The 57,671-nt window shown below is 47.1% G+C and carries 60 protein-coding genes (2 of these 60 only partly in view); 22 read left to right on the plus strand and 38 right to left on the minus strand.

Going from position 1 to position 57,671, the window contains the following annotated elements; genetic code table 11:
• The 3 genes from J2S00_RS12695 to J2S00_RS12705 form a co-directional block, all read right to left on the minus strand.
• Window positions 1–464: the 5' portion of a hypothetical protein gene (locus J2S00_RS12695; RefSeq protein ID WP_307340302.1), read on the minus strand. The gene continues 1,123 nt to the left of window position 1, outside the view; only the first 464 of its 1,587 coding nucleotides appear in the window; its start codon is at window positions 462–464; the stop codon falls past the left edge of the window.
• 97 nt (window positions 465–561) lie between these two features.
• Complete coding sequence (locus J2S00_RS12700; protein WP_307340305.1) at window positions 562–993, minus strand: Fur family transcriptional regulator; 432 nt, start codon at window positions 991–993, stop codon at window positions 562–564.
• Window positions 994–1,014: 21 nt separating this feature from the next.
• Window positions 1,015–1,212 carry a hypothetical protein gene (locus tag J2S00_RS12705; RefSeq protein ID WP_307340307.1) on the minus strand — a complete coding sequence of 66 codons (198 nt, stop codon included), beginning with the start codon at window positions 1,210–1,212 and terminating at the stop codon, window positions 1,015–1,017.
• Between the two features lie 329 nt (window positions 1,213–1,541).
• Between J2S00_RS12705 and J2S00_RS12710 the strand changes: the two genes are divergently transcribed.
• On the plus strand, window positions 1,542–1,976 hold the full coding sequence (locus tag J2S00_RS12710; protein ID WP_307340310.1) for a glycine/sarcosine/betaine reductase selenoprotein B family protein: 435 nt from the start codon (window positions 1,542–1,544) through the stop codon (window positions 1,974–1,976).
• Between the two features lie 18 nt (window positions 1,977–1,994).
• Complete coding sequence (locus J2S00_RS12715) at window positions 1,995–2,249, plus strand: hypothetical protein (protein ID WP_307340313.1); 255 nt, start codon at window positions 1,995–1,997, stop codon at window positions 2,247–2,249.
• A 122-nt stretch (window positions 2,250–2,371) separates the two neighbouring features.
• Here J2S00_RS12715 and J2S00_RS12720 read toward each other — a convergent pair whose 3' ends face one another.
• Entirely contained in the window at window positions 2,372–2,845 is a 474-nt protein-coding gene (locus J2S00_RS12720) for a hypothetical protein (protein WP_307340316.1), read from the minus strand.
• 210 nt (window positions 2,846–3,055) lie between these two features.
• Complete coding sequence (locus J2S00_RS12725) at window positions 3,056–4,516, minus strand: aminotransferase-like domain-containing protein (protein ID WP_307340319.1); 1,461 nt, start codon at window positions 4,514–4,516, stop codon at window positions 3,056–3,058.
• Window positions 4,517–4,674: 158 nt separating this feature from the next.
• Between J2S00_RS12725 and J2S00_RS12730 the strand changes: the two genes are divergently transcribed.
• Window positions 4,675–5,289, plus strand: a complete 615-nt coding sequence (locus J2S00_RS12730) for a LysE/ArgO family amino acid transporter (RefSeq protein WP_307340525.1) — start codon at window positions 4,675–4,677, stop codon at window positions 5,287–5,289.
• A 12-nt stretch (window positions 5,290–5,301) separates the two neighbouring features.
• On the opposite strand, the gene J2S00_RS12735 is transcribed toward J2S00_RS12730, so the two are convergent.
• On the minus strand, window positions 5,302–5,703 hold the full coding sequence (locus tag J2S00_RS12735) for an acyl-CoA thioesterase (protein WP_307340322.1): 402 nt from the start codon (window positions 5,701–5,703) through the stop codon (window positions 5,302–5,304).
• A 196-nt stretch (window positions 5,704–5,899) separates the two neighbouring features.
• Complete coding sequence (locus J2S00_RS12740) at window positions 5,900–6,667, minus strand: MBL fold metallo-hydrolase (RefSeq protein ID WP_307340324.1); 768 nt, start codon at window positions 6,665–6,667, stop codon at window positions 5,900–5,902.
• Between the two features lie 150 nt (window positions 6,668–6,817).
• Between J2S00_RS12740 and J2S00_RS12745 the strand changes: the two genes are divergently transcribed.
• Window positions 6,818–7,282 carry a winged helix-turn-helix transcriptional regulator gene (locus J2S00_RS12745; RefSeq protein WP_307340327.1) on the plus strand — a complete coding sequence of 155 codons (465 nt, stop codon included), beginning with the start codon at window positions 6,818–6,820 and terminating at the stop codon, window positions 7,280–7,282.
• A 68-nt stretch (window positions 7,283–7,350) separates the two neighbouring features.
• On the opposite strand, the gene J2S00_RS12750 is transcribed toward J2S00_RS12745, so the two are convergent.
• The 4 genes from J2S00_RS12750 to J2S00_RS12765 all read right to left on the minus strand — a co-directional run bounded on the left by J2S00_RS12750 (window position 7,351) and on the right by J2S00_RS12765 (window position 11,741).
• On the minus strand, window positions 7,351–9,114 hold the full coding sequence (locus J2S00_RS12750) for a septation ring formation regulator EzrA (protein ID WP_307340330.1): 1,764 nt from the start codon (window positions 9,112–9,114) through the stop codon (window positions 7,351–7,353).
• 83 nt (window positions 9,115–9,197) lie between these two features.
• On the minus strand, window positions 9,198–9,860 hold the full coding sequence (gene refZ, locus J2S00_RS12755) for a forespore capture DNA-binding protein RefZ (RefSeq protein WP_307340333.1): 663 nt from the start codon (window positions 9,858–9,860) through the stop codon (window positions 9,198–9,200).
• Between the two features lie 141 nt (window positions 9,861–10,001).
• Complete coding sequence (locus tag J2S00_RS12760) at window positions 10,002–10,370, minus strand: AtuA-related protein (protein WP_307340335.1); 369 nt, start codon at window positions 10,368–10,370, stop codon at window positions 10,002–10,004.
• 3 nt (window positions 10,371–10,373) lie between these two features.
• Window positions 10,374–11,741, minus strand: a complete 1,368-nt coding sequence (locus J2S00_RS12765; RefSeq protein ID WP_307340338.1) for an acyclic terpene utilization AtuA family protein — start codon at window positions 11,739–11,741, stop codon at window positions 10,374–10,376.
• A gap of 487 nt (window positions 11,742–12,228) precedes the next feature.
• Here J2S00_RS12765 and rpsD point away from each other — a divergent pair, with 487 nt between their 5' ends.
• The gene (gene rpsD, locus J2S00_RS12770; protein WP_307340341.1) at window positions 12,229–12,831 is read left to right on the plus strand and encodes a 30S ribosomal protein S4; all 603 of its coding nucleotides are present in this window, start codon (window positions 12,229–12,231) and stop codon (window positions 12,829–12,831) included.
• Between the two features lie 71 nt (window positions 12,832–12,902).
• On the opposite strand, the gene tyrS is transcribed toward rpsD, so the two are convergent.
• A complete protein-coding gene (gene tyrS / locus J2S00_RS12775; protein WP_307340343.1) occupies window positions 12,903–14,141 on the minus strand; it encodes a tyrosine--tRNA ligase in 1,239 nt (412 codons plus the stop codon).
• A 147-nt stretch (window positions 14,142–14,288) separates the two neighbouring features.
• Here tyrS and J2S00_RS12780 point away from each other — a divergent pair, with 147 nt between their 5' ends.
• A complete protein-coding gene (locus J2S00_RS12780) occupies window positions 14,289–17,543 on the plus strand; it encodes a penicillin-binding protein 1A (protein WP_307340346.1) in 3,255 nt (1,084 codons plus the stop codon).
• Between the two features lie 75 nt (window positions 17,544–17,618).
• On the opposite strand, the gene J2S00_RS12785 is transcribed toward J2S00_RS12780, so the two are convergent.
• From J2S00_RS12785 to J2S00_RS12815, 7 genes are all read right to left on the minus strand, one after another.
• Window positions 17,619–18,338, minus strand: a complete 720-nt coding sequence (locus tag J2S00_RS12785; RefSeq protein ID WP_307340349.1) for a 5'-methylthioadenosine/adenosylhomocysteine nucleosidase — start codon at window positions 18,336–18,338, stop codon at window positions 17,619–17,621.
• A 22-nt stretch (window positions 18,339–18,360) separates the two neighbouring features.
• Window positions 18,361–19,383, minus strand: coding sequence for a catabolite control protein A (gene ccpA / locus J2S00_RS12790; protein ID WP_307340351.1), 1,023 nt, complete (start codon window positions 19,381–19,383; stop codon window positions 18,361–18,363).
• Between the two features lie 245 nt (window positions 19,384–19,628).
• Window positions 19,629–19,910 (minus strand): hypothetical protein, encoded by a 282-nt coding sequence (locus J2S00_RS12795; RefSeq protein WP_307340354.1) that lies wholly within the window; start codon window positions 19,908–19,910, stop codon window positions 19,629–19,631.
• Window positions 19,911–19,979: 69 nt separating this feature from the next.
• Complete coding sequence (locus J2S00_RS12800) at window positions 19,980–21,077, minus strand: bifunctional 3-deoxy-7-phosphoheptulonate synthase/chorismate mutase (RefSeq protein WP_307340357.1); 1,098 nt, start codon at window positions 21,075–21,077, stop codon at window positions 19,980–19,982.
• Between the two features lie 233 nt (window positions 21,078–21,310).
• Complete coding sequence (locus tag J2S00_RS12805) at window positions 21,311–21,784, minus strand: YtxH domain-containing protein (protein WP_307340360.1); 474 nt, start codon at window positions 21,782–21,784, stop codon at window positions 21,311–21,313.
• On the minus strand, window positions 21,768–22,256 hold the full coding sequence (locus tag J2S00_RS12810) for a DUF948 domain-containing protein (RefSeq protein WP_307340363.1): 489 nt from the start codon (window positions 22,254–22,256) through the stop codon (window positions 21,768–21,770). Before J2S00_RS12810 ends, J2S00_RS12805 begins: the two co-directional genes overlap by 17 nt.
• Window positions 22,257–22,367: 111 nt before the next feature.
• On the minus strand, window positions 22,368–22,766 hold the full coding sequence (locus J2S00_RS12815; protein ID WP_307340366.1) for a VanZ family protein: 399 nt from the start codon (window positions 22,764–22,766) through the stop codon (window positions 22,368–22,370).
• A 135-nt stretch (window positions 22,767–22,901) separates the two neighbouring features.
• Here J2S00_RS12815 and J2S00_RS12820 point away from each other — a divergent pair, with 135 nt between their 5' ends.
• Both J2S00_RS12820 and J2S00_RS12825 read left to right on the plus strand, forming a co-directional pair.
• On the plus strand, window positions 22,902–24,017 hold the full coding sequence (locus tag J2S00_RS12820; RefSeq protein ID WP_307340368.1) for an aminopeptidase: 1,116 nt from the start codon (window positions 22,902–22,904) through the stop codon (window positions 24,015–24,017).
• A 100-nt stretch (window positions 24,018–24,117) separates the two neighbouring features.
• A complete protein-coding gene (locus J2S00_RS12825) occupies window positions 24,118–25,068 on the plus strand; it encodes an MBL fold metallo-hydrolase (protein WP_307340371.1) in 951 nt (316 codons plus the stop codon).
• A gap of 70 nt (window positions 25,069–25,138) precedes the next feature.
• On the opposite strand, the gene J2S00_RS12830 is transcribed toward J2S00_RS12825, so the two are convergent.
• The 5 genes from J2S00_RS12830 to J2S00_RS12850 all read right to left on the minus strand — a co-directional run bounded on the left by J2S00_RS12830 (window position 25,139) and on the right by J2S00_RS12850 (window position 29,225).
• Window positions 25,139–25,837: a DUF421 domain-containing protein gene (locus tag J2S00_RS12830; protein WP_307340374.1), complete on the minus strand. Its 699-nt coding sequence runs from the start codon at window positions 25,835–25,837 to the stop codon at window positions 25,139–25,141.
• Between the two features lie 146 nt (window positions 25,838–25,983).
• The gene (locus J2S00_RS12835) at window positions 25,984–26,760 is read right to left on the minus strand and encodes a TVP38/TMEM64 family protein (RefSeq protein ID WP_307340377.1); all 777 of its coding nucleotides are present in this window, start codon (window positions 26,758–26,760) and stop codon (window positions 25,984–25,986) included.
• Between the two features lie 145 nt (window positions 26,761–26,905).
• Window positions 26,906–27,013: a YjcZ family sporulation protein gene (locus J2S00_RS12840; RefSeq protein ID WP_307340380.1), complete on the minus strand. Its 108-nt coding sequence runs from the start codon at window positions 27,011–27,013 to the stop codon at window positions 26,906–26,908.
• A 114-nt stretch (window positions 27,014–27,127) separates the two neighbouring features.
• Window positions 27,128–28,429: a UDP-N-acetylmuramate--L-alanine ligase gene (gene murC, locus J2S00_RS12845; RefSeq protein ID WP_307340384.1), complete on the minus strand. Its 1,302-nt coding sequence runs from the start codon at window positions 28,427–28,429 to the stop codon at window positions 27,128–27,130.
• Between the two features lie 28 nt (window positions 28,430–28,457).
• Window positions 28,458–29,225, minus strand: coding sequence for a hypothetical protein (locus J2S00_RS12850; RefSeq protein ID WP_307340387.1), 768 nt, complete (start codon window positions 29,223–29,225; stop codon window positions 28,458–28,460).
• Between the two features lie 223 nt (window positions 29,226–29,448).
• Between J2S00_RS12850 and J2S00_RS12855 the strand changes: the two genes are divergently transcribed.
• Both J2S00_RS12855 and cshA read left to right on the plus strand, forming a co-directional pair.
• Window positions 29,449–29,646, plus strand: coding sequence for a cold shock domain-containing protein (locus tag J2S00_RS12855; RefSeq protein WP_307340390.1), 198 nt, complete (start codon window positions 29,449–29,451; stop codon window positions 29,644–29,646).
• A gap of 115 nt (window positions 29,647–29,761) precedes the next feature.
• Window positions 29,762–31,177: a degradosome RNA helicase CshA gene (cshA, locus tag J2S00_RS12860; RefSeq protein WP_307340393.1), complete on the plus strand. Its 1,416-nt coding sequence runs from the start codon at window positions 29,762–29,764 to the stop codon at window positions 31,175–31,177.
• Window positions 31,178–31,197: 20 nt separating this feature from the next.
• Here cshA and J2S00_RS12865 read toward each other — a convergent pair whose 3' ends face one another.
• From J2S00_RS12865 to J2S00_RS12895, 7 genes are all read right to left on the minus strand, one after another.
• Window positions 31,198–32,313 carry an AbrB family transcriptional regulator gene (locus J2S00_RS12865; RefSeq protein ID WP_307340396.1) on the minus strand — a complete coding sequence of 372 codons (1,116 nt, stop codon included), beginning with the start codon at window positions 32,311–32,313 and terminating at the stop codon, window positions 31,198–31,200.
• Window positions 32,314–32,373: 60 nt separating this feature from the next.
• Window positions 32,374–34,500, minus strand: coding sequence for a TaqI-like C-terminal specificity domain-containing protein (locus J2S00_RS12870; RefSeq protein WP_307340399.1), 2,127 nt, complete (start codon window positions 34,498–34,500; stop codon window positions 32,374–32,376).
• Window positions 34,501–34,513: 13 nt separating this feature from the next.
• Window positions 34,514–35,416 (minus strand): CBASS cGAMP-activated phospholipase, encoded by a 903-nt coding sequence (locus J2S00_RS12875; RefSeq protein ID WP_307340402.1) that lies wholly within the window; start codon window positions 35,414–35,416, stop codon window positions 34,514–34,516.
• Window positions 35,417–35,429: 13 nt separating this feature from the next.
• The gene (locus J2S00_RS12880) at window positions 35,430–37,346 is read right to left on the minus strand and encodes a vWA domain-containing protein (RefSeq protein ID WP_307340405.1); all 1,917 of its coding nucleotides are present in this window, start codon (window positions 37,344–37,346) and stop codon (window positions 35,430–35,432) included.
• Between the two features lie 11 nt (window positions 37,347–37,357).
• Window positions 37,358–38,215 (minus strand): ATP-binding protein, encoded by an 858-nt coding sequence (locus J2S00_RS12885; protein ID WP_307340527.1) that lies wholly within the window; start codon window positions 38,213–38,215, stop codon window positions 37,358–37,360.
• A gap of 94 nt (window positions 38,216–38,309) precedes the next feature.
• Window positions 38,310–39,506 (minus strand): LL-diaminopimelate aminotransferase, encoded by a 1,197-nt coding sequence (locus J2S00_RS12890; RefSeq protein WP_307340408.1) that lies wholly within the window; start codon window positions 39,504–39,506, stop codon window positions 38,310–38,312.
• Between the two features lie 165 nt (window positions 39,507–39,671).
• Window positions 39,672–41,150, minus strand: coding sequence for an alanine/glycine:cation symporter family protein (locus tag J2S00_RS12895; RefSeq protein WP_307340530.1), 1,479 nt, complete (start codon window positions 41,148–41,150; stop codon window positions 39,672–39,674).
• Window positions 41,151–41,365: 215 nt separating this feature from the next.
• On the opposite strand from J2S00_RS12895, the gene J2S00_RS12900 reads away from it, so the two are divergent.
• The 9 genes from J2S00_RS12900 to J2S00_RS12940 are packed head-to-tail and all read left to right on the plus strand — an operon-like array spanning window position 41,366 to window position 47,449.
• Complete coding sequence (locus J2S00_RS12900) at window positions 41,366–41,887, plus strand: ATP-binding cassette domain-containing protein (protein ID WP_307340411.1); 522 nt, start codon at window positions 41,366–41,368, stop codon at window positions 41,885–41,887.
• 47 nt (window positions 41,888–41,934) lie between these two features.
• The gene (locus J2S00_RS12905) at window positions 41,935–42,234 is read left to right on the plus strand and encodes a hypothetical protein (RefSeq protein WP_307340414.1); all 300 of its coding nucleotides are present in this window, start codon (window positions 41,935–41,937) and stop codon (window positions 42,232–42,234) included.
• Window positions 42,227–42,787 carry a hypothetical protein gene (locus tag J2S00_RS12910; RefSeq protein ID WP_307340417.1) on the plus strand — a complete coding sequence of 187 codons (561 nt, stop codon included), beginning with the start codon at window positions 42,227–42,229 and terminating at the stop codon, window positions 42,785–42,787. The genes J2S00_RS12905 and J2S00_RS12910 overlap by 8 nt, the downstream gene beginning before the upstream one ends.
• Window positions 42,787–44,208: a M1 aminopeptidase family protein gene (locus tag J2S00_RS12915; RefSeq protein WP_307340419.1), complete on the plus strand. Its 1,422-nt coding sequence runs from the start codon at window positions 42,787–42,789 to the stop codon at window positions 44,206–44,208. The genes J2S00_RS12910 and J2S00_RS12915 overlap by 1 nt, the downstream gene beginning before the upstream one ends.
• Entirely contained in the window at window positions 44,201–44,455 is a 255-nt protein-coding gene (locus J2S00_RS12920; RefSeq protein ID WP_307340423.1) for a hypothetical protein, read from the plus strand. Before J2S00_RS12915 ends, J2S00_RS12920 begins: the two co-directional genes overlap by 8 nt.
• On the plus strand, window positions 44,452–45,156 hold the full coding sequence (locus tag J2S00_RS12925) for a hypothetical protein (protein ID WP_307340426.1): 705 nt from the start codon (window positions 44,452–44,454) through the stop codon (window positions 45,154–45,156). Before J2S00_RS12920 ends, J2S00_RS12925 begins: the two co-directional genes overlap by 4 nt.
• A 14-nt stretch (window positions 45,157–45,170) precedes the next feature.
• Complete coding sequence (locus J2S00_RS12930; RefSeq protein ID WP_307340429.1) at window positions 45,171–45,743, plus strand: RNA polymerase sigma factor; 573 nt, start codon at window positions 45,171–45,173, stop codon at window positions 45,741–45,743.
• Window positions 45,724–46,545, plus strand: coding sequence for a hypothetical protein (locus tag J2S00_RS12935; protein ID WP_307340432.1), 822 nt, complete (start codon window positions 45,724–45,726; stop codon window positions 46,543–46,545). Before J2S00_RS12930 ends, J2S00_RS12935 begins: the two co-directional genes overlap by 20 nt.
• 22 nt (window positions 46,546–46,567) lie before the next feature.
• Window positions 46,568–47,449, plus strand: coding sequence for an ATP-binding cassette domain-containing protein (locus J2S00_RS12940; RefSeq protein WP_307340435.1), 882 nt, complete (start codon window positions 46,568–46,570; stop codon window positions 47,447–47,449).
• Between the two features lie 70 nt (window positions 47,450–47,519).
• Here J2S00_RS12940 and J2S00_RS12945 read toward each other — a convergent pair whose 3' ends face one another.
• The 6 genes from J2S00_RS12945 to J2S00_RS12970 form a co-directional block, all read right to left on the minus strand.
• On the minus strand, window positions 47,520–48,881 hold the full coding sequence (locus J2S00_RS12945; RefSeq protein WP_307340438.1) for a YjiH family protein: 1,362 nt from the start codon (window positions 48,879–48,881) through the stop codon (window positions 47,520–47,522).
• A 174-nt stretch (window positions 48,882–49,055) separates the two neighbouring features.
• Window positions 49,056–50,216, minus strand: a complete 1,161-nt coding sequence (locus J2S00_RS12950; RefSeq protein WP_307340441.1) for a cobalamin-independent methionine synthase II family protein — start codon at window positions 50,214–50,216, stop codon at window positions 49,056–49,058.
• 25 nt (window positions 50,217–50,241) lie between these two features.
• A complete protein-coding gene (locus tag J2S00_RS12955; protein WP_307340444.1) occupies window positions 50,242–50,958 on the minus strand; it encodes a sulfurtransferase TusA family protein in 717 nt (238 codons plus the stop codon).
• 11 nt (window positions 50,959–50,969) lie between these two features.
• Window positions 50,970–51,332: a DsrE family protein gene (locus J2S00_RS12960; RefSeq protein WP_307340447.1), complete on the minus strand. Its 363-nt coding sequence runs from the start codon at window positions 51,330–51,332 to the stop codon at window positions 50,970–50,972.
• 13 nt (window positions 51,333–51,345) lie between these two features.
• Window positions 51,346–51,588 carry a sulfurtransferase TusA family protein gene (locus J2S00_RS12965; protein ID WP_307340449.1) on the minus strand — a complete coding sequence of 81 codons (243 nt, stop codon included), beginning with the start codon at window positions 51,586–51,588 and terminating at the stop codon, window positions 51,346–51,348.
• Window positions 51,589–51,735: 147 nt separating this feature from the next.
• Window positions 51,736–52,821 carry a tetraprenyl-beta-curcumene synthase family protein gene (locus J2S00_RS12970; protein WP_307340451.1) on the minus strand — a complete coding sequence of 362 codons (1,086 nt, stop codon included), beginning with the start codon at window positions 52,819–52,821 and terminating at the stop codon, window positions 51,736–51,738.
• Window positions 52,822–52,929: 108 nt separating this feature from the next.
• On the opposite strand from J2S00_RS12970, the gene J2S00_RS12975 reads away from it, so the two are divergent.
• Window positions 52,930–53,466 carry a gamma carbonic anhydrase gene (locus J2S00_RS12975; RefSeq protein ID WP_307340453.1) on the plus strand — a complete coding sequence of 179 codons (537 nt, stop codon included), beginning with the start codon at window positions 52,930–52,932 and terminating at the stop codon, window positions 53,464–53,466.
• Between the two features lie 74 nt (window positions 53,467–53,540).
• On the opposite strand, the gene J2S00_RS12980 is transcribed toward J2S00_RS12975, so the two are convergent.
• A complete protein-coding gene (locus tag J2S00_RS12980) occupies window positions 53,541–54,950 on the minus strand; it encodes a Glu/Leu/Phe/Val family dehydrogenase (RefSeq protein ID WP_307340455.1) in 1,410 nt (469 codons plus the stop codon).
• Between the two features lie 265 nt (window positions 54,951–55,215).
• Between J2S00_RS12980 and pckA the strand changes: the two genes are divergently transcribed.
• Complete coding sequence (gene pckA, locus J2S00_RS12985) at window positions 55,216–56,805, plus strand: phosphoenolpyruvate carboxykinase (ATP) (RefSeq protein ID WP_307340457.1); 1,590 nt, start codon at window positions 55,216–55,218, stop codon at window positions 56,803–56,805.
• 187 nt (window positions 56,806–56,992) lie between these two features.
• Window positions 56,993–57,671 carry the 5' portion of an ABC transporter substrate-binding protein gene (locus J2S00_RS12990; protein ID WP_307340460.1) on the plus strand. 317 nt of this gene lie beyond the right edge of the window, so only the first 679 of its 996 coding nucleotides appear in the window; the start codon lies at window positions 56,993–56,995; its stop codon lies off the right edge, out of view.

Consider the following 57,671-nt stretch of genomic DNA (forward strand, 5'->3'; position numbering starts at 1 on the left):
ATGACGGCCACACTCATCACTTCCGAGCCAGAGTCCGCTCCTAAGCGCAGGAGCGTGTCTTGCATGGCAAACAAGGCCATGGTCAGCCCCAAAAACGTCCCCAACAATCCGGAGATAATGGCCCAAGACGGCAATTGGTGAAGGAGGCGCTCCACTACACCCAGCGGCAGGCGGAACACCCCAAACAGATTGAGTTGCTGCTCATAAACTTTCTTTTCAATAATCGCCTGTGTATTGACAAACTCAATGCCCTGTGAACGATGCTGGCGGTATTCACTGATCATCCCTTCAATCAGTTCATCTTCTCTGGGCTTATCCGGCCAGCCTCCCCTCATTTCATAGTCTCTTAAACGTTCCAACCACTTTAGATAGCAGTTGGCCAGTTGAATGTTTCCAACAATTCCCATTAAACCAATCAAGGAAATAAGGCTCAAGACAATATAAAAAAACTGAGGTGATTCCATGTCTTTTCCCTCCCTTATTGCCCATGTATATTCACAGCTTGACAAAACATGAGGACATTAAAAAGGGAAGCCGATGAGCTCCCCTCTTGTTTATCATTTATTCTTCTCTCTTTTCCCGGCATGACCGGCATTGGCCATATAGTTCGATATTGACTGCATCCAACTTAAAGCCAAAACGCTCGGCAATGGCACCAAAGTTAATAAACAAGTCCAGGTCCATATCTTCAATGCAACCACATGTTTCACAGATGAGATGATTGTGACTCTCTTTAGATACTTCAAACCGTGTGCAATCTTCACCACAGTGAATGTCCCGTACAAGTCCGGTCTGTTTAAAATAGCGCAGTGTATTATATACTGTGGCCATGCTCATATTAGGGTAATCTGGCCGCAGCTGATTCATGATTTGCTCAGCTGTGGGATGCTTCATTTTTTTCAGGGCTTCAAAAATGGCCACACGTTGGGGAGTCACGCGTATATTGTGAGCGCTTAACAGTTCTACTGTGGAGCCATCCAACTGCTGGGACATGCGTTCACCCCCCCTCTCCTCTTAGCACCAGCCTAGATCACAATCCTCCACATATTGCTTGACTCTTTCTTGCTTTGGTGTTTGCCCGCCAGACTCTCTATTTAGTACAACATCCCAATTCACTTCAATGGAACCCAGAGTTTTTCCTCTATAGGCTATCACCACTTTGTCTTCACTCAGATCAATGCGCATCTCTTTAAGCAGTTCTTTTTTATTCATTATATTCTCCTCCTGTTGTAAAGCTTTTTATTAGTATTGTCAAATGGTTTGTAAATCAATCTTGTCCTTTGTATGAGCAAAAATAATATCAATTACTTATTTATAATAAGTATAAAATAGAACTTGATCTTGTCAATACCAGGCAAAACTATATTCCAGGAATTAATATGATGATATCTCTTGTTGTTAAACCTGCAAACTCCTACAAGCAATATTGTCATAAGAAGGAAATAAACGTTTTATATTAATTATAAATTTGTATTGATTTTAAGTTTGTATCTGCTATAATTCTTTATGGAACTCAATTCTTCAAGAAGAGGAGTGAGATGATGCAAATCACCAAAAAAGCGATACCTTACACGCCTAATACGAAGCCGTTGCATGAGCTGAACATTATGATTGTCTCAACAGCCGGAGTTCACCATAAAGATCAGGAGCCATTTAACACGGATCCAACTGTCGGAGATGCCACTTTCCGCATCATCCCGGGTGACGTTAATTCTGCTGAGCTGACCGTAACACATGCAGCGCCAAAGGAACATTACAATACGGATGCACCCAAGGAAGATATTAACTGCGTTTTCCCCATTGACCGACTCCGTGAACTGGCTGCAGATGGAGATATTAAGGGGTTGGCCGAAAAACATATCACGATGATGGGTTACTCTATGAGACTAAAGAAAATCAATGAAGAAACAATTCCAGCCGTCGTCAAGGAAGTGGTTCGTTCCCAAGCTGACGCTGTTCTGCTTACAGCTGGATGACCGCTTTGTCACCGTACTGTGGTCACAGTACAACGAGCTATTGAAGCACAAGGGATTCCAACAACACTGATCACCCTCGATGTGGAACAGTCCAGTTTAATGCGTCCACCTCGGGCCATACATCCCATGCAGTTTCAGTTTGGCCATTCCCTGGGTAAACCTCATGATAAACAAACGCAAATGAAGGTATTAATGGCTGCCCTGGAGCAACTGACCATCAAACAAGAGCCGGGTCAAATTCACGAGATCCATTTCCCGAGCTATAATCAATAAGCAGCCTTCCGTCCTGAACCAACATTACCTAAAATACTAGGGCAACTTAATGAAGGGACTGTCCTAAACGTTCTTTTTTGGACAGTCCCTTTTGACGTTACAGAATTTAAGGATTGTGCAATCTATTGTGTAATTTGTGTAATTTCAATCGGTACAGTACGCCTCACTTCTTCACCTTCCTCTGTTTCGATGACAAATAAATATCCTTGTGTCCCCTCAATCATTCGGATGGGATTTTGCATTGATACCATCAATTCTCCTTGAGCATTTGGTTTAAACGTCAGTTCACCAACAAATTTGCCCACCTTCGTTTTAACATTATCTTCAGCTCCAAAGAGAACCCCGCGATTATCATTGGTTTTAAAGAAAATCGTATATTCCCCTTCAGGATCTAAGCTGTGTGCCAAAACAACAAAATCGACAGTACCCTGTTCTTCAAAAACAACAATGGCCCGTCCTTGGCCGTTTTCAAATGGAATATCATGTATGTGTTGACTTGCTTGAATTTTGACGATGTCATTTTCTCGTTGATCAGTGGAAAATGAACATCCTGCAACCATGACTATTAAGGCAGAAAGAAAAAGGAGCATTCTCATGTGTTATCTCTCCTCACTTAAAAACACCATTGCCGCTTGAATTTTTCTTTCGTCCATACTTTGGATTCTATAATCATGCCTTTCAAACATATTGTTATTAACAACCGTTACCCATACTTCCTCTTCTTGATCTCTTTCACCTCCCCGCTTATAACTTTATGTTCATTATAGCACCCCAAACCGGACGGAACGAAACCAACGGACAAGATATCAAATCCGGTCTTGGCGAGAACTTTTAATTAAATCAGCCAGCCTGGCCAGACTATCCTCAAGATCCTGTAATGGGGCATACGCATAAGAAAGACGTAGATACTGAGTAGATTGGCGGTCGTAGAGATGACCCGGATTGAGCAGTATTCCTTCTGCCAGTGCCCGTTCAAACAGATCCCGTATGGAGACGGGCACGTTGATTTTCAGCCATATATAGAATCCACCCTGTGGCTTGCTCCATTGGGCGATCTCCCGAAAGTGTGTTTCTAACGCTTGAAGAGCAATCTCTCTGCGCAGCTTCAGCTGCTTTCTGACATACTGGATATGTTGGGCGTACAAGCCGCTGGCCAGCCATTCTGCAACAGCCCATTGAGACAGAGAGCTGGAGCCGTAGTCTGTTTGCATCTTAATATCCGCCAAACGGTCAATCACCGGTTCAGGGCCTACCACCCAGCCAATCCTTAACCCGGGGCTTAACGTTTTGGACATGCTGCCCATGTACAGCACAAGGCCGTTTTGATCGCAAGCTTTCAGGGGTGGGGGAGGCGGAGCATCCAGCCACAGATCCCGGTAGACATCATCCTCAATGACAGGCAGGCGCTCCTGTGTACATATTTTCAGCAATTCACGGCGGCGCAAGTCTGTCATTAAAGTGCCGGTTGGATTGTGAAAGGAAGGAATGGTGTATAGCAACGCACCATGATACTGCCGTTTGTACCTTGACACGATTGCGGGTTGTATACCTTCTTTGTCTAAGGGAACCCCCAGCAGTTTCATTCCTGCTGATTGAAACACACGGACGGAGTACAAGTAAGATGGTTTTTCCAATAAAACCGTTGATCCCCGGTGCAAGAGACCGATGGAAATTAATTGTAAAGCTTGCAAGCCACCTGAGACGATCAGAATTGAGGAGGGAGAAGTGTCAATCCCGATCTCTCTCAAATGCTTCACAAGCTGCTCTCGTAAAAACAGATCTCCTTTCGGCTGTTCATAGCCTAAGGAAATCGTCCGTTTGGGAAGATGCTGAAAAATGGCTTGCATATGTTCAGCCGGCAAGAGGTCGGGGGCCAGCTCACCTGTCCCCAGGCGGATGATGTGTGGGTCATATTCCGCTTGATTAATCTCCTGAATGGTCGGCAGATTGGGTTGGTGCATTCCTGACTTAACATAGGTGCCCCAATCGGGAGGAGGGGTGGACGCCAAAAGATTCCAAGTATGATTAACCACCCTGGTTCCGCCCCCGCTGTTCCCTTTCAGCAGACCTTGGGCAGCAAGCTCATCCAGTGCGGTTACGACCGTGCTGCGGTTCACTCCGAATGCTTTGGCCAGGGCCCGTTGGGACGGTATTTTGGTACCAACTGTCCATTCCCCGCGCATAATCTTTTCTTTGAGATGTTCCTCAATTTGTTTGTGTAAAGGAATGGGAGAATGGCGATCCGGTTTCCAATCTGACACAGCCATTGCCAGTCCCTCCGTGCTGTTCATAATCTGCCTTGACATTTGTTCTATCATACCATTTGGTTGGTTTAATCACCATCCATTTGGCCGGAGACAAGAGACGCCTCTCTTTTTTACAATTAAACGTAAGCTTTCAGTCTTTGATGAAAGGGAGAGAAACAGTGATTGAAGCCATTATACACGGTATTGTTCTTGCTTTTGGACTGATTTTACCTTTAGGGGTGCAAAATGTGTTTATATTTAACCAGGGAGCCACCCAGCCAACTTTATTTCGGGCTTTTCCCGCCGTGTTAACCGCCTCAGTTTGCGACACGTTGTTAATCTTGCTGGCTGTGCTGGGGGTCTCTCTTATTGTACTCACGCTGACCTGGCTTAAAACGATGGTGTTTGGCATTGGCTTTTTATTCTTAATCTACATGGGCTGGGTGATTTGGAAAGGTAAGCCAGCGTCTGTAAACCACACAGAAGCCCGGCCCTTATCAGCGAAAAAACAAATTGTGTTTGCTGCTTCTGTGTCATTGCTCAATCCCCATGCCATCATGGACACTGTTGGGGTGATCGGTACCAACTCCCTCACTTATGCCGGGGATGACCGCTGGGCTTTTACCCTGGCCACCATGATCGTCTCCTGGCTGTGGTTTTGGGGATTGGCCATCGCTGGACGGGCTGTGGGCAGGCTGGATGATTCCGGCAGGGTGATGCAAGCCATGAACAGATTATCTGCGCTTGTGATTTGGGGAGTCGCCCTGTATATGGGGTGGACATTGATTTTTTAAGTTTAATAGTCACTACATTGACTCAGGAAGCATGTGTTGTTTCAATTGGATACGAATATCCTCGGGAATTGGCTCAGGTTTCTGGGTTTTCAGATTGAAATTAACATAAGTTGCCGTTGCCTTGACACAAACCTGGCCCGCCTGATGGATTTCCTCGTATAAGACAATGCTTGTGTTACCGATTTTTTTAATCCATGTTTTAACCGCAACATCCTGGCCAAAATAAATCTGGTTTATGTAATCTACATTGGTATTGACAATGACCATCCTCCAATTTTCGAAAGACAGATCGGGCGTAAAAATCTTAAACAGCTCATGTCTTCCTGCTTCCAGCCAGGTGGGAATAAACGTGTTATTAATGTGCCCAACCCCATCTGTTTCGGAAACCCTGGGTGTTATTTTTGTCTCAAACATCTGTTCTCCTTCACTCCTTAGCCTCATATTTAAATAGACTATAACAATTTTTTTCATGATGATAAAGACGTTACAAATGTAACATTTGGTGTATATCAAAGGGACAATTCTTTGAGATTGGGCAAAATAAAAACCTTCTACACTAACGGTGTAAGAAGGTTTTTATTTTTAAGACAATAAATGATAGAAAAGCAAATTATAGTTCTATGGTCTCAGCAGGCTGCAGAACTCTCGTTCCTACCCCTCTCGTAACAGCTCTCTCATGCATACGGGCTAAGGCATTCTCTGTCTCTATATAATAGGGCGGATTGTGGAAAGTGTTATAGTGGATTGGGATTAGACTTTTTACACCTAATAAATACGCCGCTTCCACCGCTTCTTCTGGTCCCATGCAGGCAGGCAGTTGGCTTTGTTTGGGTAAGCCAGGGATCTCTAAAATCGCTGCGTTAATTGGCAAAAAGGCCACATCAAAAGATCCGTACTTATGAGCTATATTTAACCAATATCCATGCCAAAGCGTATCTCCACAATGAATAATCTTTTTCCCTTCTCCTTCAACAATCCAAGCCACTTGCGGACTGCCAAAGCCATCTATGGAATAGGTGGCGGAGACAGTCACCGAACCAACTGCAGCAGTTTCGCCTACAGACAATCCTTTAAGCTTGGTAAATCCAGCTTTACCGGCCATAGCAAGCGAGTCGTGCGGCATAAATACCGGTACTTCAGCGCCAAATGTGTCCAACAGTGTTTTGGGTGAAAAATGATCACTGTGAGCATGGGTGATAAGAATAGCATCCGGTCTAGGTAAACTGGTTAGAGGAATAATATCCTCTTGCGGTGCTCCAAATTGAGCAACCAATGGCTTACCCTGATTCTGAACAGTGTCACCTAATGGATCGATTAAAATAGTGGTTTCATTGACCTGAACCAAAACACCCGCCCAGTTCAGTTTTGTAATGATCATCATCTAAACCTCCTGAAAGTAAAATTTCAATCGAAGTTATTATATTATACTTAATACAAAAAAACAACTTACTTTAAAACAAATAATTGATGTGACATAAATATTCTAATATAATAAATGAAAAAATGGCCAGGATAACACATTCCCTAGATGAAAGGAGAAGACATGAGTAAAAAATACAATTTAGCCTGTAATATTGCTAAAACGCTAGATATAATAGGAGACCGCTGGACCTTGTTAATCATTCGTGATTTATTAGAGGGAAAAAATAAATTTAATGAAATAAAAGAATCATTGAAAGGGATTGCACCTAATATCCTTTCAGACAGATTACAAAGCTTAGAAAAGGAAGGAATCATAGTGTCAAACTTATATAGTCAACACCCTCCCCGATTTGAATACAAGCTGACAAAAAAAGGAGAAGACTTAAGGCATGTTATTCACGCCTTGGGTATATGGGGCAACAAATACTTATCGCCAACATATTTTGAATTGGTCCATAAGCAATGTGGACATCAGGTGCAGGTGCAATATTTTTGCCCGAATTGTAACGCAACAGTAAAAGATATCCATTATGTCAAAGCTGCCACTAGTAACTCAAACTTGTCGTCGTAATGAACAAAAAAAAGGAAGCCCTTGAGCTCCCTTACAGTGAATGACGCACCTGCTATCAATGTACCAGATTAAACCGAAACACTCTGTTTTTCCTCTAGTTTTTTCCGCCAGTTGCGGTCAGCCAGATCCAAAGCCTGTTCCGCCAGTTCAACTGCTTCCCTAAACTGCAGATCCCTGAAAGCCTGTTCAGCCCCCTCCAGGATTTCTCTCACTTCAGCATGTTCCCGGCGGAATCGGTTCCCGTATTGAATGAGCAGCTCTGACCTGTGGGCTAATTCGATGACGGTTGAGGCGACTTGAGCAATGGACTGCACCTGTGATCTGGCTTCTTTCAACTGATACTGAACACGATTCATATCGATCGGGGCCTGTTCCAATGATGCCTGTAGTTCCTGTAAAGCCTCAGTAGCAATGTTCAGACCGGACTGCACATGATCTGGCAGACCTGGCAGGTTGCTCTTGCGAAGATGGGCCCTTACTTTAGTCAGATTCCGCTTCAAATCCTGAGCTTCCTCTTTGGCATCGAGCTCATCCTTACGGATCGTTTGAATCTCTTCTTCGAAAGAAGCGGTTTTCTCCAATAATTGTTCATAATTAGTAAAGTAACGCTCCAACTCGGGCTTTAAAGTGGGATAGAGCTGATCTATTTTGTCAGGATCCACTTTGAGTGCATCATAAGTATGCTGCATGGCCTTAAACATTTTTTGCAGTGCGTCATGTTTGCTTTCCCATTCATTATCCCAGGAGTAAGAAAGTTTAAAATCGCCTACTGTACGCTTCAGCTCATTAAATTTTTCCATTAAGGCTGCGTGTCTGGCATCCAATTGCCCGATGTTCTCAACCACATATGCCTTGTTCTCCACTTCTTGTTCCAAGCGCTGATAGATCTCTTCAATCCCTTCCAGCACATGGTCCTGCCATTGTTTCATATTGTCTATTTCCCCGTTTTGCATGTAAGCGACTACTTGATGCTTCGCTTTCAGCATTTCGGCCAATTGCTCTTCTGCTCCGGTGTGGTCTACCTGGTAACCTTTACTTTTCATTTCCTGTATCGCATCTTCGACTTCTTTAAGTTTACGGGGGATATCATGCTCGATGGTACGAATAATATTTGGGCAAACTTCAATGGCTTCATACAGCTCCTGACAAGTGAGATCCACCTTGTTGAGCAGTTCTTGGGCCTGGAGATAATTACCGTTGTTGTGGGCTTCTTGAAATTCATTATACCAGTCAGCAGCTTGTTTGTACTTGTCATACCATACCGGATATGAGATCCCCAGCCCCATGGCGTGCTTTTGCAACAAACGTTTCAATTCTTGTAATTGTTCGTGCAGAACAGTCATTTTTTCCCGGTTGCCTTTTTCACTCTCTGTCAGTTGATCAATCTCTTCCTTAATGGTTTCTAATGTCTCTTCTACATCCCACAATTTTTCTTGGGCTGTTTGGATCAGCCGGTGACAAGTAACAAACCGAAAGCGCAAGGCATAATCTTCAATATCAATCAAGGTTTCTTCCAAATCAGGCAGGATAACCGTGACAATTTCTTCCCACTGCCCCTTCCACTTCTCAAAGCTGGCTTCCGTTTCACCTGCCATCTTTAAGCTTTTTAACCGTGCCAGTTCTTCGGCTACTGGACGGTTTTCGATGTCAATCTTCCATTGCTCCAGCTTATCCACGTGCCGGTAAATGCGCCGGCGGTAAAGCAAACCTGCAAAATAAAGCAAAAAAACAAGAATGACCAATAATACTGTTATATTCAGCAATACTGTTATATTCAGCGACATAGCAGGATCTCCACCTTCAATCAACGCTTGTTGTTGTACTGTTTGCAATGAAGTGCATGTTTTTGTTGTAAACCTTTGTCCGATCCCGGATGATATGTACTCTATTTCGCTATTTTTATACAAAATCCCTGCTATCGACAACGATTTTCTACAGAAAAATTTAGTTGTTCCAAATAGCGCTGCTTAAACTCATGGGAATGGGGTTCAATATAATAGACCTCGCGGATGACTTGGGGCTGTAAGAATGGCATATACAATGTATTGAGCAGCTGCAAGGTCATCATCTCAATATCACCGCTCCTCAAATCCCCAGCTTCTTTTAACTCTTCAAGCAAGGTCATGTAATAATATTTCTCTCTGCTTAGGTAAACCGTCATAATTTCTCTAATCAATGTGGAGTCGATCGTTAACTCCCGGTAAATAAACCGGGTCATGTGATAATGTTCAAACAGGTAGTCAAAGCTGGCTGTGAGGGTGGTGATCAAGCGCTGATAGGCAGACAATTGTACCAGGCTGGATTTTTCCCCAGTATCCCCCGCCTGATGTTGTTCAATCACATTAAAATAACCCTCATAAAATTGGACCATCAACTGTTCGAGCAGCCCTTTCTTCCCCTTGAAATAATATGAAATCATCGCCGGGTTGACGTCAGCCCGCCGGGCAATTTGGCGTACTGTGGTTGAGTGGAATCCCTGGTAGTAAAAGAGTTCCAGTGCCGCTTCCTTAATCCGTTCTTTCGCCTTTTTCTGTTCCCGGCTGCCCACTATGGAATCCCCCCTTGTAAGCTCATCCACCCTTTAATCATAGCATAAGATCAGGCCCCACCGCAGCTCATTCCAATAGGGGATGCTAAAAAACACGTATTTTTATCGGTAAAAAAGCAGGCTTCCAATTAGCCTGCTTGGTGTGCATGTGATGCTGGGAGTGCTTAGCAACTACGTTTTACCAGGAGGCACTTTTATGCAATGTTCCCCGGTTAACAGTTCATCGGGTACTTCAATCTCCAGACGGAGCAAATTGGAGCCGAATGATTTGCCAAGATTATCTGTCCGTAAAGATGACGGAGCCCCTCCACCCAGGGCATCTTCAAGGACAAATTTGAGAGCATACACATTGTCCACCTCATAGCGGCTGACCTCCCCCTCCACCAGAGGCTCAAAATGGGCTTTAACCTTTTCTGCCGTTACTTCCCGTTTAAACACCTCATACATCTCTTTTGTTTTGGCAAACAAGCCCAAGTCACAGGTGTTGCCCTTATCCCCGGAACGGGCTTGAGCTACATAACGCAATTGCACTTTGGCCACAGCTCAGACCTCCTCCACGTTAATCTTCACGCGTGACTCGATTTCATCCCTTGGGATCAAAACAGACCATAAACCTAGCAATTGGCGCACGGAGTACAGATTGGCCAAACCGCCAACAAACGGTGGTCCGTTTAGGGCAAGCGGCGGGAAGAGCCGGCCGAATTGTACCGCTTCCTCTTTGGTATTGGTGTGCACGGCAATACGCACATACACCTCATTCAACTTATCTTCATCCACAGGATGAGCGAGCGGACCGTGAATAGAATTGTAGCCAATATATTCGGTGTGAATATCATTCACTTGCAGTTCATACAGCTCAATCTGCTTGCGGATGATTTCATCCACTTTCTGCGCTTTCTTTAAGGCATCAGGCCAGGAGTAACCGATCATACCCGCCCCCATGTAACCATTGGGATAGCCCATGATCGCCTTTAAGGTCGGTGGCTTGGGTTTTCCTTTCACACCAGAGATTTGCACCCGGTTCTTTCCTATCTCTTCAAACCGGGCAGCGGAAAAATCGGCGATTACATCAGGTGTGACATAATGGGAAGGATTATGAATTTCATACAAGAACTGCTCTTTCAAGGTGTCAATGGAGACTCTGCCCCCTGTGTTATCCGGCTTGGTGATCACAGCTCTCCCGTCTTCATACACTTCGGCAATGGGATAGCCGATGTTCTCCATGTCGGGAATGTTCCACCAATCCCCGCTGAAGTTCCCTCCTGTAGCCTGGCCGGAGCACTCCATCAAGTGGCCCAGCAGCACACCCAGGGCCAATTTGTCCCAGTCATCTTCGGCCCAGTCCAGCTCATAGATCATGGGGGCCAAAAACTGGGCAGTGTCTGTCGTCCGGCCAGTAATGACAATGTCAGCACCCTGCTTCAAACATTCTACAATGGGCCAGGCTCCCAGATAGGCACTGGCAAACAAAATGTCTGCTTTTGATTTGGTGAACAGTTCCCCTGTTTCATAATCAGCAAAGGAGATCCCTTTGGCCTGTAGTTCATCGAGAATGGGGTAAATATTGTCTCCTGTGGCAATACCTACCTTAATCCCTTCGATGCCTAACTCCTTGGCAATACGCACCACTTCGTCCCTGGCACCCTCGGGATTAATGCCACCTGCATTGGTAATCAATTTGATACCTTTCTCTTTTACAAATGGCAGCAGCTGTTTGGCTGTCACAGTGATGTCTTTGGTGTAACCTTTGCTCGGATCTTTTTGACGGTCTTTCTGCAAGATAGCCATCGTTAGTTCTGCCAGGCAGTCAAAGCAAATATACTGGACATTGCCAAATTTGGCCATGTTCAGGGCACCGTAGATGGTATCGCCATAAAATCCCTGTCCGGCTCCCACTCTGACCTTTTTCAAACTTAACCCCTCCTCACTTTGTAAACGCTTACTTTTTATGAAAAACCCTCATATCCACGTATATGTGCAGCATTCTTCATTGATGACTGAACGCTCGTTCGTCACAACCACTCATATTATAACAAATTTTCAGAACATAGTCTATTTTAATTCTACCGTAAAGTCCACCATTCGGCCCGGTTGACAGGGCACAACAAAAATAATGATCTGTTGTTTAATTAGCCTTGACTTTAACGGTCTCTTAAAGCTACAATAAAAGTTGTGTAAAAATAACCAACACAATCTATTGCAAGATAGCCAGGGTGAACAGCCTATAGAACACCCTCTCCATTTTGCTCCTTTTGAACCGCGGCTGAGATTTGTTCAAAAGGTGCACCGTGTAACCCTTAGCTATCGGGGCGAAGGTGTGTGAAAGCAAAATGGCTATAGGACTGAGATCACCGCTTGCTCAAGCTTAAACTATGATGTGGAAGGAGCGTTTTAACGTATGTCTCGTTATACAGGTCCAACTTGGAAAATCAGCCGCCGTCTGGGAATCTCCCTGACTGGCACAGGCAAAGAGTTACAAAAGCGTCCTTATCCTCCGGGACAACATGGTCCTACTCAGCGCAAAAAATTAAGTGAGTATGGCATTCAGCTGCAAGAAAAGCAAAAATTGCGCCATATGTACGGATTAAATGAACGTCAATTCCGTAACTTATTTGACAAAGCAAGCAGAATGTCCGGTATCGTGGGTGAAAACTTCTTGATCTTGCTTGAATCCCGCTTGGACAACCTTGTTTACCGTCTGGGCTTTGCCCGCACCCGCCGTGCGGCCCGCCAGCTTGTTAACCATGGCCACATCACGGTGAATGGCCAGAAAGTGGACATCCCCTCCTATCAATGCAAACCGGGTGATGTCATCGGCCTGCGTGAAAAAAGCAAAGACCTTGCGGTAGTTAAAGAGGCTCTGGAAGAGCGTGACTATCTGCCAGATTATCTTGCTTTTGATGAAAACAACATGGAAGGTACTTACATTCGTCTGCCAGAGCGCAGCGAATTACCTTCCGAAATTCAAGAATCACTTATTGTTGAGTTCTACTCCCGTTAAGTTGATCTACACATCAGCCCCCGGCATCCCATGTGGATATCGGGGGCTGTTTTCATTCATGATCACGTATGCTATTTGATCCGCACAAACTTACGCTTGCCCACCTGGATAATCATCTCTGCCCGCACATGGACTTCTGCCTGGATATCAGCCACTCTCTCTCCATCAATCCGCACGGCGCCCTGCTGTACCATCCGTCTGCCCTCTCCTTTGGAAGGCACCATGTTTAAGGCGTGCAATAAATCTACGATGTTAACCGCTGCATCTCCTGTCCAGTTTTTTTCCGGCATATCCTCAGGCAAGTCCCGCTTTTGAAATACCGTTTTGAAGTGGGCTTCCGCCTGCTCTGCCGCTGTTTCTCCGTGATACATGGTGACCAGTGTTTTGGCCAGGTTCATTTTGGCGTCGCGGGGATGAATGGACCCGTCCTCTAAACCGGCCTCTATCCGCTTCACTTCCTCTAATGGTATATCAGTGACCAGCTCATAGTACTTAACCATCAACTCATCAGGGATGGACATGGTTTTACCAAAAATCTCATTAGGCTCTTCATCAATGCCGATATAGTTGCCCAGGCTTTTGCTCATCTTTTGTACCCCATCCAGTCCTTCCAAGAGCGGGGTCATGATGGCTACTTGCTGTTCTTTGCCGTATTCTTTTTGCAGGTGACGGCCCATGAGCAGGTTAAATTTCTGATCTGTGCCTCCCAATTCAACGTCACATTCCAGAGCGACTGAATCATACCCCTGCATCAGCGGGTAGAAAAATTCATGCAAACTAATGGCTTGGTTGGCCTTGTAACGTTTCTCAAAATCATCCCGTTCCAGCATGCGAGCCACCGTTGTTTTGGCGGCCAGTTCAAGTACATCGGCAAAGTTGAGGGCAGAGAGCCATTTGCTGTTATAATGTAACTCTGTCTTGGACATATCCAAAATCTTAGCGTATTGCTTGACATAGGTCTGGGCGTTTTGTTTTACTTGTTCCTCGGTCAGGGGCTTGCGGGTTTCTGACCTGCCTGTGGGGTCCCCAATACGCCCAGTAAAATCCCCGATCAAAAACTGAACGGTATGACCCAGTTCCTGAAACTGGCGCAATTTTTGGATGACAACCGTATGACCCAGATGGATATCCGGGGCTGTCGGGTCGACACCAAGCTTCACTTTGAGAGGTGTGTCAGTGGCAATGGAACGGGCTAGTTTTTGTTTTAGCCCCTCCTCCGGAACGATCTCAACCACGCCCCGTTTTAAAATCTCATACTGTCTATCTACCTCTTTTTGCTGTGCTGGCGTTAAGCTGATTTCTGCGGACATCTGTCTTCCATACCCCTTTCTCCTGCTTTTCGCTGAACACCATTCATAATTCCCAAACATAGCATTTCCCTTGCCAAAAGTCAATCATTAGCCCAATCAAAAGGGATTGTGATATAATAGCGGTGACGTTTAGGGAGGAGTCGGAGCATGTCTAATGATCAAAAGCAAAATAAGGGCAAAGGTCAGTTGGTCAAACAAAAGAGATGGGTCTATCTCTTGAAGGTGACTTGGCTTGTCACTCAAGTGCTGTTTGTCTTGCTGATCATGGGGCTTCTGTTTGCCGGAGGTGTGGCCGCCGGCTATTTTGCCTCTTTTGTCCATGATGAACCCATCCGCAGTTATGAGGAAATCAAATCGGACATTTATAATATCCATCAGACTGGGGAAGCGTATTTTCGGGATAATGAGTTTATTGGCTACTTACGCACAGATACTCACCGCCAGCCGGTTAACTTGGAAGAAGTGTCTCCCCATTTAATTGACGCTATACTAGCCACGGAAGACAATGAATTTTTTGAACATCCAGGTATCAATGTACGTGGCTTGGGCCGGGCTGTGATGGAAGAGCTAACCTCCCCCGGCCAGGGCACCGGAGGCAGTACGGTGACACAACAGCTGGTCAAAAACCAATTACTAACAGCTGAACGTACCTTTGACCGCAAGTTTAATGAGTTGCTGTTGGCCATGCGTGTAGAAAGAATGTTTTCCAAAGAGGATATCTTAGAAGCGTATATGAATGTGGTTTACCTGGGTTATAACGCCAACGGCACCAACATAGAGGGTGTCGGCGCCGCAGCAGAAGGGATTTTCGGTGTGGATGCGGGTGATCTTTCAATTGCCCAGTCTGCCTATATCGCCGGCATGATTCAAGCCCCGGGGCGGTATACACCCTTCAATCGCAATGGCAGTAAGAACGAGGACAACTTGGAGCGCGGTTTGACACGCATGAATTATGTCCTGCAGCGCATGTTGGAGACAGGCCGTATTACGCAGGAGGAATATGAACAAGCACTGGCCTTTGATATCGAGGCCAGCTTGGCTAAGCCGCAAAGCACCATGGTGGAAAATTACCCCTATTTAACATTTGCCATCGAGGAGGCGGCTATTGAAATTCTGCTCGATTTACGGTTAGAACAAGAAGGGTTGGAGCGGAGCGAGGTCGACAATTTGGAGCAGTACCGGGAGCAGGCTCGGCAAGATCTGTTCCGGGGTGGATATAAAATTTACACGACGATTGACAAAGAGCTGTATGAAGCGTTTAAGGATGTGGTGGCTGAGGCCCAATTTGGCCCGCGCAGCAGTAACGAAACTAAACTAGTGAAGGATCCGGAAACGGGTGAAGAAAAAGAATTGGGTCTCTTAGAACAAGTGGGGGGCACCCTCATTGACAACGAAACCGGGGCCATTTTAGCCATGATTGAAGGGCGTGACTATCATGAATCACAGGTGAATTTCAGCCGCGCCGGACGGCAGCCCGGGTCATCCATTAAACCTATCTTGGATTATGCCCCCGCCTTTGAGCTGGGTGTCCTCCAACCCGCTTCAGTCATTGACGATGTGCCCATGTTTGCTCGCGACGGCAGCCGGGGCTTGCATCTGTTCCAAAACTTTAACCGCCGTTTTCATGGACTGGTAACGGTCCGAAAAGCCCTGGAGCAATCCTATAACATTCCGGCCATCAAAGCGATGGAAATGGCCCGTAACCACAATAGCGAGGCAGTACTGGACTATTTGCACAAAATGAATTTGACCATGTTTGAAGAGCAAGATTTGCATGTTTTACCTAGTGCTATCGGAGGGGGGGGCTGGACCGTCAGCGTTGAAGCGCTGACCGCGGCTTTTGCCACCTTCGCCAATGAAGGAAAATACCTCCAACCTTACTTAATTGAACGTATTGAGACAATAGACGGAGAGACGGTCTATGACCATCAGCCAGAACCTGTTGAGGTCTTTTCTCCTCAGACCGCCTTTTTGATGAATGATATGCTGCGTGATGTTGTCCGTTCCGGGACAGCCAGTCGCATTGGACGCCGTTTGGGCTCTCTGGATGTGGCGGGCAAAACGGGGACAACCAGCGACACCTATGACTATTGGTTTGTGGGGTATACCCCGCAAATTTCTCTAGGGTTATGGCGGGGCTACGAGCGAAATGTGACGCTGGCTAACAAGTATAGTGAACGTCACCAGGATTTGTGGGCCCAGCTGATGCAAACGGTGAGAGACATCCGTCCTGAATTGGTGGATGCCCAAGCCCGCTTCCGCCAGCCGGAAGGGATTGTGCGGCGGACTGTGTGTTCCAAATCTGGGTTGTTACCCTCCACTTTGTGCCAGAAACAAGGGTGGCTGGTGACAGACTATTTTAATGCAAAATTCGTGCCAACCAAAACTGATGACCGGGTAGTGGAAGCACGGATCATCACCGTCAATGATAAACGCTACCTGGCCAAAGAGAGCACCCCTGATGACCTGGTGGAAAAAGGTATTTATGTCTTAACTGAAGAGATTCAGTATCCATCCGGTTGGACTCGAAGATATCCTATAGCTGATGAAGAGATACGGGCTCCAGCAGAAGAAGATCCCCGCCAGGAAAATGGCAAAGTACCCGCAGCGCCTGCCAATGTCCAGGCTAAGCGGAGCGAAGGGAGAATCACTGTTTCCTGGAGTACAGTAAATGAATCCGACTTGGCTGGCTACCGTGTGTATCGCGCCGGAGATGATGGTGAATTTAAACATATTGGCAGCGTCCTTTTACATGAGGAACCACAATATCATGACAGTGCCGGTGCAAGACGGGATTATGCCTATTATGTCACCGCTGTGGACATCGCCGGTCAGGAGTCAGAGCCTTCAGCCATCGCTGTAAGCAATGCCCAAGATCCCGATCAGTTCTTCCTGCCGGATGCCCCATCTCAACCGACTGGTCTCACAGGCCAAGGTGGGGAACTGTCTGTACAGCTTAGCTGGCGAGCTAATCCCGAGGATGAACAGGTAGAATATTACCAGGTGTACTATGCAACCAGTGCCCAAGGTTCGTTTAAACCTCTGGGCAGAACCGGCGATACTAACTATGCCCATACCTCATTGGGAGGGGCAGGTGACTACTGGTTCCAAGTCACTGCTGTGAACCGGGCAGGTGAATCACCGCCTTCTGAGGCCATCCGTGTCAAAGTAACCGGGCCGCCACAGGCAGAGCCTGAGCCTCCTACAGAACCTGAACCACCCGGAGATGAGCCCCCAGGAAATGGCGGCGGAGGGAACAAGCCTCCTGAAAAACCTGATCCTCCGGAAAAACCAGACCCTCCAAAAGAACCGGATAATAACGGAGATGACAACGGTGATCAAGACAATGAAGCCAGCAGACAAAGTGTATTCGGCTTCTTAAGCAGCCTTTTTGTCCACTAGCTAAAAAAAGGGATGGCTCAAAATAGCCATCCCTTTAACAATACGAGTTTTTGATCCGCTTATCCATATTAACAGTTATGCTTTGGATACGGCAGCCTGCCATTGTTTAAGCATATGGTTGACCAGTTCATAGGAGCGTTTGGCTGCCACCTTTGTAAACTCAGTAAAATTGACCTTCGCTTCCCGGTCGGCTTTATCTGACAACGAGCGGATAATAACAAACGGAATCTGGTTAAGGTGACACACTTGAGCGACAGCTGCCCCTTCCATTTCTACACAACTGCCGTTAAAAGTCTTGTACAACTCAGCCACCTGTTCGGGATCAGCAATAAACTGATCACCTGACAATACTTTACCTTTCACAACTTGAATAGTCTCATCTTCTGGACGGTAACTTTCGGCCAGTTTAATCAAATAAGGATCCGCTGCAAAAACAGATGTTTCGGCGAAGGGAATCTCACCCTTCTTAAACCCGACGGGAGAAGCATCAATATCATGCTGCTGGCATTCCGTTGAAATGACAATATCTCCAATGTTTAGCTCCGGGGCAACCCCGCCAGCCACACCGGTGAAGATAATGTACTTGACCTGATAATCATCAATCAAGATTTGGGTGCAGACACTGGCATTAACTTTTCCCACTCCGGATTGGCATAGCACAACGTCACTGCCGTACAATCTTCCCTGGTAAAAGGTGATCCCTGCCCGTACGTTTTTCTTCACATCAGTCATGGCCTCTAAAAAAAGTTCAATCTCTTCCGTCATGGCTCCCATTATGCCTATCAGTTTGCTCATGGCCTTTCCTCCAGCTCTCTCTTCACTTATTTTCTGTCCTATTTTTTTTGGTTGACTCTCTTTCCTCAATGCGATGAGGTAAGACAACCAGATGATGATCAATGTGCTCTTTATTCATATACTTCGTCAGAAGGCGCATGGCCACCGCTCCGATATCATACATGGGCTGAACCACACTGGTCAGACGGGGACGCACCATGGAAGTTAAGCGGGTGTTATCAAAACCGATGACTTCTACATCACCTGGAATTTTCAGGCCGTGGTCCTGGCAGGCATGAATGGCACCTATGGCCATTTCATCACTCATGGCGACAATCGCTGTTGCCGGCTCAGCCAGGCCGATCAACTCTTCAGCTGCCTTCAACCCGGAGTCATAACGATAATCACCGTAGCGGATCAAAGTCTCATCGACTGGCAGTCCTGCTTCTTCCAAGGCCTTACGGTAACCGGTCAGTCGTTCTTGTCCACTAAATTTATCTTCAACAGGACCGGAGATGAAACCGATACGCGTATGACCTTTGTCAAGCAAAAGCTTGACCGCATCGTAGGCAGCTTGTTCATAATCGATCACCACAGAGGGCATCTCTTCTTTTTCGTCTTTAGTAGAAGCCAACACAATAGGCACCGTAGAAGTGGTAAACAATTCAATATGCTCTTCGGTTATCTGATTGCCCATAAATAACAGGCCGTCAACCTGTTTCTCAAGCAGGGTGTTAATGAGATGAATTTCTTTCTGTGGACGCTGATCCGAATTGCACAAGATGATATTGTAATTATACATAGTGGCAATATCTTCGATCCCCCGGGCCAACTCAGCATAAAACAGGCTGGAAATATCGGGGATGATCACCCCAACCGTAGTGGTCCGTTTGCTGGCCAGCCCCCTGGCCACTGCATTGGGACGGTAACCCAAACGTTTTATGGTTTCCAATACTTTCTTGCGTGTGACTGGTTTGACGTTCGGGTTGCCGTTAACGACACGGGAAACAGTAGCCATGGATACCCCTGCTTCTCGGGCTACATCATAAATGGTTACGTTTTTCACCTATATTCCCTCCTTCAATGACCATGTTTATCACATCCATATCTATGTGTGGCCGGTTAGTCTGGAAGCAAAATAACAATATTTACCTTAAAACCTTTTAATGGTTTTCATATATTTTCAAAAGTATAATGTTATCATACGACAATTTATAACGTGATGCAATTGCCAGTGATCATTTGTCACTGAATCTCAAATAAGACGAATACCGGCACCTCCTTTAATCCCAAACACAAAAAGTTGGCGAATTACTCCTCGCCAACTTTTTTCACCTGGTTAATAGCATATTTTTGTTGATAAAGCTTAGAACCGACCCATTGAGCCAACACAGCAACGGCAATAAGCAAGGGAATCAACCAATTGGAAACCCCTAACCAGAGGCGTAAAGCAATGATGATGGGGACCGAGGCATGAACAGCCACCATCCAAGTCAGCGAAAACTTACGGACTGAAGCACGCCACACGCCAAGGGGGATGTTGATGAGAAAGGTAAAAGCAGTCAGTGCAAATGCGATTAAAATGTCATCCATGTTCTCACCTTAGTTACAGAAGTTTTTATGCTTTTACCTTACTCTTTTTTGGATGTAAAGTCAAATCTGTCAGACCCTCGCTTTAGCCTTCAACAAGCCGGAGGCTTGCAGTTCAGATAAAAAGTCATTAAATTGTCCCAAATCCATTTGCTGGTTCGCATCAGACAGAGCCACCGCAGGGTCGGGATGCACCTCTACCATGACCCCATCAGCACCAGCGGCTAAAGCCGCTTTTGCCGTAGGCAGCAACAAATCCAGACGGCCAGTAGCATGAGTGACATCGGCCAGAACCGGCAAATGTGTTTCCTGTTTTAAAATGGGAATGGCCGAGATATCCAGGGTGTTGCGTGTGGCCTTTTCATAGGTACGGATGCCCCGCTCACACAACATAACCTGCTTATTCCCCTTGGAAACAATGTATTCCGCAGCAAACATAAATTCCTGGATCGTGGCCGACATTCCCCTTTTTAGTAGTACTGGATGATTGACCGAACCAGCCGCTTTCAACAGCTCAAAGTTTTGCATGTTACGGGCCCCGATTTGAATTACGTCAATGTATTCTATGGCCAGTTCGATATCATGAGGAGACACAATTTCACTGATAACCGCCAAGTCAAATTCATCAGCGATTTGTCTCAAAATTTTCAAACCTTCAATCCCCAAGCCCTGGAAGTCATAGGGAGACGTTCTGGGTTTAAATGCCCCGCCTCTTAACAGTTTCAGTCCTTGACGTTTATGGTTAAGGGCAACCGCTTTAACCTGCTCATAACTTTCAACTGAACACGGACCGGCAATAAGAACAGGTTCACTGCCCCCAATTTTTACCCCCTTGATATCCACGACTGTATCTTCTTTTTGCTTTTTACGGCTGACCAAGAGTGCCTTGCGGTTGTCATCTTCCTGCAACTCCAAGGACGCTTTGAAAATCTCTTTAAAAATATGCTGTATCGTGGAGGTCTCAAACGGTCCCTGGTTCTTCTCAGCCAAGATGTCCAACATTTTTCGTTCACGCACCGGGTCAAAACGGTTAATGCCTGACTTCAGCTTAACCTTACCGATTTCCTGGGCAATACGCCCCCGTTCGCTTAAGAGCTCCAAGATTTGCAAGTTGATCTCGTCTAAGCGTTTTCTTAACTGTTCTAACTGATCTAGGCCTTTCTCACTCATGCTTTCTCCACCCCTATACAAATATTTAATGGTTAATTTAACACGATTGTCTGCAAATTGCAATAGGATTTTTTAATAATTTAACGCATAAAATTGTAAAAGTAGATTAATAGATTATTAAATGAAAAACCGATGCTTAAGTTGTCTCATTAGAGACCAGAGCTCAAGGCACCGGTTTCAACAGTATTGGACTAGTTTTTCTTTTTCAAGGAAAGGGAAGTCAAAAACAATCATTACTTATCCGTTTCTCTTTCCACGCGTTGCTCTACATTCTTTTTCACTTCTTCTACTTCCTTCCTCACTTCATCCACTTTGGCATTAACCTGCTCCAAGATTTGATTGGCCTGTTCCTTGGCTTTGTCCGTTGCAGCTGCTGCCTCATCCTTAACGTAATCAACCACTTGGTGAACGTTCTGTGCACGGTCGGCTGCAGCCTGCTGGGCTTGCTCTTTGAACGTTTGTATCTCATGCTTCATTTGGCTGGCTACATCTTTCATTTTTTCAGCAAACGTTTCAGCATAGTCACTCACTTGCCGGGCCAACTCCAGTGTTTTCTTGGATGCTGTTTGATAGCCGTCCGATAAGTCCTCCCTTAATTCACGGCCAGATTTAGGCGCCAGGAGCAAAGCTACGGAGGCACCTATAATCCCTCCAACGATAGCCCCAATGACAAAATCTTTGCCATTCATATTATTTTGATCTGCCATACTTTATTCCTCCTTCTGAATTGTGATCATGTTCTTTTTGAGTGCGGTAAGCTTGCCATTTATGCCAAAGCTCCATGGATAAGCTGACAACCTTCATAATCTCATCCAATTTGCTTTGGTTCTTCACAGTAGTGTGCTGGACACTGCGGGTAACACTGTCCATAATGGTGGCCGAGATTTGTCTTAAGGAACTGGTTACCTGCCTGGTGGCTTGGCCAATCTCTTCCGCTGACTTAAACAGCTGATCCAGTGATTGTGATTTGTTGTAAATATCTTCTGTCAGCCGGTTAGTCTGGCGGATTAAATCAGTCGTTTCCCTGCTCAGTTCATCCACACGGCTTTGCATACTGGTCATATTGTCATTTAATTGTTGAAGTGACCGCTGAACGGTAACCAAGGTTTTGACAAAATAAATCACTAAGACAACAAAAGCAACAGAGATGAGTGCCACGCTAATTTCAATGATGCCCATTGTTTTTCTCCCTCCTCAAACTCCTGTCTACAAATCCCACACAATCTTAGTTTTAACACTAGGACAAGCGGTACTGCTTATGTATTCGCCGTTGTAAGTGGAATACCCTGTTCACAAAAACATAAACTTATTTTTTCTCCATTTTCGCCACCCATAAACCATGAGCATGGCCAAAGTGGCGCCTAGCACATCGTTGACAACATCAAGCGGATCGGGATGCCTACCAGGAACAAATGCTTGATGGATTTCATCACTGACTCCATAGCAAAACGAGAGCAGTACCGCCCAGCCTTTTCGTTTCCATTCGTTCAAGGCATAGCCTTGTAAAGCAAACCAATAGGCCAAGCCTAAAATGAAATAGGCCACAAAATGTCCCCAATCCAGACGGTCAAACATGGGGAACATAGATTGAATTTCCTCCCCTGTACGGGAAGATAAATAGAAAATAAGGCCCATCCAGGCTATCGCTGGAATCCAGCGCCAATGCTTGACGATCTGCCAGCTGTTCACCAACTCTCCCTCCCTTTTTTCCTGCCGGTTGACCTAGCGGCTGTTCACTTACTCATCCATTTGCTAAACTAGTAATTAAACAGACACTCTTTAATTTACACAGACACTCTTTAATTTACAAAATGAGGTGAGGAAATGAAAGACCCACGCATCGAAACTCTGGCCAAAAATCTGATTCATTACTCAGTCCGCCTGCAAAAGGGAGAAAAAATCCTGATTGAAAACATCGGAGTGGAGCCATATTTGCTACACGCCCTGATTAAAGAGGTTTATACCGTAGGAGGCTATCCCTTTGTCACGCTCAAGGAACCCAGTGTAAACCGGGCCCTTCTCATGGGTGCAGAGCCGGAACAACTGGATTTGATGGCCAAATGGGAAGCGGATCGCATGAGAGAGATGGATGCTTACATTGGGATCCGTTCCGGTGATAATATTAGTGAACTGGCCGATGTACCTGCTGAAAAAATGCAAGCCTATGCCAAACATGTAGCCCATCCTGTACATAGCAAGATTCGGGTGCCGCACACCAAATGGGTGATTTTGCGCTGGCCCCGCCCCGCCATGGCGCAATTGGCCAACATGAGCACTGAGGCGTTCGAAGACTTTTATTTCCAAGTATGCAACCTGGATTATGCCAAAATGTCCAAAGCGATGGATGCCCTGGTGGAGCTGATGAACCGCACAGACCAGGTGCGCATCACAGGCCCCGGTACAGATTTAACCTTCTCCATCAAGGATATCCCGGCCATTAAATGCGCCGGGGAGTTTAATATTCCTGACGGGGAGGTGTTTACCGCTCCCGTTCGTGACTCTGTGAACGGTACGCTGCGCTTTAACACCCCTTCTCCTTATCAAGGCTTTGTGTTTGAAAATGTGGAGTTGGAATTTAAAGACGGCAAAATTATTAAAGCCACTGCTAACGATACCGACAGGCTGAACCAAATTTTAGATACGGATGAAGGAGCCCGCTATATCGGCGAGTTTGCCATCGGCGTCAACCCGTATATTCTGCATCCTATGAAAGATATTTTATTTGATGAAAAAATTTGCGGCAGCTTCCATTTTACTCCCGGTCAATGCTACAATGAAGCTTCTAATGGCAACCACTCTTCCGTGCACTGGGACATGGTGTGTATCCAGCGGGAAGATTACGGCGGCGGAGAAATGTATTTTGACGGGGTGCTGGTCCGCAAAGACGGACGGTTTGTACTTGACGAACTGCAGGACCTTAATCCGGAAGCGCTGAAATAACGGCAATGAGGCTCCTGTTTGTGTTAGGGTGACCTTCACGACAGGAGCCGTCCACCATCCATTGTTATAAAATTTTTAATATAAAAAGGAGTTGTTGAATATGACAGCGAAACGACCCGTTGGCTTGGGACACGGTATATATTTGATTGACGGCTATGACCTGGGTTTTTCCGGCCGCACTGGCACATATGTGTTCGCTGAGGAAGCGTTAACCATCATTGAAACAGGCCCGAGCCCATCCGTTCAGCATATTTTAGAGGGGCTGAATGCCCTTGGACTGGATCCGGCGAACATTAAATTTATCATTGTCACCCACATTCACCTGGATCATGCAGGGGGCGCCGGTCTGTTGCTGGAAAAGTGCCCCCACGCGCAAGTGGTGGTTCACCCGCGGGGCGCCCGCCATCTCGTTGATCCATCCCGGTTGATTGCCGGGGCAAAGGCGATTTATCAAGATCAGTTTGACCGTCTGTTTGACCCTATTGTCCCCGTACCGGAAGACCGCCTGCTTGTCAAAAATGACGGTGATACACTTGTAATCGGCTCCAAGCGGACACTACAGTTCCTGGATACTCCAGGCCATGCCAGACATCATTTTAGTATTTACGATCCTGTCAGCAACGGCATCTTTTCCGGAGACACGTTTGGCATCCGCTATCCTCAAATGGAGGAAGCCGGGGGACAGTTGTACTTGCCTTCCACCTCTCCCAATCATTTTGATCCGGCGGCCATGCGCCACTCTATTGAACGCATGTGCAGCTTAGGCATTGAACGGATTTATTTTGGCCATTTTGGCATGACCACCGCTGTCGATGAAGCCCGCCAGCAAGTCTTGCATTGGCTGGATGTATTCGTGGAGGAAGGAAAAAAGGCCTATACCAATGGACAGGAACCCCAGGCCCTGGCGCAAATTTTGCTTGAACAGCTCCTCGACCATTATAAAACGATTGACATTCGCCAGCACACCGAGCTGTATGAAATTTTAAAACTGGATATGATGGTCTGTTCCCTGGGAATTTTTGATTATCTGTCCAAGCAGCATCAGGATTAGAGATGTATGGGGACTCAAGTTCAGGTGAAACCAACCTTGTTAAAGTGCAGTAAAACTCCCATGATTAATACTAATCATGGGAGATTATTTTGGGGCTGATATGAATGCCTTCCCCGTCCCGCCATTCAGCATAAAATACCCCTTTTTCATCATCAAAGCCATGGGTGCGGAGCTGATTTTTCAACCATAGTTGATCAAATCCTCGCTGCTGTAAGTTATCCCATAATACTTCTCCATCAATAATCAGGGTGATCGGGAGATTTACCGGGCTTTGGGGAAGATTAAGATCTAATTTATTCGGTTTTTGATACATGGACTTTCGCAAGACACTAATGGTGCCATTGGGTTCAAGTATTCCGTATTTAACCTCACGTACCGAAAAAACATCGCTTTGCCGTAACAGGCTTAACAATTGATTCACATCCAATTTATTCTTTAGTAACACGTTTCGGTCAATAATTCCGTCCCGAATCACAATGTCGGGGTTACCGATCCAAAAGGCACGCGTTGATTTCTTTCTTTGAGTTAAACGTTCTACCCCCCACAAACAAGACGTCCACAGGCCAGCAGCAAACAAAAAATGCACCAGCTTGATTTTGTCTTCATAAATTGAATTTCCTAACAACTCCCCAAGCACTAACGCAAAAATAAAATGAAATGGAGTTAATTGATTTATCGATGTTTTTCCCAATAACTTAGTCATCAAAAACAAGGTAAAAAAGCCAACGAGAATTTTTACCGCCATTAAACTCATATCTATCTCTTCCAACGTATACTTCCTCCAAGCTAAAATTCTAATAATAAGTATGGGCAAACGCCTATATCGGTATACGAAACTTTAAAAATAAGCAACTAAAAACCCTGTACACCCAAGTGGACGCACAGAGCTCTACTTTGCCGCGGATCTATTCCTTTTTAAACAGAGTTAGTGTGATCGTTGTTTTCCTGGCCGGTGATGACGGTGTGGCCATGGCCATTAGTTTGGCTATCAACTCTCTTCTCCTGTCCTTCCCCCTGTTTCTTGATCTTGTCAGTAAAAATCCCCAACGCACCGGCCAGTTTTTTACGAAAGACCAAGGGGATGACAATCAAGACTCCGAAGAGCAGCACCAGCTTAATCAATTGCCAGGGATCCCGTTCTACAAGGATATGGCCAACAAATGTATAACCGTAAGTGCCCGGGATGACACCGATCAACGTGGCATAGAAAAATGAGCGGAAATGCACTTTGGAGATGCCAGCCAAGTAACTGATCAGATCAAAATTAATAAACGGTATGAGGCGCAGCACCAATACATAAACAAACCCCTTTTGTTCAAGCTGGGACTGCAGCTTGCCAAACTTGCCTGTCCAATCTTTTTGGACAATTTCTTTCCCTAATTTCCTGGCTACTCCAAAAGCAACCACGGCACTGATCATTAAACCTGTCAGAGAATACAAGGTGCCTAATACGGGGCCAAACGCCAGTCCTGCCGTAATAGTCAAGATAGATGAAGGGAACAACAGCAAGGGGCGGACGGTAAAGAGCAGGATAAATACGACAGGAGCAAACCAACCAAAAGAGATAATCCATTCTCGGATCGAGAGAGGTGTCCAATTTAAATAACGATGGTTAATCCATATCAAAAATAAAATTAAGATAAGCATGAAGGCCGCTTTCAGCACACTTTTCTTGATAACAATGGACCACATGGACAGACTCCTTCGCCTACATTACCTACCACTGTCATTATATCTTTTACTGGCCAGGGAGGAAAGACTTTAGCACATGTTTAAAGCCACTGACCGTGATGGCCAGTGGCTCCTGTATCCTTTGCCTTTCAGTGTTAAGCCTGACCTACCAATACCCCCAGCAGCTGCAGCCAACAATAACCAGCAAGATAAACAACACGACAATTAAAGTGAATCCTCCATGGAAAGGATAAGCTGCTGCTTTACCGCTCATGATCTCATGTCCCTCCTTTTAGCTATCACCCTTTATGGGTGGTGGTCACTACTACAATATGCAGGTTGGTCACCCTAGGTAAGAGGGACAAAAGTGGAGTTTTTGGTCACCAGGCTAAGATAGGCTCCTCTCTAAGGCATGCTGCACTTTTTGAATGTCGCCGGCGCCCATAAACAGCAATACCGCATTGGAGTAACGATGGAGCTGGTCCACTGTCTCCTCACTGATTAAGCGTGAAGCAGGCAGTTTCCGCATTAAATCTTCAATGGTCAGGTTGCCTTGCTTCTCTCGGGCTGAAGCAAAAATATCACACAAATAGACCTCGTCCGCTGCCGACAGCGCCTGAGCAAACTCATTCAAGAACGTTTCCGTACGAGTAAACGTGTGAGGTTGAAAAATCGAGACCAGCTTACGGTCGGGATACTTGGTGCGGGCCGCTTCAATTGTGGCCTTGATCTCGGCTGGATGGTGAGCGTAGTCGTCGATCAAAATGTTGCCCTTTTTCCACACTTTCTCTGAAAAGCGGCGCTTCACTCCGCCAAAGGTGGTGAGATGGTGCTTCACTTCGGACATGGGCAACTCTTCAACCAAACAAACGCCAATCACAGCCAACGCATTAAGCACATTGTGGCGGCCGTACAGAGGGATATGAAACTCCCCTAACCTTTTCCCCTGATACGTTGCTGAAAAGGTCATGCCCTGTTCATTGGCACTTAAAATTTCACCCTGCAATTCGTTGTGCTGTTCCAGACCGTAGGTCAACTTATGTACACGAGGTTTGAGACGCTGTACATTGGGATCATCTCCGCAGGCGACGATCATTTTTTTGGTCTGGTTGGCCAAACTTTGAAAGGCATCGACAACATCATCCACATGGCGGAAATAGTCAGGGTGGTCAAAGTCAATATTGGTCACAATCTGATAATCCGGTTGGTAAGCCAGAAAATGGCGGCGATATTCACAAGCCTCATAAACAAAATATTGGCTGTTTTTTTCTCCCTTACCCGTTCCGTCTCCAATCAAAAAAGAGGTGGGGCAGATGGCGCTCAGCACATGGGCCAGCAAGCCGGTTGTGGACGTTTTGCCGTGGGAACCGGTCACAGCCACATTGGTGTAATGCTGAGCCAGCTTGCCCAAATAATGATGATAACGGTAAACAGGAATCCCCATCTCATGGGCTTGTTTAATTTCTTCATGTTCCTCTTTAAAAGCGTTCCCCGCAATCACCGTCATGCCTGCCTGGATATTGTCCTTAGAAAAGGGATAAATGGGAATCCCTTTTTCTTCAAGGGGTTGTTGGGTGAAGTAAAAGGTGGCTACATCCGAGCCTTGAACCTGATGACCCAAGTCATGCAAAATTTGTGCCAGTGCACTCATCCCCGATCCTTTGATGCCAATAAAATGATATGTTGTCATTATTGCCTACCTCCATCCCCAATTACGCCTATCCAATGGTTTGCAGCAGTTTTTCTGCCTGTTTACGGTCGACCCTCAAAAATTCCCATTTGTTTTGTGGGTCCAACAATCTCTTAAGCACCCGTTTAGCCTGCGCTTCTTTTCCCAGTTCAACTAACAATTTTGCATAGTAATACGCTTCCTCGCCAATCAGGTCGGCATCGTGTGCATGGGCCAGCTCAAACGCCTTTTCTGACTCCCCTTGCTGCCCCTGATGATACAGCCATTCTCCTTTAAGCGTGTAAAACAGGGCTAAAAGTTTAGAGGACAAGTGATTTCCCGTGTTCATCTGTTCTTCTATCTCATTCATCCACTGCATTGCTTCCCGCTTCTTACCCAGTTGCATATTGACAGCCATCAGAGCCATCCGGGTTAAAGGCTCCATTGTTTTTTTCTGCGTTTTAATTCCCCGCTCCAAAGCTCTTTCGAAGGCTGCCTTCGCTTTATGCCAGTCCCGTTGATAGTAATAGGCCAAGCCTTGGGCATAATCCCCGTATCCTTCATTCCGTTTTAAACGGGCAATATGTTGGTAACTTAGGCTGACGCCCTCAAGATCTCCCTGTTTTAACATATGCCCAGCCCGGAAAGAATGATAAAAAACAAGCACTGGCTTATACCACAAAAAAATAAGGACAAAATAAATAATGGCATACAACCACAGCGAGGCCCCTGAAAACAGGGTAAAAAGGACGACAGCTACAAACAGTGCTATTAGGCTGAGGGCCAAAATAAAGAGCACAGTCCCTTTCAATCTCAACACCCTATCTCATTCATCGTCAAAAAGATATTATACCACAACCCTTAATCATGGGGAACATGCAATCTTGACTTGCGTTTTTATAAAATTATGGTATAATGAAGAAAGTTTGATTAAAAGTTGAATGACTGCAACCTGTTCGGCCTCTTAGTAAGTCGAAGCAAGTGAAAGTATTCAGTTTTTAATCAACACATCAACAAAATTTTAGTAAGGAGGCCGAAACATGGTCGGTAAAGTAAAATGGTTCAACGCTGAAAAAGGTTTTGGATTTATCGAGAGACCCGATGGGGACGATGTATTTGTACACTACACAGCCATTCAGAGTGAAGGTTACAAAACCCTTGAGGAAGGCGAAAGCGTACAATTCGATATTGTGGAAGGCAATCGCGGACCTCAAGCTGCCAATGTCGTTCGCTTATAATCAGCAAATATGACGTTGATAAGAGCATTGTTCCGTTATGACGGATCATGCTCTTTTTTAATGAACATGATAATATCAAAGAAAAAAGAAACGGATATAAGGAGTTTGAACAAGTATGGTACATTTTCAAGACTTGAATATTTCAGAACCCGTTAAACAAGCCTTAGCGAAAATGGGGTTCGAAGAAGCGACACCCATCCAGGCCGAGGCGATCCCCCTGGCTTTAGAAGGACAAGATCTGATTGGCCAGGCCCAGACAGGTACGGGGAAAACGGCGGCTTTTGGCATCCCCATGATTGAAAGTATACAGGTGCACGCCAACCACACACAAGGGCTGGTCGTAACACCCACGCGAGAACTCGCTATTCAAGTGGCCGAGGAACTGAACCGGATTGGTGAGTTTAAAAAAGTGAGGGCACTCCCTGTCTATGGCGGGCAAGACATCAATCGCCAAATCAAAGCCTTAAAACAATTCCCTCATATTATTGTCGGAACACCTGGGCGCCTGCTGGACCACTTGCGACGCAAAACCTTGCGCCTGAACCATATTGCCCACGTGATCTTGGATGAAGCAGACGAGATGCTGAATATGGGCTTTATTGATGACATCACCGCCATTTTGGAGCAATGCCCCCAGGAAAAACAAACACTGCTGTTCTCAGCCACCATGCCAGAGCCCATTAAAACGTTGGCCCTCCGTTTTATGCGCCAGCCTGCAGAAGTAAAAATAAGGGCCAAGGAAGTCACTGTGCCTTTAATTGATCAATATTATCTTGAGGTGCAGGAAAAACAAAAATTTGACGTGCTCTGCCGCCTCCTTGACCTGGAGTCCCCTGAACTGGCCATTGTATTCGGCCGTACGAAACGGCGGGTGGATGAACTGTCTGAGGCACTCAAACGACGGGGTTATCTGGCCGAGGGCATACACGGAGATCTAAGCCAAAACAGACGGGATCAGGTGATTAACCAATTCCGTTCCGGGACCATCGACATTTTGGTGGCTACTGATGTAGCTGCCCGCGGTCTGGACATACAAGGTGTCACTCATGTCTATAACTTTGATATTCCACAGGATCCCGAGAACTACGTACACCGGATTGGCCGCACTGGACGGGCCGGACAAGCCGGACAAGCGGTCACCTTTGTGGTCCCCCGGGAAATAGACCATCTAAAAACCATCGAGCGGCTGACGAAGCGCAAACTGGAGAAACGACGGATTCCCACGATCAATGAGGTATTAAAAGGGCGGCAGCAAACCGCCATGGAGACGCTGTTAAGAGTAGCAGAGGAAGGGGACATTCAAGCTTTCCAACGTATGGCCCAAGAGTTGCTTGAGGAACAAGACTCCGTCACATTGGTGGCTGCTGCCTTGAAATTGTTAACCAAGGAACCGGATCAAACCCCAGTCCGGCTCACAGCAGAGGAGCCCCTGCAAGTAAAGAAAAAGAAGCAGGTACATGGAAGAAAAAAACGCCCGAACCGGCCAAGATATCCAAAAACGGACAAAATGAGACATAAACACCGCCCCTAATCATACAAGAACCAATGTGTTTAAAGTGTGACTTGACTTTTCCCCTGCTTTCCGGAATGGCGACCGAACCGTGGAATCCACCATTTTAACAGAGGGGCCAACACCAGCAGAATAAAAAAGACACGAAACAAATGATAGCCGGTTACCAGTGTCAGGTCAGCGCCAACCTCTTTGGCGGTAATTCCCATCTCCGCAATACCGCCCGGGGCCATACTTAAATAGGCAGAAAGAATAGAGACGTCATACACCTGGCTCATCACGAAGGCCATGAGCAAGGTAAAAACAAGTAACAACAAGCTGGATAATAACGTATATAACCCTAGCTTTCGGCGCTCCAATATTTTTCCTGGTTGAATCTGCAAGCCCAAATGGGTACCAATAAATAATTGAGAGAGAATAAAGATAGGGGCAGGCAGCTCGGGCGCAGGTACACCCAGTAGGATGACAATGATTGTGGCTATACTGGGGCCAATGAGATACGCAGTGGGCAGACTCAATTTCACAGCAGCAGCTACCCCTGCTATAACGGCCAACAGAAAGAGCAGATAATGAAAGACAGGGGCAGCCTGTGCCCGCTGTTCTCCAAAACGGAAATCCGAAGTGCTTAAGAGCACTTCGCCCCCATACTGGGACCACACCCAGATTATGCCCGGAACAAGAAAAATCACGACCAATATACGTATCATTTGCATCATGGTCACCACAATGGGGTTAATCTGCTCCAGCTCCTCTCCCAAGACCACCATTTGGGCCAAACCTCCGGGGATGCTGCCAATGAGCAAGCTGGGCCAATCCTCACCCGTTAGACGGAACAATCCCAAAGAAAGAAGCACACTGAACAAAATGAGCAACACAGTACTTATAAACATGGCCGGCAGATGGACAAGCAATTGACGAACCATATCCAGCGTAAAATAAGAGCCGAGAGCATAACCCAGTATGACCAGTCCTGTTTGGCGCAGTCCACTGGGCCAATACAATGGGGAGAAAACAAAAAAACGATATATAATTATCACTGTCAGCGGTCCCAGCAACCAGGGCAAGGGAAAGCCGACCAAGTAAAAAAGAAAAGCCCCTCCTAGGGATAGCACCAGAGTTTTGATAAAAGGGAACATCTGCCTGCAACCTTCTTTCATTACGAACCTGTGTAAATACTATACTTGCAGTGTGTATGTCTTTTTCTATTCTGGAACGGATTAGTCCAGATACTCGAGCTTAGACACTGTCTGTTCAATATGCCTTTGTTGACTCCTGTTTAAATCAAACAAGTCCATGATTTCCTTTTCAATCTCCTCATACCATTCTTTTCTTTGCCGTGGCTCATCTGCAGCCATTAACTGGTTTACCAGCTCCACGATCCTTCCCTGCCGAGCCCAAGATACCTGAGGAATGGGGATTGCCTCCAAATAATGGCGCAACACTTTAACCGAACTAAAGCTTAATTGATAAAAAAACTGGATGGTTTTAGAATTAAGCACAGCCAGTAGATATTTAATGTCAACTTCTTGTGTCTCTGGGACAAGGATATTGGCACTGTTCAGCGTCAGTCGCTGCCGGTTGTCATAAGCAAAGACAAGTGTCCGATTGATAAAACGATAAATTAATTTTTCCGGGGCCCGATAGTAGTGGAGCGGTGCCACTTGCTGAAATCGTTCCGGTTGGAAGCGAATGTAGGCACTGATCCGCTCAACCCGGTACTTAAAGATATCACTTCCTTTGACAATCGGCTCCGTTTCCGCTTCCTGATCAGCCACAAGAAATTTTTTATTGTTCCCCGTGACAATACCCAAGGCAAAGGCCGCTTTTCCCTTTAAAGGGGAGACTGCGGGATGCGTACGGAGATGGTGAAGCAAGCGGTGATCTTCCTCTGTACTGCAAACATTGAAGACGTAGTCCAGATTGTCCTTAAAGCGTTGTTGAGGGATATGGTGCATCTTTCCCTGACGCCTGACAGAGAGACAATGCCCTGCCTCTTCAGAGGCTTTCCGCTGAGCCTTAAGGGTGATCACTGGGCTGTACACCCGGGAAAAGGCGTTCCCCAAAAGCTGGATGTCAATCAGGTGAGTGTGGTCCAATACATACTCCCTGATGGAACGATGGCCGCTTACATACAACATCGCTTCCGGCAACACAAAGTTTAAAATCCCACCTGGCTGTAACCGAGACACCGCCCGCTCAACAAATAAACTGAATGAATCCACCAAAAAGCGTGCCGACACAAACCGGGCTTTAAGCTCCTTCTTTTCTATGCTGTCAAAAGTGGAGCCCCAAGGCGGGTTGCCCACTATGAGATGAAAAAGGTCGGGGCGGTTCCTGTACAAGCCATACTCATCCCTCAAAAAGTTACCAACTCTAATCTCGAGGGATGGCTCTTCGTCCGGTAAGCTATCAGCAGTCAAGGCTAAATTAATTTTAGCCAACTGAACAGCCACAGGATCAATGTCCATGCCAAACAAACAAGCCTGTAACAGATGCTTTTCTGCATTCGCAGGAGAGAACCCTAATGAACACAAGCGAGGTTTTAAGTGCTGAAACAGCTTTAACAAAAAATTCCCCGACCCACAGCAAGGGTCCATGATTTTTAGATGCTCTGTGATGTTCAGCTGCTCCAAACTATTTTCGACCATCTCCTCGACTAACGATGAAGGGGTATAGTATTGTCCATAGTGTTTGCGTTGCCCCAAATGACTCAAGGACAGATAGACCAGGCCCAGGAAATCTTCCCCTTCTACATAGGGGATAGCCAAGTGTTGCAGACGATGCAAGAGATCTTTTTCATCGCTAGACAAATCATCCTTATCCCTGTGGATCAGACCGGCCAATAGCTTTGTCAACCGGCCAGGCTGAATCAGCCCGTCCAACCATGCTTGTGACAATGAAGCTCCTGTCTCTGTAGGAATCATCTCCAGTTCTTTTTCATGCCAACCACATGATATATGCTTGTTCCTCCATAATTGCAGGGCACATTCACATAAAATCAAGCGGATGTACCTGTTGGCTTGTTGAGGGGTTGCTGTTCTCAAAAAAGGGCCTGCCACATGCAAAATGTCTTCTGTAAGCTGTACATAAGGCTTAAAGCTGACATATTCTACCGGGATAAACCTTCCCTGCACCCCCCTCTTGTTTCGTCTCTTCTGCAAGCGATCCAGTTCTCCACGTTGAATCAACCTGGCGATGCGACCTATCTCATCCTTATCCACCATGTGCTGTCCATTTTGTGATACCACATTCCGGATCAAGCCTGCTTTAAACCAGTTTTTGACTGTTGCAGAGGAGACAGCTAACTGATCGGCCGCCTGTTGAAGTGTGAGATACTTATCCATTGCCTAACCTCTCCTAGTGAACCAAAAACGCATTGATCGCCGCTTGTTTCTCCTGATACACTTGGTCAGCCAACTGGATCAAGTCATCGATCTTGCCGACGTCATCAATGGGCATTTCTTTCCCTAATTCCCGGTTCAGGCGTAACATACGCTTGCCTAACAGCATTTGACATTGATAGGTAATCGACTCTGACGTGACATGCAAGGCCAGGTCAATCAACTTGGGGGTGATGATAAATGGCCTCCACTTAAGCTGGATCCATTGGCTTAGGCCCCAGCCAGGTTCTCCGCCAGGGTCAAACGTAATCTTCTGCTTTCCAGTACCCAGGGATAGAATCTTCACTTCTTCTATTTTTTTGCCAAAACCGTTCATTGCTTCAGTCAAGGCGACAAAGGAAGGATTGTTGGCCCACAATCCCCCGTCCGCCATGAGCAGATCATGATTTACTTTATAGGGCGGAAAATAAAATGGAGCGGCACAGGAGGATAAAACCGCTTCCCACAGTTTAATTTTACCACTTTCACAGGGATTGGTGTGGGATTTAAACAGATGCACATCTCCCACCCGCAGATTGACGGAGGGAATGACCAGCGACGTGGAAACCTCAGCCAGTTGTCTTTGGCCAAACACTTCCTGCAGCACCTTTTTCAGCATGTGATGGTCATAAAAACTTTTCAATATGCCCAGCGAGCGCTGCTTAAACACTTTCGGTCCCCAAGAGCGGTACAAATCTAAAATAGTATCCATCTTTTGCTCGGCCGCCACTGCTGCGGCTATAATCGCCCCGGTACTGGTCCCGACAATCAAGTCAAAATACTGGTAAATTGCCCGCCCGTATTCCTCTTCCAAACGACTGAGAATCTGGGCCGGGAAAATCCCGCGAATGCCGCCGCCGTCGATGCATAATATGTTCATGGTCAGCCTCCCGTTAGACAATCGCTTTTAACAAGAGTTTGCGTAGTATGGGCAGCAAATGATCATTTAATTCACTGACATGGGGAACGACGATGCTGTGACGTCCATAAATGTTGTGAAAAGTTTGCCGGGCTTTCTCGGGGACCTGTTCACCCGCCAAAAAGATACCGATCACTTCAATCCCTTTTCTCCTCGCTTCCAAAACCGCCTGATAGGTATCAACAATACCCTCTGTCTCATAATGTTTGGCCGCCGGCTCCCCATCGCTAAACACAAGCAAAAAACGCTGGGCTTCGGTCCGCTCTAGCAGATAGGCCGACATCAGGCGGATGGCGTAACCGTCCCGGTTGTCCTGCTCAGGCTCCAGATGCATGATGGCAGGACCACTGGCCGGAGATAAAGAACGGGAGTAATCAATCACAGGCCGAAAGTAATTGGGGTAAGCCCCATTGTCCCGCTCACTGGCCTCTTCCCAAAAACCGGTGACCATATGGGGAATGGAAAGGCCGCGCAAACTTTCATGGAACAACGTAATGCCCCGCTTCGTTTCAGACATTTTGTCGTACATGGAAGCTGAACAATCAACGAGCAGCATAAAAGCAGCATCAATCTGCGGAGACGGATTTTTTTGCTTATAAAACAGGCGGGGAGAATCTTCTGTCAACAGCCGGGTCAGCTTCCTTGTCAGACGGCCAAAAGGCAAGAACTCTCTGGCAGCGGTTTGCTTGTGCTCCAGTGTGAGTTGAATCGTTCTCATCAACTTGCGCTTAAAGGGACTGATGTGGCGGACCAGCTCCTGATAAGCGGTCCTTTCCTGTTCTCCAACTGGTTTCGGGGATAAAAAAACTGGTTTGACATTGCGATTAATTTTCCCGACATGCTCCCTCTGTTCCCAAGCCAAGGCCTCCAACCGTCTGGTCACAGCTTGGGGATCGTCGTAATCATCACGGCTGGAGCGCTGGGCCGGTCCTTGCACCATGCCCACAGCCTGGTCCCCGCTATCGGACTGGCGCAAAACCCCGCCCAACGCAGTGGAACGGGCGCCTTCCTCCAGCTCAAACCGCAAGAAATGATCGGTTTGATCGGCCGTATCCTGATGCCACATGGGCATCTTTTCGTCCTTACGTTCTTCCTCTTCCACTTCCAGCTCCCTCTCTTGGTCATACGCATTCAGGAGAGAGGCCCGGCTTAGGGAATCGATGGCCAACTCCGGCTCCGGACCCGGGTCACTGCCTTTGGGCCAAGCCCAATACGTGGCCTGCATGTCCTGCTCCAAGTGAATGCTAAGAGATTCCAAAATATCCCGGCAGCGCTTGGCTACATCAGCAGTTGAACGGGCATCTGCCAGCCACTCCAACAGGGGCTGCAATTGTTTCAGCAGCTGATCCAGCTCAGTACTGATACCAGGAATACGGGGATCCACTTCATTGGACGAAAGCCATAAATACAAAGCGGTGAAAAAGGCATCACTCCGCTCTCCCCGGCGCAGGTGGCCTGGCAACCGGCTGGCAAAATAGCGGGTATATACTTGGCGGCGGACATCAAACACACGCTGTGCGCCAGGACGCTCCTTGATCATCTCCAGTGACAGACGCAATTCTTCTGCCAGAATAAACAGCTGGGAAGCCAGTTTGGGCTGTGCTGATGCTGCTGCACGAGACATATAGCGGGCGATCCATGAACGGTCTGACCCATTGATCTCCATGCTACGGATATACACATCGCTTTTCATGCCCTGCATCTGGTCATCCTTATCCTGCCATTCTTCCCAAAACTGGCTGATGTAAATAGTTTGGCTTCCAGGATCAAAATAGGAGGTCATGTCAAAATCGATACGCAACTGAGGACGGCGGGCCAAGGTGCGGGCCAAGTCCAAAAGCTGCATATGCATAAAGGAATCCACTTCCTGTTCCACAAAGCGAAACACCATGGCCGTTCCCCCTAAAATAGCGTTTCAGCCATATTTATAACCGCTGCCCGTTCCCGCTCATCTTCCAGTTTATCGACAATGGCCCGTTGAATGGCCCGTAATGGTGGCATATGGGCAGCCAAATCGCAGGCATCAAGCAAGGCGCGGATAGAGGCAGCCTCCTCAGACAACTGTCCCATTTTGGTCTGGGCCAAAAGGTCAGCCGATAAGCGGACAAAGCGGTCTAACAGCGAAGGATCACTCAGGGCCGTCTGTTCTTGCAACAAGTTCCTCAGCTGTTCCCCTTGCAGATAGGGAACGTCAATAACCACAAAACGGTTTTTCAACGCTTCATTCAGTGGCACCGTGCCCACATAACCGATATTGATGGCAGCAATGACCCCAAATCCGTCTTTGGCCTTGATCACTTCACCTGTAAAAGGATTAGTCAGCATCTTCCGGTAGTCCAGCACACTGTTGATAATCGGCAAGGTCTCCGGTTTGGCCATATTGATCTCGTCAATGTATAGAAAGTGGCCTTTTGTCATCGCTTTGACCACCGGACCGGGAACGAATTCGATGGCGGTGTGATTCTCCTTTTGCACAATGGTTTTAAAGCCCAGCAAGGCTTCCGCATCCAGGTCAACCGAGCAGTTGACGGCATGCAGGGGCTGATGAAACAGATAGGACAAATATTCAGCCAGCTTCGTTTTACCCGCTCCAGTGGGACCTTGTAGCAGCACATTCTTGCCCATGCTGAGGGCGACGACGGCATCATAAAGAAGAGCAGGATCTGGAGAAGTGTATCCGGGCTGGCCCACCAGCCATCTTTCTTCATCTGTCAGGGTGTGCTGCCGTTCGATACGGATGCGCTCAATGGCTTCCACCATACGGGGCGGTAAATGTAATTGTTCGATTTCCTTGCGTATATCGTTCTGAATCATTTGGAGACGTTTCCTTTCTAGGTATCCGGTTTTATCCCGCTTAATATGCTTGCTCTGTCTTTATTTTACCATATGTGCGCAGGAAATCGCCGATCCGCCGGGCCGCTTCCTGCAGCCGGGATTCTGACTGGACCAGGGCGATGCGTACAAATCCTTCTCCGTGTTGGCCAAAGGCATCTCCTGGTGTCACCACGACAGCTGCATGTTCCAGTAAACCATAGGCGAACTCCTTGGACGTCCAGCCCTCCGGAAGTTGAGCCCAGGCAAACATGGTGGCCTGAGGTGGATCAATGGGCCAACCGCCCTGAGCTAATCCCTTGACCAGCACATTCCGGCGGGCTTCATACGCTTTGACGTTATCAGCAAGCAGCTCCCTTCCTTCGCGCAAGGCCATGGCCGCTGCTTTTTGAATGGGTAAAAAGACCCCGTAATCCAAATTGGATTTCAAGCGGTTAAACGCAGCGAGCACTTCGGCATTGCCCACCAGATAACCAATGCGGCAGCCAGCCATATTAAAGCTTTTGGACAGTGAATTAAACTCCACACCGATGTCTTTGGCGCCCTCCACTTCTAAAAAGCTGGTCGCTTTTTGACCGTCAAACACAAGCTCAGAATAGGCAAAATCGTGGACAACCAAAATGTTGTACCGCTTGGCAAACTGAACCACCTGTTCAAAAAAAGCGCGGCTGGCCAACGCCGGTACCGGATTACCTGGAAAGTTAAGAATCATCATTTTGGCTCTGTGGGCCACATCTTCCGGGATGGCCTCCAGATCAGGCAAAAACTTGTTCTCTTTCTTCAGCGGCATGGGATACAACTCTGCCTCAGCCGTAAGCACCCCTGTTTCATAGGCTGTATAGCCGGGATCCGGTACGAGAATCACATCCCCCGGGTTAGCAAACACCATGGGCAGATGGACCAGACCATCCTGGGACCCCATGGTCATCATCACTTCTTGCTGTGGATCAAGGGCAACGCCAAACCGCTCCCTGTAATAAACAGTCACCGCTTCCAAAAACTCATCCGTTCCGGTCAGAGTGTAGCCGTACTGGGCCGGATCCTGAATATTGCGGGTTAAGCATTCCATAACCTCGCGAGCGGGCGGCAAATCGGGGCTGCCAATACTTAAGTCAATCACATCTTCGCCACGGGCCATTTTGGCTTTTTTTCGCTTAGCAAGTTCACTAAACACCAATGTTTCAAACGCTTGCATGCGCTGGGCTGTTTCAAAGTTCATGATCTTCCTCCACTCTTGTTAGTCACATAAGGGCATTTTTTGTCTATTCTAGCACATCGGTTTACGGTGTGGGGAATAAAAAGGAGCATGAAGGGACAAAAAAAGATCCTTACACGGCGTAAGGATCTTTAAACCACAGACTAAGTTTTTACCTGTATTCCATTTTTAGGAATCTAGGGTTTTCCCTTGGGTTGGAGCAGAAAATTCTTCATGCTTATATTCTTTCTCCCAGAAGTCCGCATCATTGATTCCCACTTTTGCAGGGTCGAAGACAGGATCTTTCCCTTCTCTTTTCTGTTTTTCGTAATCCTTCAACACTTTTAGCGCAGGCTTAGTCAGGAGCAGAATGGCAATGATGTTCAGCCAGGCCATGCTTCCGACTCCGATATCCCCAAGGTCCCAAGCCAGTGTGGCCGTTCTAACGCTGCCGTAGAAAACAACAGCCAAGAGTGCAATTTTCAAAGCATATTCTGACCAGACACGCTTTACTTTCCGGTTAATATATGCCAGGTTTGTTTCCGCCATATAATAGTAAGCCATAATCGTAGTAAAGGCGAAGAACAGCAGGGCGATGGCAACAAAAGGCGCCCCGAAGCCTGGCAACACTGATTCTACAGCCATTTGTGTAAAGACTGGCCCTGGTTCAACATCACCGATATTATTGACAATAGCGGGTTGTCCCTCAGGGGTTACATTATACATTCCTGTAATAAGAATCATAAATGCAGTCGCAGAGCAGACGAACCAGGTGTCGATATAGACAGAGAAGGCCTGAACCAAACCTTGTTTGGCAGGATGGGACACTTCCGCAGCCGCAGCAGCATGTGGAGCCGTGCCCTGACCCGCTTCATTGGAGTAAATCCCCCGCTTAACTCCCCAGGAAATCGCCGCACCGAGAATTCCCCCGAAGGCGGCCTCTGCACCGAAGGCACTCTTAAAGATAAGCGCCAATACGTCTGGCAGTTGAGAAATGTTGGCAAACACAACAATCAACGCAACCAGAATATAGCCAAGTGCCATAAAAGGCACCACGACTTGGGCCACACGTGCGATCCGCTTGACCCCTCCGAAAATGATGATGGCAAGAACAGCCACTAAAACTAATCCTGTTATGGTAGTGCTAATCCCAAAAGCATTCTTCATGCTGGAAGCGATGCTGTTGGCCTGAACGCCCGGCAACAGAATACCTGTTGCAATAACGGTCACAATCGCGAACAGGATAGCATACCATTTTAATTTTAATCCTTTTTCGATGTAGTAAGCTGGACCTCCGCGGAACTGCCCATCTTGTTTGGTTTTGTACACTTGACCGAGCGTCGCTTCCACAAACGCAGAACCAGCTCCGAGGAAAGCAATAAGCCACATCCAAAAGACAGCGCCCGGTCCTCCAAATGCTATTGCGGTAGCCACTCCCGCAATATTACCTGTCCCGACCCTTCCGGATAATGCAATGGATAAGGCCTGGAATGAGGATACCCCGGCATCGGAACTCTTGCCCTGGAACATTAACTTGACCATATCTTTGAAATGTCTGATCTGGAGGAAACGAGTGGCAATCGAGTAGAACAATCCTGCTCCTAGGCAAAGGGCAATCAACGCTGGACTCCAAATAATATTATTCAGCCAATTGACAAAAGTTTCCACAAACTCATTGAACCTATTAATAAAAGTTTCCATAAATGGCCCCCTTTTTTTGTATACAGTAAGATTATAAAACACATTTAATGTTCTGTGAATATGCAATTTTCTTTCTCATAAACCATTTTTTTCCGTAAGCAAACTAAAACTTTTTCAAACTCTTCTTCGTGTTATAAATAGAACTTGCCGGCAAGGAATCCAGAACAAAGGAGAAACATGACATGATTAAGATTGAGAGTCTGCATAAAACATACAAAAAGCATGTCGCTCTGCAAGAGATTAACCTTCGCATTGACAAAGGGATTTTCGGCTTGCTAGGTCCCAATGGGGCCGGAAAAACAACGCTGATGCGCATTTTGGCCACGCTGCTCAAACCGACAAAAGGTGAGGTCAGCGTACACGGTATATCCTTAACTAAACAACCGGATGAGATCCGCAAAATGATCGGTTATCTTCCCCAGCATTTTCAAATCTACCCTCAATTAACAGCGTATGACTTTCTTGATTATGTGGGGGTGATGAAAGGGATTAAGGATCAAAGGGAACGGGAGACCCGTATCAAACATCTTCTGGCTGAGGTGAATTTGCAAGATATGGCCCATCAAAAAATCAAAACATTTTCCGGAGGCATGAAGCAAAGGCTGGGCATTGTCCAAGCCCTGTTAGGAGAACCTGCTGTGGTCATTGTGGATGAGCCCACCGCTGGATTAGATCCGGAAGAGCGGGTCCGCTTCCCAATTTGATTTCCCGGCTGGGTATGGAGCGTATTGTGATTTTATCAACACACATCGTGGCTGACATTGAAAGCAGTTGCCAGTCCGTGGCCGTTCTCTCCCAGGGACGTGTGGCCCTCACAGGCACCCTGGAAGATCTTCGCCAACAGGCAGCGCATAAGGTGTGGGAACTTGAAGTGGAAGAAAGAGAGCTGGAACGTTATCAGCCCCACCAGATTATCTTAACCCAACGGACAGAGTATGGCTTGCGTGTCAAGGTCATCGCCAACGAAAAACCTGCTCCAGGGGCCATTGCGGTTCCTCCGTCACTGGAAGAGGGCTATATGGCCTTGATTGGAGGGAAAGCAGATGAGTAAATGGTGGCGTCAGCTCCGATTAGAGCTGAAATTGATCTTCAGTAACAGATTCTTCCTTGTGTTGCCGGTTTTATTCGGTGCTTGGATGCTGTACTCACTCATGAATGTCCCAGACTACAAACCTTACAATCTGATGATCAATATCTACGATTTTCATAAATTGGGACACACCATGTCCCTGGGGGCAGCCATGTTACTGGGGATTTTGTTGGTGCGCAGGGACAGCAACCCAACTACCTATGACTGGCTCGGTTCCTGGCCTGTCCCTCCCTTTATCTTGGTGTCAGCCAAGTTTGTGGCTGGATTTCTGTATTTATCCACCTTTACGCTGGTCATGGCCGCCGTCTTCATTGGAGTGGGATATTACAGGGGTCTGACATGGTCCCACATGGCAGGCGCATTGGCTCAATATATGTTGCAATATGAATGGGCTTATGCCGTCACATTGGCTTTAGCCATGTTTTTGGCTGCGGCCATAAGACTGCGGATCGTTTATTTAATCGGTTTTTGTGCCTGGATGTTTGGCACATACTTTATGGATATTTTTTTTTGATGTCCCGCTCCCAGCTTTATTTTCTGAAAACCTTCCATCTCAATCAGTTTACAGTGGACTCTCTGCTCAGCAATGATGTGTGGGGCTGGCAGTTGCTTAGTGCAGAGATTTGGCTGTCCCGTTTGTTTGTGGCTGCATTTACCGTGATGCTGATCATGTGGATCACTGCCATCGACGTTAACAGAAGGCCGGCTGAGAGGGGAAGAATCTGGATCTATGCTGGCTTGGGTGCTGTCTTGCTGAGTGTGATCGTCTTTCTGCCCTATGCCAAGTTGTGGGAGGAACGGTATGCCCTGCACAATACTTTCGTTCAGGAAAGTTCCATTCCCATTGACCGTGAGGAGGGAACACACTTTCAACCCGGTTTTGCCGTCCAATCTTACGACATTCAACTGGAACAACACCATCAAAACGAATTGAAAGGAACAGCCACGCTCACATTTTTAACGGCTGATGTGGCTGAACAACAATCCCTCTATTTCACTTTAAACCGTCTGTTTAACGTCACAAAGATTGAGCTGAATGGTAAGGAAGTTGACTTTGAGCGTGAAGGTGACACGCTGCTGATTCGGCCTGAAATCCTGGATCAACAACTTGAACAGCAGGTGATGAACATTGAATACGCAGGAAGATTATTCTTGTGGGGATTTAATCACTACCACGAAACCTTGCACGGCTTTGTCCAAGGGAAGCATGTCTTTCTGCCTGCCCACCTGGCCTGGTACCCTTTACCTGGGAAACGGCCCCTTTTTGACCTGGGTTACTTTACAAAGAATGACAAACCAACTTATTATCTCCGGGCTCCTGAACCGCTTCAACGGAACTTTCTTGGGCTAAACCCTGTGCCGTCAGAATATACCATTACGTTAAGTCAGTTTGAGGGGGATGTGTTTACCACAGCCGATCACAAGGTGAGCCGCGACCCACAGCATCATGTCCAGCAATTTTATATCGCTGAAGCGGAAGGCGTCACATTATTAGGGGGAAACATGACCGAGAACCCCGCTGGGCAGGCCTACAGCGTTGTATCCTCTCCGGTGTATGAGGGAGAAATCAATCTGTTTTTGGAAGATATGGAACGTATGGAGGAATATTTCAGCCAGTGGCTGGAAGAACTGCCACCATTCTCCCGCTCCGTTTTCTATCTTCCTATTGGCAGTTTAGGTATGGAAAGATATTACTCCCTTAACGTTCATGTGTTGGATGATTCTTTTGTCTTCTTTGAAGACAGGGTACCCGGCTTCATTGATGACCGGCGGTATCAGCTTGAACGGGAAAGTCTCCTCCAATACCTTATTTATTTGCGGCTGTTTAAGGATTATGATTTCCGGGGCTATATACATGAAGGTACTACCATTGCTCAGGCTGTATTCGACTCCATTTATTATCTGTATTTAAAAGATGGACCTTCAGATGAGTAACGACGAAATAATGGAACGGGTGACGTATCCGCTTGAGGAACCATCAGACACGGAGACTGACCAAGCCCCTGATACAGTTGTGATTAAAATGGTCCTAGAGGCTTTACAACAGGACAAAACCGCAGAACTGAAAAAAATCTTAAAGCATTTTTACAAGCGTATCTTGGCAGATGAGCGGGACCTCCGCTACCCGGTGATTACATTGGAAGAATGGCAGGAACAATGGAAGCAGGTGATGGGCGAGTGAGTGATGTTGTTCAGGACTTAAAAGGGTTGAAAGGCCCCTTTCTCCTGGCCATAGTTGGCTGTTACTTGGGTTATGTGACCCTGATTGCCACTTCCCGTTATCCGCGGGACCTGTTTTTCTTAAATGAAATGTTTATGCTGCCTGTGGTCAGCATGGCCACGGTCATGTTTTACCAGCGGGAGCTGGGCGGTTACTTTTCAGAGATTTACGCCACATTCCCCGTTTCCATGACAGGGATGATTTTGCGCAAGCTGGGGCAGTTGCTGGTGTTTATAACCGTATTTCACCTGGCCTGGACCTGGGTTTACCTCAGCTCGTTTGGTAAAATGGAAACACTGGTCTATTCCTATCATAATCAGCCGCCTTATTGGGGAGAAATCTCCTGGCTGCAATTATTCAGCCAAAGTGTTCCGACTTATCTCTTGCTGGCCGTGCTCACCTTATTGGGCATGGTGCTCACCAAAAAAATCTACGGGGGACTGGGCGCCGGATTTTCCCTGTGGATACTGGAGGGGCTGTCCAGGGGAGAGATGTTACAAGACTTAACGCTGTATACCGTCTATCTTCCCGAATCCCCCGATAACACGGCCTTTGTTGTTAACCGGATGTTGCTCATAACGATCAGTCTGGCGCTCTTGACATTGTCCATTTATTGGGCCAACCAACGGCACAAATGGATCATCACAGATGAACCCAATTAGGGAGGGGCTAACACATGGTGTCAGATGAAGAATTAATCCGCGCCTTTAAACATGGAGATAAAGCGGCATTTGAGGCCTTTGTTCACCGTTATCACAGTCCCCTGCTAGGCTTTTTGCAACGCATGCTGCATGATACGGAAAAAGCGGAAGATTTGGTACAAGAGACATTTATCCGGGTGATGCGCTATGTCCACAAGGAGCAGCCACCGGCCAAAATCAAGCCTTGGGTCTACCAGGTGGCCCTTAACTTGTGCCGGGATTACTGGAAGAGCGCAGGGTACCGCTCGGAAAGAAGGGGGTTGGAGCAGATTCCTGAACAAAAAGATCCCCGCCCTTCCGTGATCGAAATCTATGAACGCCAAGAAGAACGGCAGGCCATCATCCGGGCACTGGATCTGTTGCCTGACATCCAAAAACAGATAGTCATCTTAAGGTTTTATCAAGAGCTGAAATTACAAGAGATCAGCGACACACTCAAGCTTCCCTTAGGTACGGTTAAAACTTATTTGTATCGAGCCTTAAAAACCCTGAAGTCCACTTTAAACGAGGGAAAGGAGGAAACCCAGCGTGAACAAAGAATGTCTTGACCAGGAACTGGAACAACTGGAACAGGAATTATCAGAACCTTTGTCAAGATATCAAGTGAAACCGGCCTCGGCAGAGGATACACAACGTCTGTTAACCCAGTTGGAAAATGAGTTGGACACCTATCCCTCTCCATTTTACATGTCTCACAAAGCAAACCCCTTGATTCAAAATCGGCCTTCCCTGTGGCGCTTTTGCCGGAGCCAGTTGCATACCTATCAATGGCCTTTATGGCTGGCCAGCATAGCTGTCTTTGTCATGCTGACGTTAATATCTGATCCGTCCCGCTCAACCATGATGTATATTGACCTGCCTTTTGCTCATTTTATCCCGCTGTTTATTTTGATCGGCACGCTATATCATTATCAGACCTGGAATAAAGAAATGCGCCTGGTTGAAATGATCACCCCTTATCCTCCGGCATTATTGCTGTACAGCCGTTTGTTAATGGTGCTGGTGATCAATTTAGGATTGGGGTTGATCAGTTCTCTGTTCCTGGTTTTCAAGTCTGAAGGCTTTGCCCTGCACATCTTTCTAATAAGCTGGGTTGCCCCGGCCTTCTTCTTGCTCGGCAGCTTGGCATACGTCATGTTTTGGAGAGGGATCAAGACCGGATTTGTGGTGGCTTTCATGTTGTGGGCCGCTTTGGCCTGCCAACCTTACCTGACCTTTGATCCTGCCCAGTGGAAAACACTGTTGTTCACAGGACATATCTGCTTACTGATCGCCGGCACCGGATTGCTGTGGCTGGCATATAAACAGGTGTTGAACCAGTACAAAGTGACCCATCTATTACTGAAATAACCAAATGTGAGGAGCACCGGACATGATTGAAATCCGAGCTTTAAACAAAGCATTCAGCCATTTTCAATTGTCCATAGACCACTTAACTCTTCATCCAGGGATCACCCTCGTCGCAGGAAAAAATGGAGCAGGAAAGTCAACCCTGCTCCATATACTGGCCACTGTTCTGGAACCAGACCGGGGACATGTTGTTTATGCCAATGATCCTGACTGCCCCTTGCCGCTGATCCGTTCCGAGATTGGATTTTTGCCAACAGGTATTGAGCTGTACCAGAACATGACAGTGTCAAGATTATTGACCTATTTGGCTGAGTTAAAAGGAAAAGGCTTGGATCAAGCCAGCCGGCACTCATATACAAAAGAATTGCTCCAGCTGTTTTCTCTGGAATCTGTGCAAGATCACAAGCTTAAGTACTTATCCCAGGGTTATCAACAGCGGGTGGCGATTGCCCAGTCCTTGATCGGCTGGCCCCATTTTTTGTTCCTGGATGAGCCTTTAACGTTTCTGGACAGTATAGAAAAAAGACGCGTCATCTCGGTTTTAAGGCGACACTATCACCGGAGGAGAATGGCGGTTGTGGTCACCCATGACCTTGACGAATGGGAAGGATGCTGCGACTATGTGCTGTGGATAGACGAGGGGCGCGTGAGGTTTTATGGTACTTCTGAACAATGGAAATTCTCCTCCTCACTCTATGCTTGGGAGGGCAAGATTAAAGCAGATGATCTGAAACGCCTTCCTCACACACACATCATTCGCTCTAAACCTTCAGAGAACGGGCTCTTCATTAGAGTCATCGCTTCCCGGAATCCCTTTCCCTCCTTTCAACCTGTCAAGCCAACCCTGGAAGATGCCTATTTTCTTCGTAAGTTGAACCTACAACAGGAGAGACATTCACCCTGACAAACGACGGAGGCGGCCCAGAAATGGCCGCCTCTTGCCTTGCTATCTGTGTTCTTAAATGATATTGAGGTTAAAAAATGAAATGGGCCATCAGCACAATGACAGGCAGGGTGATCAACGTCCGCTGCAGGAAGATAATCATCAGATCCAGTAAATTTAAACCCAGCTTGGACCGGAGCAAGATAACACCCACTTCAGACATATAGATGAGCTGGGTGACTGACACACAAGCAATGATAAACCGGGTCATGGGATCCTCAATTCCCGTGCCAATGACAGCTGGCAGAAACATATCGGCAAACCCGACCACCATGGCTTGGGCCGCTTCTGCTGCAGCCGGTACCTGCAGCACGCTTAAAATAGTCACAAACGGATAACCCAGGTAGACAAACAGCGGGGTGAATTCAGCAATGATCAAGGCCAGTGTACCCAAAGCCATGACGAGGGGCACAACACCGATCCACATTTCTAAAATATTTTGGACGCCCCGCTTAAGCACGGCGCCTATACTTTTCACTTCAGCCGCTTTAGCCGTGGCCTGCAAAAGCCCGTATCTCAAGGCTGAAATTTCTTCGGGAATGGTTTCATTAATTTGCTTGCCCACTGGCTCATAATAGGTATCCTCTTTGCGGGATAAGGGCGGAGTACGGGGCATAACAATAGCTGCCACAATGCCGGCCAAAGTCACGGTAAGATAAAAGGGAACAAAGAGATGACCGAGGTCAAGGAAACTGATTACAACCAAACTGAAGGTGATGGAGACCACTGAAAAATTGGTGGCAATGACAGCTGCTTCCCGCTTCGTGTAATAACCTTCCTCATATTGTCTGCTGGTTAATAGCACCCCAATGGTGCCGTCTCCCATCCACGAGGTCAGGCAGTCAATAGAGGAGCGGCCCGGTAAGGTAAACACCGGACGCATAATTTTGGTCATTAACGCGCCAACTAGCTCCAGCAAGCCAAATCCCAAAAGCAGGGGCAAAAACAGCCCGGCAAAGACAAAAATCGCAGCCAGCACCGGTACCAGGTCAGACAGAACAAGTCCCCCTGTATCTTCCGACCAGATAAAAGCTGGACCAATTTCATACAGAGTCAGCACCGCAAAAACGGCACCCAGGATGCGCATGATAAACCAGAAATAACTGACATCAAACAATCCTTTTAAAAACGGCCGGTTTAAAATGGCTTCCGGTTTGAGCCATTTGGTAATTGCTGTAACAATGACAGTTGCAATAAACACGAGGGTCATGAAAGGAGGCAGAATGGCATGAAATTGCCCTTCTGCCCATTTGGCCAGCCAAGCCACTAAGATGGTCACTTCACCTTCATAGCGAAACGGTACCATAAACAACACAATACCCATCAAAGAAGGAATAGCAAATTTTAAATAGTCTGCCCTGGTGGGTGAAAAGTCTAGTCTGTTCAGTTTCATGACGTCAATGCCTCCGTCTAGTTGATATATACCATGGTGATTTTATCTCTACAAATAATTGTTGTAAATAGTATTCGATCAATTGATTAATATTAGACCTGTTATCATGTCCACAAGACGGCGGCTGGATATGTTCTGTTTCACGTTATGACACTCACCTTAATCATCCTTACATCAGGTCTCTCTCAACTGCCGGGCGGCTTCCACCATCATCTGTAACTTTGCAAAGGCCCGCTCCGGTGTATTCATCGGCCTCTGGGCAAACGTGCCAAAGCCGCAATCCGGATTGAGGAAAACAGTCATATCAGGCCGCAGACGGTTCAGCTGTCTGACCTTGGCCACAATCTCATCCGGATGTTCTATCCGATCCGTGCGGGGATTTACCACCCCCAGTCCAATTTCCTTTTCTCCTACTTCTCGAAGGGCTTCAAGCTCTCCCGCTCTGGGCGTAGCATATTCCAGAATCAATTGATCGACATGCATTTCAGCTAAATAAGGAATCAGCGGGAAGTAGGGCCCTTTCAAGAGGACGGATTCATTGGTGCTCCAATTGCCCCGGCAGATATGGACCCCAATGCGGGTTCCCCGTCCTCTGAAGCCACTGGTCACCTGATTGATTAAATCGGTGGCGAAACGCAGCTCTTCCTGTGCATCTTTTTTGGCTGTCAACGCCCCGCACATGAAGGTGCGGTTTGCATTTTTCTGGGTAAAAACCAATTCGGTCAAGACCGGCTCATCCAGTTGGACAAAGGCGACACCAGCCTCAATTAAGTCGTTTAACTCTTCCCGTAACACACGAACCACATCAGTTGCCAGATCTTCCTTGGTTGGATAGGTACTCTTGGACAATCCTTCCACCCACATGGAACGTGTCAGCAGGTAAGGGCCAGGCAAGGCCACCTTGACCGGACGGTCAGTATGCTGTTTGACAAACAAATATTCATCCAGGGCTAGCGGTTTCTTTCGTCTGATGGGGCCCACAGCTGCCGGATTAGTTAAAGAATAGGCCGGCACGTCAAGTGTTCCCAGGATTTCTTCAAAACTGGCCTTGTCTTCGATATAGTCCAGCAACTCAGACACTCTTAACATGTTCACGTTTTCCAGCTTTTCAGCCACAAAGGAGACGAAATTGTCCCGTCGCTGCTCACCGTCTGAGACGATATCCACACCGGCGTCATGCTGGTAGCGCAAACAGGCCAAAACAGCTTCATCAGCCACCTGTTGAAATCTCTCGTCTGTCAGGCGGCCTGCCCGTTTATCACGCAATGCCTTCAACAATGTTTTGGAGCGGGGCCAGCTGCCAACCACCGTTGTGGGATAGTCAGGCAAGCTCATTCATCTCCCTCCTTTCTCCGTCTGGCTAGTAAACGATTTTCAACTCCACATCAAGGTTCACCGCTTCTTTTAACGTTTGATATACAGGAGAGCGCTGGAGGGTGGTCTCCCAAATAACCTGCAGTTCCTCTTCCTCGGCGGGTGAAGAGACATACATGGTTCCGCTCACAGCTTTCAGGCGAGGTGTACCTTCATCCTCCAGTTGCAAATGATAAAGCACATTGTCCAATCCGCCTTTTAAGGTCAACTCCAGCTCATCGATCTCTATATGCTGCCTGGAGGCGATCGCTTTAAAGCCGACAGCAAGATCAGAGCCTAAAGCAGCCAAGAGATAATCAATGGCACTGGGGGCATCCACCTTGGAACCGAAGTCGGCCGGCTGACCGGCATAGAAGGTGTGATTCCGGGCATGAACCTTCGCCGTGAGGCCTTCTTCTCCCTGGATCCGCACAGACCATTGATAACCCCGGGCAGCCTCCAAATCCTGCTCTAACTGGTCATCCTGACCGCCTTTTTTAATGAAGTAACTGGTCCAGTTCACACCCGGTTCTGCTCCCAAATATTCATGCTCAACCATACGGCACCAGGCCGGCAGATCCTCAGCCACGCTCCGTTCACGGCTGCGCACCTCCAGCACCTGCCCTGGTGCCAAAGGGTCCATGTTCTTTTTGATGATTAACAAGAGGCCCGAACCGCAGTCCAAATCTCCTCCATCACACATGGCGTCTGCTTTCATAATCATAGCTGCCCCTCCTAATATGTGATGCAAGCGGCTCCCTGGGATAAGAATTCAACCAATTTGGCTCCCCCGACGATTGTCGCTCCTTCGACCAACTTGTCTTCATCGAGATGACGCTTCTTAAAACAAGGACTGCACACCCAAATCTTTCCTCCTGCTTCAATAAACTGATCCATCAGCTCTTTGAGCGGTGCAAAACCTTCTTCGTGAATATCTTCAGCCCGGCCTTGTTCAGCCAAGTAAGCACCTTCCACATTGAGAAAGACAACCGTTTCCTGTCCGGACGCAACCGAAGCATTGGCCACCACAAAAGCAACGGTCGCTTTGTCGGGGTCGTTGTGGGCATGTGTCACACTGACAACTAATTTTTTGGACATATTGATTTCCTCCCTATTTTCCCTTTTTGATCCAGTAATGCCGACCGACACCACTGTCCTCAATCTTCAACAATTGATGTCCCTGCAGGCGGCACCAGGCCGGCAAATCTTCCTTTGCACCACTGTCATAAGAGACCACCTTGATGATTTGCCCCGTATCCAGCGTCTTCATTTTACGAAACACATTCATAATCAACTCTCCGCATCCTGTCGGTCCTGCATCATAAACCAGATCCGTTTTAATCTCCTCTGTCATCTCACCACCTCCACTTTTTCACTTTTAAGTTTATTTTGTTTGTTCAATTTAATGCAAAAATAATGCTTAAAAAAAAGGCTGCACCTAAAAGAAGTCAATACCCCCTTTAGGACAGCCCCGCAAAAAACTCTCCTGTTTGACCAACTCCTATATTTTGCGCCCTTTGCGATGGATATACCAGGCATTCAAAAAGAAAAACCAAGTGGACAGCTTCCGCCTCTTTAATAGTCGTCTGGAAATCTGAAGGACATCCTCCTGTTCCTTCACTTTGGGACTGGACAAGTACATGCCCAACAAACCTTCCACCATCATAAGATGAAAGGGGGCATTAGGCAGCTGGCTGGCTCTGTTTCGTGCTTCTCGAGAAATCCACTCAATCCGCTGAAGTTTCTCTTCCTCAGAAGGATAATAAAAGCAGAAATTAAGATCTCCTTCTTCCCTGTCTTCCTTTTGGTCGATCAGATAATCGAGTAAAATGTGCAGCCCCTGGATATAAGGAAAATAAGCCTCAAAAACGGTGTCATTCAATTCCCTGGTCCCTTCGTCATAACTGGCCAGAGCAACATAGTAAAAGATGCCCAATGTGGAGCCGGTAGCCGCTGCAAACTCATACCACTCCAGTTCAGGATAACGGTCCCGGTGCTTGTTCCACCAGGTATGTAAAGCTTGCTCACGTTTATCCAAGGCAATGTGCTTGTACACTTGCAAATCACAATACAGTTCACACAGAATGCGTACATTCTCTTTGTACAAATCGTAATTCGGCAGATTCTGCAGCGCTTCATGACAGGTTTGGACTAAAGCCCGCAAGTAGCCGCCATCCTCCTGATTGTCCTGCAGCTGGTAATAGTTATCAGCCGTGAAGGTGCCTGTGACGGCGTCGATCATAGACTGGTGTAAATGTCTGAAGTTGGCTTCGTCCATGGACACGCTCCGGTCACACAAGTTGTCTAAATAATCGCTGATCGTTTGATAAGCAACAATAAACCTTAACACACTGTGCAGGCGGTCCGGTCTGGCTATCAAGCCATAGATACCTCCACCTTCGCAATGAAACTGCTTGGTTGTCATGCTAGCCAGTGCCTGCTGTCTCAATTCAGCATCTGGCATACGCCCCGCTTTTCGTTTCCAAATATCCAGCTGCAGATGAACCTCAGGTAATATTTTTTTATAGATATCCCGCATGAGTGGAATGGGACGTTCGGGAACATGGGGTGCTGCGATGTTAGGCATGATAATCTTCCTTTGCTTTTTTCTCATACCTTTTATGATAGCCTATCTTCATCTTTGAGCAAAGTGTTAAAATGGAACTAAAAATAAAAGGATGGAGGTTAGCGTCTCATGATATTACCTTATAAAGGAAAAACACCCCAAATTGCATCATCCGCTTTTATTGCCCAAGGGGTGGTCATTACCGGAGACGTCAAGATTGGGGAGGAGACAAGCATCTGGTATAATACAGTGCTGCGCGGCGATGTCGCTCCCACTATCATTGGCAACCGAGTGAACATTCAGGACAATTGCACCCTGCATCAGAGTCCTGACCGTCCACTTATCATTGAGGATGAAGTAACGGTCGGTCATAACGTCATTTTACATGCTTGTCATATCAAACAGGGCACACTCATTGGCATGGGCGCCATTGTGCTTGACGGTGCAGAAATTGGCGAGGAAGCAATGGTGGCCGCTGGTGCCCTGGTTCCCCCGGGTAAGAAAGTACCGCCACGCACACTGGTGATCGGATCACCGGCCAAAGTGGCCCGGGAGTTAAACGAAGCTGATTACGCCGAGCTCGCGCGTATCCGTCAGTCTTATGTGGAAAAAGGAGAGTACTATAAACAGCTGGAACAGCAATGGAGAAACAAACAACAAACGTGATCATAGTAACATCAGCATTCAATTAAAAGACAAACAAATGAGGGGTTGTTTAGTGGGACAACCCCAGATCAGTGTTAATACAACTTACCATGACGGTACAGCAGGGTGACCAGCCGCTTGACGGCCTGCAGATAACAGGTTTGGCGAATCGACTTCAATCCCTTCCTGACATAAGCCTCAAATACCTGCTGGAACGTGTGGGCCATATGCTCATACATCTCTTCAAAAACTTCCTGTTCCGTATACAGCTGGGTGACCCGGTCCTGTTTCCATTCCAGATAAGAGACAATCACCCCGCCGGCGTTAGCCAGAATATCCGGGATGACCACACATCCTTGCTGATGCAGAAAGGAGTCGGCAACCTGAGTGATAGGGGCATTGGCTCCTTCCACAAGTACTTTCGCCTTCACCTGATCCATATTGTCAGTGGTGATCTGGTTTTCAATCGCAGCCAGAACCAGGACATCCACATCCAGGGTTAAGACCGCTTCACGGGGCAAAAGAGTGGCCTTTATCCCTGCCATTTTTAACTCCTCTTCTGAACTAGGCAACGTACCTTTTCCCCCGGTAAACTGGGCGAGCCGCTTAAGATCCAGCCCCTGTTCATGATACAAAGTGACATATTGGTCACTGACGGCCACCACTTGATTGTTCAATCTGGTGCACTGGGCGGCTTCCAGTGCGGCTACGCTGCCCACGTTGCCAAACCCTTGAACGGCAACACGGATGGCATTTCCTTCCTTACTACGATCATGCAAGGTTTTCAATACCTCAAACTGTTGGCGATGAATAGATGATGGCCAGTTCTGTTCAACAGCCTCCCAATGCTTTAACCAATGGTGTACCAGCCAGCAATAGCTGAAATAGGTGCCTTTTCCTGTTGCTTCACGCCTTCCTTTGGCTCCCCCGTTCTCAATGCTTTTGCCGGTAAAAGAACCTAAATAGTTTTGTCCAGGATGGATCGTTTTATATTCCCCCACCATCCAGTCCATTATTTTTTCATTTGTTCCTACATCTGGTGCAGGAATATCCTGTTCAGGGCCAATGTCCCGGGCAAACCGCTGCACATACTTTTTGGAAACTTCATACAGTTCCCTGTCACTATACTGCTTGGGATTGATGACCACACCCCCTTTGGCTCCCCCAAAAGGGAGGCGGTGCAGCGCATTTTTCAAAGTCATCAGAATGGCCAGGTTTTCCACTTCTTCCTCATTGACCGTTTCGCTGAACCGGATTCCTCCCTTGTAAAATCCGGCGATATTGTTATGCTGGATGCGGTAGGCGGGAATGCGCACCACCCTGCCATTATCCCGTGACACACGCAGATAGCTTTTAATAATTTTATCGGTAGTGGTTAAGATTTCTTTGGCTGACTCAAACTTTTGTTTGCGGCTGCCTCCTTTCAGTTCCGGAAGAAACCTTTCATCTCCTGCCAAGGTGTCGATCGCTTCTTCTATCGTGCGCTGAGTTTCTAGAGTGCTCATTCCCTGTTCCTCCTATTGTACTTGTTGATTACTTTTATTTATATCCGTTAAATCACTTTCTATTGCCAACGATTTTTTCAGCTTTTTTTGGTCAACCATAATTAAGAGTCACTTTTTATAAGCAACCATATAAAATGAGGTAAAAAACCAAAAATAGTATACAACATTTAGTTTAATATGTTATACTTTTTACGAAACAAAAAAATTAGAATAGCATATACATGGTTTATAACGTGAACACAATACGCGAGTACGAAAGAAAGGGATGTTGTCTGTGAGTATTGTCAGTTATCCGCAAGCCTTGGTTGAATTGCTTCAAGGGGACGCCCATCGCAATCTGCCGTCCGCCCGGTTAATTGAACACAGTTTGCGGCGCAATGAGGGATACTTAACCTCCAACGGAGCCTTAAGTACGTATACCGGCAAATATACCGGACGTTCCCCCAAGGATAAATTTATTGTTGATGAACCCTCTGTCCGGGATCATATCCATTGGGGCCCCGTCAACCAACCCATTGCTGAAGATGTGTTTGAACGCTTGTATTTCAAAGTGGTCAACTACTTGAAAGATAAAGAACGTTTTGTGTTTGACGGCTTTGCCGGCTGTGATGACCGCTATCAACTGCCGATCCGGGTCATTAACGAGTATGCCTGGCATAACTTATTTGCCCGTCAGCTGTTTGTGCGGCCAAGAGCTGATCAGTTAAACCATCATGAACCTCAATTTACCATTGTGTCTGCCCCCGGTTTTAAAGCCGATCCGGCGGTCGACGACACCAACTCGGAAGTGTTTGTCATCATCAGTTTTGAAAAACGGATCATTTTAATCGGTGGCACCGAGTATGCCGGAGAAATGAAAAAATCCATTTTCAGCGTGATGAACTACCTGCTCCCGCAGCAAGGCGTGCTATCCATGCATTGCTCCGCCAACGTGGGCGTCAAGGGGGATGTGGCTCTGTTTTTCGGGCTGTCCGGCACAGGTAAAACCACCTTGTCCGCTGATCCCGACCGTCAGTTGATCGGTGATGACGAACATGGCTGGAGCGAGGACGGCGTTTTCAATATTGAAGGGGGCTGCTATGCCAAGTGCATTAATCTTTCGGCCGAGAAAGAACCCCAGATCTGGAACGCCATCCGCTTCGGCACGGTGTTGGAAAATGTGGAAGTGGATCGAAAGACACGCATCGCCGATTACGACAGCAACCGCTACACGGAAAACACGCGGGCTGCGTATCCCATTGAGTATATTCCCAATGCCCGCATCCCCAGTGTAGCCGGTCATCCCAAAACCATCATTTTCCTGACAGCCGATGCCTTTGGGGTGCTGCCTCCCATTGCCAAGCTGAGCAAAGAGCAGGCCATGTATCACTTCTTGTCCGGTTATACCAGCAAGCTGGCCGGAACCGAACGGGGAGTGACGGAACCGGAGGCCACTTTCTCCACCTGTTTCGGAGCCCCCTTCCTGCCGCTGCCTCCGCACGTTTATGCGGAAATGCTTGGGGAGAAGATGGAAAAGCATGACACTGATGTTTACCTTGTCAATACCGGCTGGACAGGCGGCCCCTATGGCGTCGGCCAACGGATGCACTTGCCCTATACCCGGGCAATGGTCACCGCCGCTTTAAACGGAGAACTGAAAGAAACAGAATACGTTCAAGATCCTGTTTTCGGATTGTTTATTCCTAAAACATGCCCCAATGTGCCGGAAAAGGTCCTCTTCCCCCGCAACACATGGGCTGATCCTGAGGCTTACGATGAAAGTGCCCGTCAATTGGCAGACCGATTCATCGCCAACTTTGAGAAATTTGCCGATGTTTCACAGGCCATCAAACAAGCCGGGCCCCGGCTCACTTGATCGATCACATGACACCTGGCCAAACCTCTCAACCTTATGGGTTGGGAGGTTTTTATTTTAGGGGTCTCTTACTTAATCTGCACCCGCTGTCTTCTAAAAACATTGATCTGGGCTAACACACATTTTTATGTTTTTGAATAAAATACATCACCCCCAAAATGATCTTAGGCTAAGGAGTGTGTCCGCTATGAAGAAGCTTTCCATAACCATGATTTTGTTTATCAGTTTGTCCGTGATCTTGAGCGGATGTTTCGCAGCACAGGAAGACATAAAAACGGTCCGTGTGGCAGAAGTGACCCGTTCGATCTTTTATGCTCCGCAATACGTTGCTCTGACCCAAGGTTTTTTTGAAGAAGAAGGACTCAAGGTGGAGCTTACCACCACCTGGGGCGGGGACAAAACGATGACCACGCTTTTGTCTGACGGGGCAGACATTGCCCTGGTCGGCAGTGAAACCAGCATCTACGTTTACCAGCAAGGCAGTGAAGACCCGGTGATTAACTTTGCCCAGCTCACCCAAACGGATGGCACGTTCCTGGTCTCTAGAGAAAAAATAGAGGATTTCTCCTGGGATGACCTGAAAGGAAGCGTCTTTCTCGGGCAACGCAAAGGGGGCATGCCCCAGATGGTGGGTGAGTATGTGTTGAAAAAGCATGGCATTGATCCCCAGCGTGATTTGGAGTTGATTCAAAATGTCGATTTTGGCAATATCCCAAATGCCTTTGCCTCTGGAACAGGAGAATTCGTCCAGTTGTTTGAGCCCCAGGCCACCATTTTTGAAATGGAAGGGATAGGCCATGTGGTGGCCTCCTTTGGAGTAGAAAGCGGCCATGTTCCCTACACATCTTACATGGCCAAACAAAGCT

This window comes from Caldalkalibacillus uzonensis (assembly GCF_030814135.1).
Taxonomy (GTDB): domain Bacteria; phylum Bacillota; class Bacilli; order Caldalkalibacillales; family Caldalkalibacillaceae; genus Caldalkalibacillus; species Caldalkalibacillus uzonensis.

Bases quoted from the DNA above. Each gene is read 5' to 3' on its own strand.
- J2S00_RS12875 (WP_307340402.1), bottom strand. From the start codon at position 35,416: ATGAACATATTATGCATCGACGGCGGCGGCATTCGCGGGATTTTCCCG.
- J2S00_RS12955 (WP_307340444.1), bottom strand. From the start codon at position 50,958: ATGATTATGAAAGCAGACGCCATGTGTGATGGAGGAGATTTGGACTGC.
- J2S00_RS12805 (WP_307340360.1), bottom strand. From the start codon at position 21,784: ATGGCAGATCAAAATAATATGAATGGCAAAGATTTTGTCATTGGGGCT.
- J2S00_RS12720 (WP_307340316.1), bottom strand. From the start codon at position 2,845: ATGAGAATGCTCCTTTTTCTTTCTGCCTTAATAGTCATGGTTGCAGGA.
- J2S00_RS12920 (WP_307340423.1), top strand. From the start codon at position 44,201: ATGAGTAACGACGAAATAATGGAACGGGTGACGTATCCGCTTGAGGAA.
- J2S00_RS12945 (WP_307340438.1), bottom strand. From the start codon at position 48,881: ATGAAACTGAACAGACTAGACTTTTCACCCACCAGGGCAGACTATTTA.
- J2S00_RS12865 (WP_307340396.1), bottom strand. From the start codon at position 32,313: ATGAAAGAAGGTTGCAGGCAGATGTTCCCTTTTATCAAAACTCTGGTG.
- J2S00_RS12820 (WP_307340368.1), top strand. From the start codon at position 22,902: ATGAAAGACCCACGCATCGAAACTCTGGCCAAAAATCTGATTCATTAC.
- tyrS (WP_307340343.1), bottom strand. From the start codon at position 14,141: ATGTCCGCAGAAATCAGCTTAACGCCAGCACAGCAAAAAGAGGTAGAT.
- J2S00_RS12885 (WP_307340527.1), bottom strand. From the start codon at position 38,215: ATGGTGGAAGCCATTGAGCGCATCCGTATCGAACGGCAGCACACCCTG.
- J2S00_RS12900 (WP_307340411.1), top strand. From the start codon at position 41,366: ATGATTAAGATTGAGAGTCTGCATAAAACATACAAAAAGCATGTCGCT.
- J2S00_RS12700 (WP_307340305.1), bottom strand. From the start codon at position 993: ATGTCCCAGCAGTTGGATGGCTCCACAGTAGAACTGTTAAGCGCTCAC.
- J2S00_RS12890 (WP_307340408.1), bottom strand. From the start codon at position 39,506: ATGAACTTTGAAACAGCCCAGCGCATGCAAGCGTTTGAAACATTGGTG.
- J2S00_RS12960 (WP_307340447.1), bottom strand. From the start codon at position 51,332: ATGTCCAAAAAATTAGTTGTCAGTGTGACACATGCCCACAACGACCCC.
- J2S00_RS12870 (WP_307340399.1), bottom strand. From the start codon at position 34,500: ATGGATAAGTATCTCACACTTCAACAGGCGGCCGATCAGTTAGCTGTC.
- J2S00_RS12740 (WP_307340324.1), bottom strand. From the start codon at position 6,667: ATGATCATTACAAAACTGAACTGGGCGGGTGTTTTGGTTCAGGTCAAT.
- J2S00_RS12705 (WP_307340307.1), bottom strand. From the start codon at position 1,212: ATGAATAAAAAAGAACTGCTTAAAGAGATGCGCATTGATCTGAGTGAA.
- J2S00_RS12810 (WP_307340363.1), bottom strand. From the start codon at position 22,256: ATGGGCATCATTGAAATTAGCGTGGCACTCATCTCTGTTGCTTTTGTT.
- J2S00_RS12710 (WP_307340310.1), top strand. From the start codon at position 1,542: ATGCAAATCACCAAAAAAGCGATACCTTACACGCCTAATACGAAGCCG.
- J2S00_RS12780 (WP_307340346.1), top strand. From the start codon at position 14,289: ATGTCTAATGATCAAAAGCAAAATAAGGGCAAAGGTCAGTTGGTCAAA.
- cshA (WP_307340393.1), top strand. From the start codon at position 29,762: ATGGTACATTTTCAAGACTTGAATATTTCAGAACCCGTTAAACAAGCC.
- J2S00_RS12725 (WP_307340319.1), bottom strand. From the start codon at position 4,516: ATGGCTGTGTCAGATTGGAAACCGGATCGCCATTCTCCCATTCCTTTA.
- J2S00_RS12800 (WP_307340357.1), bottom strand. From the start codon at position 21,077: ATGAGTGAGAAAGGCCTAGATCAGTTAGAACAGTTAAGAAAACGCTTA.
- J2S00_RS12940 (WP_307340435.1), top strand. From the start codon at position 46,568: ATGATTGAAATCCGAGCTTTAAACAAAGCATTCAGCCATTTTCAATTG.
- J2S00_RS12785 (WP_307340349.1), bottom strand. From the start codon at position 18,338: ATGAGCAAACTGATAGGCATAATGGGAGCCATGACGGAAGAGATTGAA.
- J2S00_RS12795 (WP_307340354.1), bottom strand. From the start codon at position 19,910: ATGGATGACATTTTAATCGCATTTGCACTGACTGCTTTTACCTTTCTC.
- J2S00_RS12745 (WP_307340327.1), top strand. From the start codon at position 6,818: ATGAAAGGAGAAGACATGAGTAAAAAATACAATTTAGCCTGTAATATT.
- J2S00_RS12915 (WP_307340419.1), top strand. From the start codon at position 42,787: ATGTCCCGCTCCCAGCTTTATTTTCTGAAAACCTTCCATCTCAATCAG.
- J2S00_RS12825 (WP_307340371.1), top strand. From the start codon at position 24,118: ATGACAGCGAAACGACCCGTTGGCTTGGGACACGGTATATATTTGATT.
- J2S00_RS12965 (WP_307340449.1), bottom strand. From the start codon at position 51,588: ATGACAGAGGAGATTAAAACGGATCTGGTTTATGATGCAGGACCGACA.
- J2S00_RS12840 (WP_307340380.1), bottom strand. From the start codon at position 27,013: ATGAGCGGTAAAGCAGCAGCTTATCCTTTCCATGGAGGATTCACTTTA.
- J2S00_RS12970 (WP_307340451.1), bottom strand. From the start codon at position 52,821: ATGCCTAACATCGCAGCACCCCATGTTCCCGAACGTCCCATTCCACTC.
- J2S00_RS12930 (WP_307340429.1), top strand. From the start codon at position 45,171: ATGGTGTCAGATGAAGAATTAATCCGCGCCTTTAAACATGGAGATAAA.
- J2S00_RS12735 (WP_307340322.1), bottom strand. From the start codon at position 5,703: ATGTTTGAGACAAAAATAACACCCAGGGTTTCCGAAACAGATGGGGTT.
- J2S00_RS12880 (WP_307340405.1), bottom strand. From the start codon at position 37,346: ATGGTGTTTCGCTTTGTGGAACAGGAAGTGGATTCCTTTATGCATATG.
- J2S00_RS12950 (WP_307340441.1), bottom strand. From the start codon at position 50,216: ATGAGCTTGCCTGACTATCCCACAACGGTGGTTGGCAGCTGGCCCCGC.
- J2S00_RS12855 (WP_307340390.1), top strand. From the start codon at position 29,449: ATGGTCGGTAAAGTAAAATGGTTCAACGCTGAAAAAGGTTTTGGATTT.
- murC (WP_307340384.1), bottom strand. From the start codon at position 28,429: ATGACAACATATCATTTTATTGGCATCAAAGGATCGGGGATGAGTGCA.
- J2S00_RS12835 (WP_307340377.1), bottom strand. From the start codon at position 26,760: ATGTGGTCCATTGTTATCAAGAAAAGTGTGCTGAAAGCGGCCTTCATG.
- J2S00_RS12910 (WP_307340417.1), top strand. From the start codon at position 42,227: ATGAGTAAATGGTGGCGTCAGCTCCGATTAGAGCTGAAATTGATCTTC.
- J2S00_RS12980 (WP_307340455.1), bottom strand. From the start codon at position 54,950: ATGAGCACTCTAGAAACTCAGCGCACGATAGAAGAAGCGATCGACACC.
- J2S00_RS12975 (WP_307340453.1), top strand. From the start codon at position 52,930: ATGATATTACCTTATAAAGGAAAAACACCCCAAATTGCATCATCCGCT.
- rpsD (WP_307340341.1), top strand. From the start codon at position 12,229: ATGTCTCGTTATACAGGTCCAACTTGGAAAATCAGCCGCCGTCTGGGA.
- pckA (WP_307340457.1), top strand. From the start codon at position 55,216: ATGTTGTCTGTGAGTATTGTCAGTTATCCGCAAGCCTTGGTTGAATTG.